Consider the following 57671-nt stretch of genomic DNA (forward strand, 5'->3'; position numbering starts at 1 on the left):
CCTCGAAAGGCCCTTTTTTGTTTACCAGCGGTGAAAGAAAAGTAAAGTGTGTGGATAGTGCTAGCTATGGAGTGTGTGTGATGTAGCCAGGATGACTGTTACAAATCAAATACGTAAAAGTGATCTTCCCAAAGTTGTTGAATGATAGGCTGGGGTCAGTTAGCAATCGGTGATCCGGTGTCTGATTAGCCCTTTTTGGCTGACTTTATGTTATTGTTAAGGAAGCTTGCGGAAATGATTCCGTGGATACCTTTGCAGTCATAGATAAATCGTTCATGAAGCAACTTTTCTCTTTAATCCTCGCCTTTGTTCCGGCAATGCTGGTTGGGAACGTATATGGACAGGGTAAGACGGTAAACCTGATCGCGCACCGGGGTGGGGTAGTGGATAGTACTTTTACGGAAAATGGCCTGCCGGCACTGCGAGAGGCCGCCCGTCAAGGTTACAAGATGGTCGAAACGGACATGCGCGTGACGACCGACGGTGTTTTGATCGTCAACCATGACGCAGATTTTATGCGGTTCTATGGCGATCCGCGCAAAGTGACGGAGACAAGCTGGGCGCAAGCGCGCAAGCTTACCAGCAAGGTAGACGCTAACCATCCCATGCTTCTCGAAGATGTGTTCAGGTTTTGTGCTAAAAATAATATGGCCGTGATGCTCGACAACAAGATCGCCGGGCTGGATTCCGCACTTTTTTACTCTTTGATCGAAATGCTGGACAAGTATCATCTCAAAGAAACGGCCCTGATGATTGGAACCGACGAATCCACCGCATTCTTTACCGGCAAAGTGCGCCTGAGCTGCTCCCGAAAACAGCTGGAAGAGAACATGTGGAAATCTGGCTATCGGGCGGAGAATTATTACCTATTCGAAAGGCCGGCCGGTCTCACGCGCGAGGATGTAGCATGGGCGAGGGAAAACAAAATTCGTGTCATAGCCGCGATCAACAAATTTCATTACCGCAAATCGGCGAACATGATGGGCGATGCACAAAAAGATTGCGAGCGCATGCTTGAATACGGTGTAACCGAATTTCAGATCGATTCGGAGTTCAGAAAGCTCCTGAAATAGTGTAAAAAAAACTTACATTCTGTTTAGGGGTTTGTGAAAGTTGTTTGACTATACATACAGATCCGAGTAAAGGAGCACCCTCATGACTAAATTTCTAACCGACGAACAGCTGGTGACGCAGCTTCGAGAGAGCAATAAGCGTGCTTTCGAGGAGATTTACGACCGTTACTGGTATAAACTGTTCTGCATTTCCTATCATCAGGTAGGATCGCGGGAAGAGTGCGAGGAGTTGGTGCATGACATTTTCGAGAGTCTTTGGAACAAACGGCTCGATACTGAAATCCGAAACCTGAGTACCTATCTGGTGATCGCGATGAAGTACCGGGTGACCAATTTCATCAAGTCGCAAATCACGTGGCGGAAGTATCAGGAGTACCAAATTCTCAACAAAATTCAGGAAACCTACTCGACAGACGAAATCGTGCAGTTTTCCGACCTGTCGCGGGCGGTGGATGAGGTAATGCGCAAATTGCCGGAGAAGACCAGCCGCGTATTTCAGTTGAGCCGTTTCGAAAATCGTCCCGTAAAGGACATTGCCGAGGAGCTGAATATCTCCGAGAAGGCCGTGGAATACCATATTACCAAATCATTGAAAGCATTGAGAGAAAATCTCTGGATGTATTATTCCAGCAACTAAAACCTATACACGCCTCCGCAAATGACACCTGATAGCTACGAAAAACTGATAGAGAAATATATCGCCGGGGAAACGACGGTAGAGGAGGATTTAAAAGTAGAACAATACCTCAGGGACAATCCGGCGGACGATTCGGAGGTATTGCTATCCGAAAAAGAAGAAATCGGCCAGCGTATCCGGCGGAAGCTTTTGAGCAATACAACAAGAAAACCGGTCAGGATAGGCTGGTGGGCAGCGGCGGCAGCCTCGGTAGCGCTGCTGGCGGGTATTGTTTGGTATAATACCCCCCAACAAAGCACTTACTTCCCCGCATTAAGTGCGATCTGGAACAGCGATGATGAAGGTTTTGCGGTGCGTAATACCTCGCGCAAGCCCCAGCGCCTGACCCTGGAAGATGGCAGCGTGGTCATCCTCCAACCCAATAGCCGGATCAGCTATCCGGAACATTTCGGGGAGCGTAAAAGAATGGTGTACCTGCACGGTGAAGCCTTTTTTCAGGTAAAAAGAGATGTGACAAAGCCATTTATCGTTTCCACGGAAAACCTGGCTACACAGGTTCTGGGGACAAGTTTTAATGTAAAATCCTATGATGGCGCCGGCTCGATAGAAGTGCAGGTTGCTACCGGGCGGGTTTCGGTATACGAGACGAGCAAGACTTCCGGCAAGAACGGCTTTATCCTAACGCCCAACCAGAAGGTCGTGTTCGATAAAGAATCAAGGAAAATGGAGTTGGGAATCGTCAGAAATCCGGTGGCAGTGAAGAAGGCCGAATCTGTGGCGCGGTTTGAGTTTGCCGAAACGCCTGCGACTGACGTACTGGCATTGCTGGAAAAGACTTACGGCATTGATATCGTCGTCGAAGGCGATGTCCTGCGGAACTGCCTTTTCACGGGTGATCTCAACGAACTGCCGATGTTCGATCAGCTCGATCTGATTTGCAAGGCAGTGAATGTAGAATATGAAAGCCGCGGTGCTTCGCTGTTTGTTTTTGGCGAAGGTTGTGGCAACTGATTGGAAAACAGTAAGTAAGTTTAATAAAGTGCCGGCCATGCGCTAACATGTCCGGCCGTTTGAATACCCTTCCTGGCAGAAGGATACCGTTTGTTTTTGAGTTGTTCAGTTCACAAAAACCTTTAAAATTATGCATAAAAAAATACCCTTCAAAAGGGTTGTTTACAAAGTCATGAGTGCTACGGCTAAACAACTTTTGCTTGCTTTGATATGCTGCGGGATTTCCATGGCGCATGGCGTTTATAGCCAGGAGTTGCTCAACAAGGAAATTTCGCTGAAAGTCGAGTCGTTGGAAATCAGGCAGGTTTTGCGCCAGATCGAAAAACAGGCCGACGTTAAGTTTGTATACAGCTCCGGCAGTATCCAGGGCAGGAGCACTGTTGCTACCAAACAGCTTCAGGGCTCGCTGAACCGGGTGCTGGATCAGTTGCTTACGCCGCTGAACGTTTCTTACGAAGTCGTTGGGAATTCGCGCATTCTGTTGAGAAAAAAGAGCGATCCTCAAAGCGCAGCCCCGTTTCACGCCGCGACGGCAGGTGCGGTAGCCGATCGCACGGTAACGGGTAAGGTCGTCGACGAGAAGGGCGTTGGTCTTCCGGGGGTAAATATCCTCATTGTAGGGAGCCAGCAGGGCACAGTTTCTGACCAGAATGGCCAGTTTCAGCTCAGCGTCCCGGATAATGGTGCCACGCTGCGTTTTTCTTTTATTGGTTATGTGAGCCAGGATGCTGCCGTGGGGAACAATTCGGTGATCAATATCTCGATGGCGCCCGATGAGAATGCATTGAAAGAAGTGGTGGTAGTGGGTTATGGAACCCAGGAGAAAAAGGACGTGACTGGGGCGGTGTCCTCAGTGAAAGGTTCTGATTTTCAGAATCTTCCCTCCGGAGGTGCCCAGCAGGCATTGCAAGGCCGTGCGGCGGGTGTGAACGTGATCCGTAACGGCGGTGCGCCGGGCGACGCGGGTACGATCCAGATCCGGGGTTTTGGAACGGTCAACAATGCTGATCCGCTGGTGGTCATCGACGGCGTCCCTGCCGGTTCGATGAACGACGTGAATCCCAATGATATCGAATCCATCGAGATCCTGAAAGATGCTTCCGCATCCGCCATTTACGGAACCCGCGCGGCCAACGGGGTGGTGATCATCACAACCAAGCGCGGTACTTTTGATAACCCGATTGCCGTAACTGTGAACGGATATGCGGGTATCAGCAACCGCATTAAAATCCTTGACATGCTGGAAGCACCCGATCTGGCTGCATTGAAACGGGAGGCATACAAAAACGACGGCCTGCCCGTGCCGCCGATATGGGAGGATGCGCAATATCAGACCCAGAAAACCAACTGGCAGGAAGCGCTGCTCAAACAAGGTGTTACCCAGAACTACGACGCGGCAATCCGCGGTGGTGGCAAGTATTCGTCCTTCTCAATTTCGGGCGGTTATTATAATGAAAAGGGTATTATCGGTAAATCCTATTATAAACGGTATACATTTCGTGTCAATTCGGATCACAAGATCGGATCGAGGCTAAAAATAGGGCAGAACCTGCAATTCACGAATACGCATAACACCTCACCGAATACAACTTCATCGCAGACAGGTTTGCTTTGGAGTGCGATCCGCTTCCACCCGGGCCTGCCAATCCGCAATGCCGACGGTTCTTACAGTTCCACAAAGGGCATCGGCGCATTTGGAGATATCAACAACCCGATTTTTACCGTCGACAACCAGGACCAGAACAATATCCGCAACCGCATTTTGGGTAGCCTTACCGGCGAGCTGGAACTTCTGAAAGGTCTGAAACTGCGCGCGAACCTGGCCATGGACGCGACTTTTTCGGAGAGCACGAATTTCGACGTGAAGATCAATGATCAGTTTCGTACCAATTCCTACAATCAGCTTGACCTGACACATGGTAAATACTGGTCGTTCCTGCAGGAGTACTTTCTTTCTTACGACAAGAAATTCGGCGCGCACAGCCTGAACCTGGTTGGCGGTTATACTTCACAGACATTCAACAGCATTTCAGCCAAACAACGCGGCCGCGATTTTGCCAGCGAAGACCCTACGCTGCGCTACCTGCAATATGCCGGAACGATCGTCTCGGTGGCAGGGGAAGACGGTAACCGCAGCTACGATGCGCTGGCTTCGTGGTTTGGCCGTGCCAACTACTCGTTTATGGATCGTTACTTGTTGACGGCCACATTCCGTTCGGATGGTTCATCCAAATTCGCACCGGGTAATCGCTGGGGATATTTCCCCGCATTCTCGTTGGGATGGCGGCTTTCAGAGGAGGCTTTCTTTAAAAACGCGTTGCCGGTGTTCAGTAATTTCAAGCTGACGGGCGGCTGGGGCCAGCTGGGTAATCAAAACGTCAATTCGTTGCAGTACCTGGCATTGATTAACTCGTCCTACCGCTATGCGCTGGGTGCGGGCGGTACGCAAAACCCGATATCGGGCGCAGCACAGAGTCGACTGGCTAACCTGCAAATAGGTTGGGAAACAGCCGAAATGGCCAACTTTGGCCTGGAAGCGGGGCTTTGGAAGAATGCGTTGTACGTCTCAGTCAACTATTTTGTCAAGAACACTAAAAAAATGCTGCTGGCGCCGCCGTCTGTCGGAACAATCGGTACCTCTATTATTCCTGACCAGAATATTGGCCAGCTGCGCAACAAGGGCGTGGAAATCGAGGCGTCCTACCGCCACTCGTTCGGTGAACTGACCTTGAACGTAAGCGGTAACGCCACATTGATAAAAAACCGCATTACCAAACTCGCTACGCCAGGCGGCTTCCTTGCTTCACAACTGTATGGGCGCGGGCAACAGGAGATCGTGCGCACGTATGAGAACAATCCTTACGGCACATTCTACGGCTATAAAGCGGATGGCTTGTACCAGAGTCAGGCGGAAATCGACTCGGATCCCAACATTGCTAACGATTCCCGTAAGACCAACGGACAGATACACCCCGGCGATGTTCGTTTCATGGACCTGAACGGCGACGGTATTGTCGACGACAAGGACCGGACGATCATCGGAAGCCCACAGCCGAAAATTAACTACGGTTTGAATGCAGGCCTGAATTACAAAGGATTCGACTTTAACCTGTTCTTCGTAGGTGTAGGCGGGGTTTCTATCTTCAATGCCGACCGTATGCAGGGCCTGGATGCGAGCTACTCTTTCAATTTGTATAAAGAAGCTGCTGAGCGCTGGAATGGCGCAGGTACCAGCAACACCGTACCGCGTGTGAGCATCGATAATCCGAACCGTAACTTCCGTCCTTCCGATCTGTTTATCGAAAAAGGCGATTTCTTCCGCCTGAAAAACTTCACATTGGGTTATAGTATTCCAAAAACGGCCATCGAGAAGGTGAAACTGTCGCAGGCAAGGATTTACATTACCGGACAAAACGTTTTCACATTTACCAAATACAACGGACTAAACCCCGAGCTGGGGTATGTAGGCGGGGATAAGGCGGCCGGATTGTACAACCAGCTGAATGTAGATTACGCGCAGTATCCACAGGCGCGCACGTGGACCATCGGCGCAACTTTGTCATTCTAACCAGGACGGGAAATAACCCTAATTGATATCAAGATATAACAGATATGAAAAAGATATATGTACTGGCCGGATGGCTTTTCCTGATGGCCGTGACCAGCTGTAACGACGACCTGCTTGAAAGCACGCCATACGGACAGGTGACCTCTCAACAATTCTGGCGTAACGGCGATGATGTGGTGGCCGCGACCAATGCGATTTACGCGCCGTTGCTGAACGAAGACGGCTTTGCGCACACCGAATACACTTTCGACAACTGCTCTGACGACATGAACCGCGCAGGTGACCATTCCGACGAGACTTCTCTCGAAATGTTCACATTCGATGCCGCCAATTCGCACATTCTCGCTACATGGTCTACCAAATACGAGGTGATCTCACGCGCCAACGCCGTGCTGATCAACGCTCCGAAAGTGACGATGGACGAAGCATTGCGTAACCGTACCATGGGCGAGGCATACTTTCTCCGTGGATTTGTGTACTGGCGTCTTTCATTGATTTACGGCGAAGTACCGATTATCCTCGAAGACGATGCCCTGAACAACAACTATAACAAACCCAAGGCAACGCTCGCAGAAGTTCGTGCTCAGGCCGAATCGGATTTTCTGAAGGCTGCCAGTCTGTTGCCGGTAAGCTATGCCGATGGCGACGCGGGCAGGGTTACGCAAGGTTCGGCGAACGGGTTTTTGACGAAGTTGTACGTGTATCAGGAAAACTGGGCGAAAGCGATTGAGGCGGGACAGAAGGTGATCGGCAATGCGGCCTATAAGCTGGCCGGCAATTACGATGAAAACTTCCAACTCACGACCGAGAACAACCCCGAGATACTTTTCTCCCTGCAATATGAAACCGGGTGGACTACCGACAATTCACCTACCTTTTACCATACGCCCCAGGCATTTGGAGGATGGGGTTTCCATGAGCCGATCGAAGACCTGGTGCAAGAATTTGAAAAAGGCGACCCGCGCCGCTCGTACTCCATTTACAGTCCGGGCGACAAAGTGAACCGCGGGGCGGCGGGAACGACCACATTTGCAGCCAACATGACCCGTGTAACCGGCTACTCGTTCCGCAAATACACGAGCTTTACCGATGCCGGCGACATGAGCCAGAGCCTGAATGCGCCCTTTCTCCGTTCGGCCGATGTGTATCTGCTGGTCGCCGAAGCAAAAATACGTTCAAGCCAGAGTGGTGATACCGAGCTGAATGCAGTGAGGAAGCGTGCCGGACTGCCCGCCAAAACCGGTGCGAAAATGGCCGACATCATGCACGAGCGCCGCGTGGAGCTCGCCGGAGAAAACGAACGCCACCAGGATCTGATGCGCTGGGATAAAGCTGGGCTGATCGACATCGCCGCGCATTATAAAATCGCCCGGGGGCCATTCAAGCCAAGCCGCAATTTTATCAAACCCAAACATTACTATTTCCCGCTTCCGCAACGTGAGGTGGATTTGAGCAATGGGGTTTTGAAGCAGAATGCGAATTACTAATAAAGGATCGTGAAGGATGTTCATGTCATCCTGAGCGCAGTCGAAGGATAGTGGCGATAACGCAAGCGCTTCGACTGCGCTCAGCGTGACATTTGTCGATTTACACACAAATGACTCGTTGACCTAATGACTCTGTTTCCCAAACTGCCATTTATCATAATTGCCGTCGCATTTGCTAACCTCACCGCCTGCAACACGCGTGAACGTGCGCTTGCCGGCGTGTGGCGCACGGATTCGATCAGAAACTTTGTGAATGGGTTCAGTTTTACCAATAATACTTTCGACGAGCACTGGTCGACGTTCGAGTATGGGGCGGATGGCGTGATGATCGAGCGCAAAAAGGAGAAATTCAAAAAGTACCGCTACCAGCTTCCATCCGCCGATTCACTGGTTTATACCGACTCGACCGGCCACAGGCTCAGCGGCTTTCAGATCGTGAAGCTTTCGGACGAGCAATTGATCTTGAAAAAGGCGCAGAAACCTTATCTTCCGGGCAAGAACCAGGAACTGTATGAAGTCCGGTTTTTTACTAAAATTCATGCAGGGAAATAACTGCATTCGCCCATGGCCCGTCCGCTATCCTTATTTGTTTGCATTGCCGGGCTGATCGGAGCCTGCACATCGAAGAAAAATGATCAAAAGCTGTTTGAACTGCTGTCTCCGGATGAAACCGGCATCCATTTCAACAACCGGCTCCACGAGGATGATCAACTCAATATTCTTACTTACGAATATTTTTACAATGGCGGTGGGGTAGGTGCCGGCGACATTAATAACGACGGGCTTACCGACCTGTTCTTTACCGGGAATATGACCGAGAGCAGGTTGTATGTCAATAAAAGTAAGGGGCAGCAAATTGAATTTGAGGATATTACGGCAAAATCAGGCATTCAGGTAGCCGAAGGCTGGGCAAGGGGAGTGGCCATGGTGGATATCAACGCCGACGGCTTCCTCGACATTTACGTTTGCCGGGCCGGGCCAGCACAGGTTGGTACGCTGGCGAATCAGCTCTTTATCAATCAGAAAAACAACACATTCAAAGAAGAAGCAAAGGCCTACGGATTGGATTACAGCGGTAACACCACCCAGGCCGCATTCTTCGATTACGACCACGACGGAGATCTGGACGCCTACCTCGTCACTAACGTGATGAATATGCGTGGCCCGAACAATATCCGGCCGAAGGTCGGTGATGGCTCTTCTCCCAATGCCGACCGCCTTTTCCGGAACAATGGAAACGGCACATTCACCGACGTTTCGAAAGAGTCCGGCATTTTAGAAGAAGGTTATGGCCTGGGCATTTCCGTTACCGACGTTAACAATGACGGCTGGCCGGACGTCTACATTTCCAACGATTATGTGTCGAACGACCTGCTTTATATCAACCAGCAAAACGGCACGTTCAAAAACGAAATAGCCTCGTATTTCAAGCATCAGAGCTATTCGGCGATGGGTAACGACGCGGCCGATATCGATAACGACGGTCTGGTCGATTTCATCACCGTGGATATGCTGCCCCAGGATCCCGTCCGCCGGAAGAATATGTTCGGGTTGATGAACTACGACAGGCATTTGTCGGAGCTGCGGATGGGCTACGAGCCGCAATTCATGCGGAATACATTACAGCACAACGAAGGCAATGCGCCGGGTGGTAATCAACCTGTTTTCAGCGAAATAGGGCGCTATTCCGGCGTGGAAGCCACCGATTGGAGCTGGGGCGCATTGTTCGCCGACTACGACAACGACGGTTTCCGGGACCTGATGATTACCAATGGCTACCCCAAGGACATCACCAACCGCGATTTTGTGATTTACCGCATGGCCGAGTACGAAATGCAAATGCGGTCAGGCAACGGCGACAACCGGCGACTCTCCGACGCATTGAAGAAAGTAGAAGGCGCCCACGTGCCCAATTATTTGTTCTCCAATAATCACGACCTGACATTCTCCAACAAATCCGCCGACTGGGGCTTTGATATTCCCTCGTTTTCCAACGGTGCCGTCTATGCCGATTTTGACAACGACGGCGACCTCGACATCGCGATGAACAACATCGATAGCGAAGCCTTTTTATACGAGAACCATTCCGAGCGGAAACCGGAACAGCATTTCCTGACTGTCAAACTGAAAGGCCCCGCATTGAACCGGGATGGTTTTGGAGCAAAAATCCACCTGTGGACGGCAAATGGAGAGCAGTACGCCGAGCACTCTCCCTACCGCGGCTACCAGTCGACAATGGAGCCGGACCGCGTGCATTTCGGCGTGGGTAATGCTTCCAAAGTCGATAGCGTTACGGTCGTTTGGCCTGACGCCCGGATGCAGGTTATGAAGAATATCAAAGCTGATCAGATACTTGAACTGGATCACGGAAAGGCCACGGGTAATGCGCCCACCGGCTATCCCAAAACAGCCGCGGCTTCGGCAGATGCGCCCATTTTTACGGGATTGACCGGCACCGGCATTGATTTTCAGCACAAGGACGACCTCTACATCGATTTCAAAGTGCAGCCATTGCTGCCACATTTGTTATCCCAAAACGGCCCGGGCATCGCGGTCGGCGATGTGAATGGCGACGGTCTCGATGACTTTTACGTTGGAGGCGCATTCAACCAGTCGGGACGTGTGTTTGTGCAGGGAAAGCACCAGCGTTTCACTTCAAAAGCATTGGTTACCGGGCAGAAATATGAGGAGGATATGGGCTCGCTGTTCTTCGATGCGGAAGGTGACGGGGATCAGGATTTGTATGTGGTGAGCGGAAGCAACGAGTTCGAGGCCGGTTCTCGTTACTATCAGGACAGGCTGTATGTCAATGATGGAAAAGGGAATTTTAATCTCAATATCAATGCATTACCGCCACTAACGGCGAGCGGCTCCACGGTAAACGCCGCCGACTTCGACCATGACGGAGATCTCGATCTCTTCATCGGTGGCAGGCTCGCTCCCGGCGCTTATCCGATGCCCGGTGAGAGCTACATTCTCAGAAATGAAGGAGGCAGGTTTGTGGACGCGACGCAGCAGGTTTGCCCCGAGATCCAAAATATTGGCATGGTTACCACGGCATTATGGACCGACTTCGATCGCGACGGCTGGGTAGATCTGATCGTTGCGGGTGAATGGATGCCCGTTGTTTTTTATAAAAATAACCAGGGAAAACTGACCAACGTAAGCACGCAAACCGGCTTGAAAAATACAACAGGTTGGTGGAACAGCATCGTTTCGGGCGATTTCGACGAAGATGGCGACACCGATTATGTGCTGGGCAACGTAGGCCTGAACAGTGAAGGTAAGCCATCGATTGACAAGCCGCTTACATTACTGGCCAAGGATTTCGACCATAGCGGCACCATGGACCCGGTAATGGCCCGCTACATCGGCAACGACCTGTACCCGGTACACCCGCGTGACGAAATGACCAGCCAGATGAACTTCCTCAAAAAGCGGTTCGTCTACTACGCCGATTATTCCAAAGCAAAAATTACAGACATTTTCAAGCCGGAAGAATTGCAGGATGCGAGCAAACTGATTTGCGAAACGATGCAATCCGTCATGCTCGAAAACAAGGGCGGTGGCCAGTTCGCCATGAAATACCTGCCCGCTGCGGCCCAGATGGGGCCGGTGTACGGCCTGCTCGCCGAAGATTTTAACCACGACGGGCACCTCGACCTGCTTCTTTCCGGCAACAGCCACGCAACAGAATCGATCAGCGGCCGGCTCGATGGATTGAATGGTTTGCTCATGGTCGGCAATGGCAAAGGCGCATTTGCGCCGCTCCGTGCAGCCCAAAGTGGCATTTATATTCCCGGTGACGCCAAAGGACTGGTGCATTTGACGCTCGCCAACGGGCAGTCAATGGTCGTTGCTGCACAAAATAATGGTCCGCTGCTCGCTTTTGCCGGCGATGTTCGTAGCAATATGGTTTATATCAAACCTGCATTTGAGGACGCATTGCTGGAAGCTACCTACGCCGATGGACGAAAAAAGCGCATTGAACTGGCGTACGGTTCGGGCTATTTGTCGCAGTCGGGCAGGGGAGTGGCGTTGCCCCGGGAAGGATTGCAAAAAGTAATGGCCATTGATTTTCGCGGGCGTTCGCGAGAGGTCGCGTTTTGATGGTTGTCGTATTCCAGTTGTAGCTGCATCCTCGTTGTTGTTACATGCCTGACGGCATTTTTGACCATTAAAGGTTAACTGGTTGTTACCAATATTACATCGCTACGCGATTTTTTCCATTGGACTCGACGTGGAGGTTACAGTTCAATGCATTCAAATGCAGTAGGCATGTAATATTGGTAGCAAAAACGTCGTTGCGGTTATCAGAAATGCCGTCAGGCATGCAATAACATATACGTTGCGATAAAAAGCCAACAGACTTTTACCAGACAAACGTCCCGACTGCTCCGGCTTTCAGGCTAACATTCGTCACGAGCGCGCCATCCTGGATCGTGAATTTCTTCTCCGCATCCGAATCGTTCAGCACGATTAACACCTTTTTTCCGTTCGGTGTCAGGAATGCCACATTCGGCAACTTTTCATCCGCAGGTCGCCCGATCGTCACATTCGTCTCCGAAGGGATCCTTACCGAGCCGGGGCGTACAAACTTCGAGGCATGCGCTACCACATAATAGGCCGCATTGCGGGTCACTTTGTCTCCATCGATGGTAATCCCGCCCAGGCAGCGGTCGCATCCGCCACGGTCGGTGAAGGGGCGGTTTTGCGGGTTACTCGTCAGGTTCCATTCCAGCACCGTTTTGGCCCAGTTCCGGGTAGCGCCTATGGTAAGATTTTTGATGTGGTTCGGGAAATCTTTGGCAAAATCGCCTGGTGCGCCCATCCATTGCTCGGTGAAATAGAGGTTTTTGTCGGGGTGAGCGTCGTGGACTTTCGATAATGCGTCGATGGTGCCTCCATACAGGTGAAATGCCGAGCCGTCGATGTATTTCTTGGCATCCGGGTCGTCGAGGATTGAAATCGGATACTCGGGCTTGTCGGCATTATGGTCGTAAAGAATGATTTTAGTATCAATTCCGGCTTTTTCAAATGCGGGCCCAAGGTGGTTTTTGACGAAAATGGCCTGGTCTTTTGCGAGCATCAGCAAACTGGGGTTGTTGCCAGGGTGTAAAGGCTCGTTCTGAACGGTAATAGCGTCGATGCGAATGCCTTCTTTCTTCATATCCTGCACATACCGCACCAGATACCGCGCATAAGCATCATACCATTCCGGTTTCAGGCTTCCGCCGCGGGTATCGCCGTTGTCCTTCATCCATACCGGCGGCGACCAGGGCGAGCCGAGGATTTTCAATTTCGGGTTAATGGCCAGGATTTCCTTTAAAACCGGGATCACATCTTTCCGGTCCGGACCGAGATCGAAATGCTGCATCTCCGGATCGGTTTGGTCCTGCGGCAAGTCGTTGTAGGAGAATACCTTTTCGTTCAGGTCGGATGCACCGATGCTCACGCGCAGGTAGGCCATACCTATGCCGTTGCCGGCTGTCGAGAAAAGCTCTTTGAGCAATGCCGTGCGGGCAGCAGGGCTCATACCGATCAAATGCTGCGCGCTGCCACCCGTAAGCGTGAAGCCGAACCCGTCGATCACCTGGTATTTCCGCCTGGGGTTCATATGGACGACCGTCGATTCAACAGGAGGCGCATTTTTCGACATTTTCCAGAATCTGAGACTGGGCTGTTGCTGGAAGAGTGCCGATTTATCAGGATTGGTAAGCCAGAAACCGACCTTTTGGGATTGGCCAGGGGCCATCAGGGAGGTTAGCAAACAGATACCGAGCAGTAACAAAGGTTTAGGATTGATGATTTTCATGCGGCGAGGTTTATGAATGAGAGCTTGTGAGTTGAGGGCTTAAAAAGTAGGAAAATTTTTACTTTAACCCGCTGTCACATCCATTTTTTCGATCACTTCTTCCAGGTCGATTCCCTCACCTAAAACGGGTTTGAAAAGGTCGCCTTCCTGCTGGATCCGCTCGATGGCGTTGTAAATCGTGAAGTCTTTCAGCTGCAATCCGATTTTTACCTCATCCCAATGCAGGGGCATCGAGACGGTGGCGCCGGGTTTCGGTCGCACAGAGTAGGGTGCGGCCAGCATCGCTTTTGCACGGTTTTGCAGGTAGTCGATGTATAGTTTGCCTTTGCGGTTTTTGGTCATACGCTCTACGCTGGTGAAATCGGGGAGCTGGTGCTGCACTTGCCCGGCGACCCATTCTGCGAACAGCTGGCATTGGTCGTAGCTGTATTTTGCGCCGAGCGGAATGTAAATGTGCAAGCCCGTGGAGCCGGAAGTTTTGCAATAGGACGGAACAGACAGCGAATCGAGCAGCCCTTTAATGGCCTGGGCCGTTTCGATCACCTGCTCAAACGTGTTAGTCGTGTCGGGATCGAGGTCGAGCAGACACCAGTCGGGATTATCGGGCGTTTCAATGCGGCTATTCCAGGGATTCACGTCGATCGCGCCGAGATTGGCCATGTAGAGCAATGTAGCTTCGTCGTTGCAAAGCATGAAGTTTTTGTTCTCGCCTTCCGAAACATAGGGCGTGGTCTCGATCCAGTCCGGCACTTTGCCGGTGACATTTTTCTGATAAAAGCTTTTGCCTTTAATGCCGTTCGGGAACCGGTTGAGCGAGAGCGGACGGTTTTCCAGGTAAGGCAAAATGAATGGGGCGACCTGGTAGTAATAGTTAATCAGCTCGCGTTTCTGGATTTTGTCATCGGGCCAGTACAGTTTACCCAAATTGGAAAATTTCACTTCATGGCCGTTGATTTTTCTCACCTGCGTTTCTTCTTTGGGATTCAAAAGCGTTTTTCTTTTCGCTTTGGCGGGCTTCTTGATGATTTTCTCACTCTTGGCTTCGATTTCCTCCACCACTTCTTCCGCAGGTTTTTCTACCTCCCGCACGACGTCTTTGGCCGATTTATCTTCCCGCATTCCCTCAAACGACGGATGCCGGAATACGCCATCCTGGGTAATTTCCGTAAAACTGATCTCGCACACGAGCTCCGGTTTCAGCCAGGTCGCATTCGCGTGGGGCGGGTTCGGCCGGAAGCGCGACGGTTTGTTATAATCCGGTGTTTCCTTGAAAGGGCTTTTCTTGGTAATTAGTGGTTTGAAAAGCGCCATCATCTCCTTTTGTTGTTTTTCCTTGAAACCCGTGCCCACTTTGCCGACATATTGCAGCTCACCTTTGTCGTAAGCTGCCAGCAGCAGTGCGCTGAAGAGCTTCGAAGAGCCTTCATTCAAAGTATACCCTGCGATGATGACCTCCTGCCGCTTGCTGATCTTGATTTTCAGCCAGTCGCGCGTGCGGATGCCCGGATAGTATTCGCTGTCGGATTTTTTGGCGATGATGCCTTCCAGCCCCATTTTTTGAGCTGCTTCAAAAAACGCCTTGCCGTCGGCTGCGATGCTGTAACCGAGTTGAACAGGGCTATTTTCGTCTACAATGCTTTGCAGAATGGCTTTCCGTTCGGTAAGCGGCAAATGAATGAGGCTTTTGCCTTCCAGCCAGAGAATATCGAATGCATAATACACCAGCTCGCCATCGGCCTCGCTGCGCCAGTTTTGTAATGCGTTAAAATCGGAAAGCCCTTTTTCGTTGATCACGACAATTTCCCCGTCCATCACCGCATTGATTTTCCATTCGCCAAGCTGCTGATAAACAGGATAGAATTTGTCGTTAAACGACTTTTTGTTCCTCGATTGCAACGTTACCTCGCCTTTATTAAGGTAAGCAAGCGCTCGGTAACCATCCCATTTGACCTCGTATTCCCAGCCGGGATCGTCGAATGGCCCATCGACCAGCGTGGCGAGCATGGGCTGCAGGTCAGCCGGAAATTTTTGCTCTTTTCCCTTTTTCAGGATCGCCGCTACGTCTGCGTCCGGACTTTTTTTTTCCACCGCTGCGTCTTCGGCAGGGTCTTTGGCCTCTGTTTTGCCGGCTGACTTTGTTTTGGCAGGTTTCTTTTCTTCGTGATTGCTTTCCCAAACCGCGTCCCCGTCTTTTTCTATTCCCTGCAAAGTGCGGCGGGAAACGGCGGAGCGGTCTTTTTCTGTGATATCGTCTTCCGAAGCAAACGAATCGCGGTGCTTGATGAGCAGCCAGGCGTTCTCCTCCATCCCTTTGGTTTTCACGAGCGCATACTCCCCCTTCAATTTTTTGCCGTTCAGTTTCACTTTCAGCGAGCCCGAATACAGCTCTTTAAGGGCCAGTTTTTCCTGCGCTTTTTTCCCTTTTACGCCTTTCAGCTTGCCGTTCACCTCTTCCAGTGGCTCATAAGTGCCAAAATCCCAGACCATTACCGTTCCGGCCCCATAGTTGCCCTCGGGGATAATGCCTTCGAAATCCTTATAATCGTAAGGATGGTCCTCCACCATCATCGCCAGCCGCTTCACCGACGGATCAGTAGATGGCCCCTTCGGTACCGCCCAACTTTTAAGCACGCCGTCCATTTCCAGTCTGAAATCATAATGCAGGCGGGAGGCATCGTGTTTCTGGATCACGAAAATGAGCTCTTCTTTGGCAGCTTTACCACCTTTCGGCTCAGGAGTTTTGTCGAAGGAACGTTTTTCGTTGTATTTGGTAAGGCTCATGGTGGGAATGTTGAATGATTGAATGACTGAATGATTGAATGATTAGTCGTGGAACGTGGAATGAGTGAATTTTGAATGAGTGAATGAATGAAAAATTAACTATCCGAATCCTTACAATTTCATGACTACATCTGACTATTTCTGACTATCCCTGACTTTCTCATCAAATCATTCAATCATTCACTCATTCACTCATTAAATTCCACATCGTCAACTCCTGCATCCGGACGTCAACGAGTTCCTGCAACTTCTTCGCATTATCCAGAGCGTGGCCGCCTACGTCATTGTTGAAGAATACCCAGACTTCGTGGCCTCCTTCGGCCCAGCTGGCGAATTTTTCGGCGTAGTCTTCCAGGACATCGTCGGAATAGGGTGAGCTGTACAGGGATGTCGGGCCGTGGAAACGCAGGTAAATATCTTTGGCAGTGATTTCTTCGTGGTAGGGGAACCGGTCGGCTTGTGAGAAAACGAGACTGATACGGTGCTTTTTCATCAAACGAATGCTTTCTTCCGAAAACCAGGAAGGGTGCCGCACTTCCAACGCGAAACGAAAGCCGCTGTACTGGTCGGTTTCTTCATAAAATGCTTCTGCTACCTCCAAATGAAACCGCGAGTTGGCGGGCAGTTGAATGAGGATAGGACCCAGGTGCTTTTTAAACGAACCGAAAATGTTGAAAAACCGCTGTAATGGTTCTTGCGGATCGTGGAGCTTTTTAAGATGGCTCAAGTACCGGCTCATTTTAGGACAAAAAAGGAAGCCTTCGGGCACGGCTTCCACCCATTTTTCAACCGTTTCTTTCGATGGCAATTTGTAAAAGCTGTTGTTGATCTCCGAAACGGGGAAATGTCGGGCATAAAATGTCAGGTATTCCGCAGGTTTCACATTTCCCGGATAGAAAATGCCTTTCCAATGTTTGTAGCTCCATCCGGATGTGCCGATGTGTATTTTTTGCTCCACTTTCGTTTTCAGTTCGTTGTGCAGCGATTAAAAGCAATAATCGTACCGATTGATTATCGGTAGAGCAAGTAATGCGTCGGTATAGTAAGAGGAATGGTTTTTGAAACCTAAATACCTCAAACAAAATAGAAACCAATGGCAGTTATCGATATTCCGGGGGTCGACACCCTGGGTGACCAGGAGGAAACGCTGGGCACGGCCGATGACCTTCGGGAGGAGGTAGTGCTCGACATCATGCAACAGGAAATCGTGGGTAGTATGGTGAAAATCGAATTTGAAACCTCGCTTGGGCTCTGTACCGGCCATTATCTGTCAACAGAGCTCGGGCATGAGGAGATCAACCTCGACGCAGAGTCGCTTGAAAGACTGCGACAGCTTTTTCCCGCCTGCAACGGTGCATTCGTGCATCCGAACAACCGCGATTGGGTGGAAGTGAGCCTGGCAGAGATCATCGGCGGGCTACCTGAATACAAGATTTACAGCCGCGTGGTGACGGGCGGGATTGTATGACGAATGCAGTTATTTGTTGGCTATTCCGATGTAAGAGGCCAAAAAAGTCGGTGTTAATGGCGATTTATTTCGAAATTGGCATTTAAACTTACACCATTACCGCATTCGTTCATGAAGGATATCAGTGTTCAGGATTTGCTGGCGATCGAGGTTTTCAAGGATGTACCTGAGAGCCAGTTACAATGGATGATCGACAACAGCCGGCATTATGAGTTGCAGGAAGGCGATATGATGATCCGTCCCGGCGAACCGCTCATCGGCACGCATGTGATTTTTTCGGGAAGGATTGAACTGTACCGGGTCCAGGCCAACACCAAACAGATAATCTCCGAACTGTTGCCGGGTACCGTTACCGGTATCTTACCGTTTTCGAGGGGCAAAATAGCCATTGCATACGGTGTGTGCCTGGAAACGGCGCAACTGATGACCCTTCCGAAGGAGTTGCTACGGGAAATGGTCACCTCGCATTACGAACTTACCCAGGCTTTGGTGATCGTGATGACTTCGCGCGTACGGGAATTCACCGAGCTTGAACAGCAGAATGAGAAGATGATGGCGCTCGGAAAGCTGTCGGCCGGGCTCGCACATGAGCTGAACAACCCGGCGGCCGCCATTGTGCGAAGCTCTGCGTCGTTGAAGGAGCATTTACTCATGCAACCGGATTCGTTCAAATCACTGCTTTCGATCCATTTGTCGCACGAGGAGATTGACATGCTCAATGATAAAATGGTGCGTTTGCTGAACAATACGAACCGTCCGGTGCTCTCGATGATGAAGCGTTCGGAAAAGGAAGACGAAATCCTCGACTGGCTGGATATGAATAGTATCGACGGCTGCGAGGACATTGCAGATAATCTCGTGGAATTCGGGGTAGGCGAGGATGATCTGGAAGAATTGAAAGGAAAGATCAACCACGATGATCTTTCACCGGTGCTGACCTGGATCAACAACAGCCTGACGACCGAGCGGATGGTGGCCGATATTCAGGAAGCTTCCAAACGCATTGCCGAACTGGTAGGATCCGTGAAAACTTTCACGCACATGGACCGCGGGGGCGAGCGCGAGTACGTAGACATCCACGTGGGCATCCGCAACACGCTTATCATGCTGAATTACAAGTTGAAAAAGGGTAACGTCAAGGTAGTAGAGGATTTCGACCTGACACTACCGCCCGTAAAGGCAATGGTAGGCGAGCTGAACCAGGTTTGGACGAACCTGATCGACAACGCGATCGATGCGCTTGAAAATCAGGCTGATCCGGAGCTGACCATCATCACTCGCCGTGACAAGGAGTTTGTGAAAGTGACGATTTGTGACAATGGACCCGGCGTTCCGGCGGAGATACGCTCCAAGATCTTCGACCCTTTTTTTACGACCAAATCGGTTGGAAAAGGGACGGGGCTTGGCCTCGACGTCGTAAACCGGATCGTGCGTCAGCACCACGGGACGGTCACGCTCCATTCTCAACCCGGACGTACGGAGTTCGAGGTTTGTTTCCCATTTAATGGCTAATTTTAATTCTCAACAATTTAATAGAAGCTCCCATGGCTTTGCCCATTATATTTTCGATTGACGACGACCCGCAGGTACTCCGTGCGATCAGCCGCGACCTGAAATCTCATTACCGTGAAAAATACAGGATACTGAGCACAACCTCCGTGGCGGAGGCGATGGAGAGCCTGCTCGAATTACAGAACCGCGGTGACGAGATCGCGATGTTTATCTCTGATCAGCGGATGCCCGAAATGCAGGGTGTCGATTTCCTGCAAAAGGCCATGAAAATGTTCCCTTTCGCCAAAAGAGTCCTGCTGACGGCTTACTCGGATACCGAGGCGGCTATTAAAGCCATCAACGACGTGCAGCTCGACTATTACCTGATGAAACCCTGGGACCCGCCAGAGGAAAAGCTCTACCCGGCCATCGACGAGCTGCTTCGCGACTGGCAGGGCAACTACCGTCCCGAATTCAAGGGAATTAAAGTGATAGGTTATCAGTTTTCACCCAAAGCGCACGAAATCAAGGATTTCCTTGCCGGTAACCTGGTGCCCTATTTGTGGCTCGATGCCGAATCGAATGAAACCGGCAGGCAGATTTCACAAAGTAATAATCTTTGCCCGGTCGATTTTCCTGCGGTGATATTTGAGGATGGTTCCTTGTTGAAAACGCCCTCGCTGATCGACATCGCAGAGCGCATCGGGTTGAATGCGAAAACGAAGCAGCAGATTTACGACGTGGTGATCATTGGCGCCGGACCGGCGGGGCTTGCCGCGTCGGTATACGGTGCCTCGGAGGGTCTAAGTACTTTATTGATCGAGCGGAAAGCGCCTGGTGGCCAGGCAGGCACGAGTTCGCGCATCGAAAACTATCTTGGTTTTCCAACGGGGCTGAGCGGGGCCGAACTTACGCGCCGCGCGATCACACAGGCGACCCGTTTTGGGACCGAGTTCCTTTCGCCGCAGTTTGTGAAGGAGATTAAATTAAAGGATAAATACAAAACCGTCGTGCTGGGAGACGGTAATGAGGTAAATGCGAAGGCGGTTGTCATTACGACCGGCGTCGATTATCGCAAGCTCGAAACAAAAGGTGTCGAGGATTTTACGGGAAAAGGTATCTACTACGGCGCAGCAAGCACGGAGGCCAGTTCATGCGGCAACAAGGACGTATATGTACTTGGTGGTGGTAACTCGGCCGGACAGGCGGCGATGTATTTGTCCAAATTCGCCAGGAATGTCTATATTCTTGTTAGAAAGAACGATCTCACTTCATCGATGTCATCCTACCTGATCGATCAGATCGCCGGAACGGACAACATCAGTGTTTTGGGTTGCACCGAGATCGTCGAAGCCCAGGGCGACGGCCATCTTGAAAAGCTCAAACTCGTTGATTTGAATACGGGTGAGGAGCGTATTGTTCCCGCCGACGCGCTGTTTATTTTCATCGGAGCCAAACCCTATACCGATTGGGTAGGCCTTGAAATCATCAAAAATAAGAAGGGTTTTATCGAAACCGGCCGGGAGATGAAGAACTACGAGAATTTCAAGGAGGTATGGAAAGCCGATCGTGACCCGTATCTGCTCGAAACGAGTTCGCCAGGGATTTTTGCCGCGGGTGACGTGCGTGCCGGTGCGATGAACCGGGTTACCTCAGCAGTAGGCGAAGGGTCGATGTCCATCAGTTTTGTTCACCAATATTTAAGCGAAGTGTAATGGCTCAGGTTTGTAAGCATATAGAAGATATTCAACAGATTAAGGTCGCCGGGGAGTTGGTTTGCGAGGAATGTAAAAAAGTTGACGGCTGGTGGGTGCATCTGCGCACATGCCAGACTTGCGGCGCCACACTGTGCTGCGACAGCTCGCCTGCCAAGCATATGACCAAGCATTTCCACCACACCGGCCACCCGGTAGCGTCCTCGGCCGAGCCCGGCGAGAAGTGGTTGTGGTGCTATGAGGACGAGGCGTTTGTGGAGTATGAATGAGTCAACGATTGAATGATTGAATGATTGAATGAGCCGCCGGGAACTTAGTGAATGCATTGGTTAAGTAAAGTCAAGTTTGGTCAGGTATTGTTCTTTCTAACGACAATGATGACAATTCATGACTATCTCTGACCTGATGACTATTCAATCATTCAATCATTCAGTCATTCAATCATTCGGTCATTCAAAAATTAAAATCCATCCCGCCCGCTCATTTGAATTTCGTAACTTTGCCCCATGACGAAATCTGCGACGATCGAACAGTTCTATAAGGATACCTCCATGCTGATACCCGGGCCGGTTCAGAAGGAGGTGGGGCATTTCAATATTTTCAGGACCGACGAGCTGTACCGTGTAGCAGCGAAAAACCGGGTAATGCCTTACAACCGGCGGGCTTACTATAAAATCAGCCTCATTATCGGACGCAACCGGGCGGAGTATGCCGACAAAGTGATTGATATCGAGCATAATGCATTGCTTTTTGCCACACCGCTTATCCCATACAATTATGTGCCGCAGGATGAAAACCAAGCCGGTTTCTTCTGTATTTTCTCCGAAGATTTCCTCACGCAGGACAACAGCGGCGTGCGCCTCCGCGAGTTGCCGGTGTTTAAGCCGGGTGGTAACCCGATCTTTTTCCTGAACGACGAGCAGATCGAGGACATTAAATACATTTTCAGGAAGATGTTCCGGGAAATCGAATCGGATTATGCGTACAAATATGATTTGCTGCGTAACTATGTGATCGAGCTGATCCATTTCGGGCAGAAGTTGCAGCCAGCCACTTCGCTTTTTACTGAAACGAATGCCTACAAGCGGGTTTCTTCCCTTTTCATTGAATTGCTTGAACGCCAGTTCCCGGTTGAGCCGCCCCATCAGAAGCTGAATTTACGCTCGGCCAAGGATTATGCCGACCAGCTTTCGATTCACGTCAACTATCTCAACAAGGTTTTAAAGGAGATTACAGGCAAAACGACCACCGAGCTCATTACTGAGCGGATTATTAAGGAATCCAAGATCCTTTTGAAGCATACCGACTGGAATGTGTCCGAGATCGCATATAGCCTTGGTTTTGAGGAAGCTTCGCATTTCAACAACCTTTTTAAGAAACATACCGCGGTGAGTCCGCGGGCATTCAGGGCTTAGATTTGAATTTCGTAAGTTTTGATTTGAAACCCGCAAATCCGGCCGGATAGTGCCCGCTACCTTTGTTCCATCAATTTTTAACAACAAAAAAGATGGAATCATTAAGTAAAATAGCATTGGTTACCGGCGGAAGCCGTGGCTTAGGAAAAAACATGGCGCTTCGGCTTGCAGAAAAAGGAAATGATGTGATCGTCGTTTACAGAAGCAAAGAACAGGAAGCGGCGCAAGTCGTGGCGGCCATTGAGGCATTGGGTCAGAAATCGGTGGCTCTTCAATTGGACACCGCGGATGTGAAGTCTTTCGATGGGTTCTTTTCCAAACTTTCAGGTATTTTGAAAGACAAATGGAACCGTACTTCGTTCGACTTCCTGGTCAACAATGCAGGTATCAGCCGTCCTTCGGCATTTCATGAAACCAGCGAAGAAGATTTTGACGACCTTCTGAACGTGCATTTCAAAGGCGTTTATTTCCTTTCCCAAAAAGCATTGCCGCTGCTTGCCGACAGTGGCCGGATCGTGAATCTCTCCACAGGCCTCGCACGCTTTTCTACCCCGGGATACGCGGCGTATGCATCCATGAAGGGCGCGATCGATACGCTGACACGCTACATGGCCAAGGAGCTGGGCGGGAGGGGTATTACCGTGAATGCATTGGCTCCGGGCGCGATATACACCGATTTCAATAGCGAATCATTCGACAATCACCCCGGCCTGACCGACTTTATCAGCAATGTCACCGCACTTGGCCGGGTAGGTGAGCCTGACGACATCGGAGGCGTGGTAGCATTTCTGTGCTCGGAAGATGCGCGCTGGATCACCGGTCAGCGGATCGAAGTTTCGGGCGGGATGTTTCTCTGAAACAGTAAAGCCGCCGCAGGTATGAACCCGTGGCGGCTTTACTGTCAGTAAGCCTCCCGGCTACATTTTGTTGCCCGAGAGTTTCAAATGCACGTCGATACCCGGCTTGATGGACGCTTCGTCCGGCAGGCCGGGCTCCGTCGCATAGTTCATACCCCACAGGGTACGATCGAACTGGGTAGTCGCCTCGAGCGTGAATGAATCGCCGTTCAAATCGATCCGGGCGGGAAAAGTGACGGGATTACTCTTTCCTAACATCGTTAAATGACCTGTCACCTCAAAATTGGCGCCCGAAACCACGCCGGCCCCGGTGCCGGAATAGGGGGAAACGCTCATAATTTCAAAGGTTACGTTGGGGTGGAGCGCCATATCGAAGAAATCGGCGCTTTGCAGGTGATGGATAAGCTGATGTTTCAGCTCGTCGGTCGGCAGGTTAAAATTGGCGATCGATGCGAGCGGGAGAGTAAACGACCCGCTTTTCACCTTTCCCCCGTCGATCACGAGGCTGTTGCTTTCTACCCCGATCGACCCCTCATTGAAGTAACCCGTTTTAAGATAACCTTTCCATTCCGCAACGGAAGATTGGTCGAGGTGGTAGTTGGTCGTGGTGGGCGCATCGTGGTCGGTGCAACCGGTAAATAGTGCGGCGAGTGTTAACAGTGTTAGAAATTGCTTTTTCATGGTTTGAATTGTTTTCATGGCTGATTGTGATTTCGATGCAAAGCTAGTCGCGGTTTTGCTGCCGCGGCCTACGCGAGACGGATCGAAAACTACGCGCGACGGATTTTGTGGCATTTGCCGGAGGATTGGTATTGGGATCAATAATTGCGTTATTTGTGGCCAGATTTAGTCATTAATCCCCGGGCAATGTCAATTAAAGGACCCATTATTTCGATAGAGGACGACGCCGACGATCAGTTTCTCATCAAGAGCGTTATCGAGGAGCTTGACATTACTAACGAGCTTTTGTTTTTCAATAACGGGGTCGAAGCACTGCTTTACCTTGAAACCACACGTGACCAGCCATTTCTGATCATTTGCGATATCAATATGCCTGTCATGAATGGGCTGGAGCTGCGCGAGCGGATCGAAAAGAACGAGTACCTGCGGAAGAAATCGATACCGTTCGTATTTCTGAGTACGGCCGACAATCCCCTGGTGATCGAAACGGCGTACGGTTCCACGATCCAGGGTTTTTTCAAAAAGGAAAACAGTTTTGAAGACCTTAAAACAAGGATCAGGGTAATTTATGATTACTGGTCATATTGCCTGCACCCCAATCATTATCATTGATTTGATTGTGATTCTCTAAATTCCTGTAAGTCAGCGTAACGTCGAAGTGTTTTATATCCGGTGGGAGTTTTCCCACCTTACTACCCGATAGATGGCAGAGAACCCGGTCGGACTTATTTTTCTTAAAATTTCCAATGCTTGTTCCATCGTAAGTTTATCCTCCGGATCTGCCATTATCAGCTCGTCGTTCTCTTCATCGTAACCTTTGACATTTAGCCAATAATCCAACGAATCTTTGTCAACCCGGCGAACCTGTACGATGTGCGGGCCATCATGCCCATAATCTCTTTCCATGCTGATGAATGTTTAAGTACCACAAAATTTATTTCGATAGTATCGAAATTTCGACAGCAAGTCTAGCGGTAGGTTATTGTTACTTTGAAGCTTTTTTTCTGGCAATCTGTTAGTGATTTACGATTACTGATCGTGCTGCCCGTGCCTAATCACTATCATTGACGTGGTTGTGATTTTGTGAGGGGTATTTGAGCTCGGGAGACAGTATGTATCATGCGTCGGCCGATTTCAATAAATGGCTTTTCTACAAACCTGAAAAGGAAGTAGCTGAGAAAAACGCACACGACAGCCACTGCAAAGAAGCCTAGAATTGCGATTTGTATCCTGGATAATTCGGGCAGAAAAGTGATAAGTATCTGTAATACAATACCGATAATCATCGTGTGTATTAGGTAGAAAGAATAGGAAATATCAGCTCCAAAGGAAGCTGTTTTTGTCGAAAGGATGCTTCTAAGTGAGTCCAGAATCCTAAAAAGCCATTTAGGAATAGCGAACTGAATCTCGTCCAAAAAGATCAGGAGCAGGAGCGCCAGAACCAGCACAACCGTTGTATTGGATTGAAATGGCAGTGTTACGGACGCAGCAACCAGCAGGTAAGTGAGATGTATTTGCCTCAATTTTACCGCCCCTGCGATAATTCCGATTATAAAAAGCGGCATTGCAAATAAAAGTGCAGCCGGTAATTTGTAAGTCGGTAGCCCGATTGCGCTGCATCCGAAATTGACTGCCCTGAGCGATACGATTGCAACTACTACGAATGCGATGATACCTACTATAATTCTTTGCCGTTGTTTTCTGCCGCTGGAAAACATTCCCAGGAATAGAAACGGGAAAATCAGGTAGAACTGCGCTTCCAATGAAAGACTCCACGTAACGCCAAGTACGCTATCGTAATACCGCGGAAACAGGCCGTGCACCATGAAAATGTGAGAAATCAGATCGGATACACTTGGCTGCATCATTGATCGAACTGTTCCCCATTGGCTGACATTACCGCCGGTGAAGAATATCAGATTGGCTTCGTTCATTTTAGCTAATGGCACGAAGGTTATAAAAGCCACGATGATACATAAAATGTAAATGGGATATAACCTGAAAAATCTACGTTGCCAAAATTTCAAATGGGTGCTTTGATCGCTGTACGGCTCTTTTGAGCGGCGTTCAATGTAATTATATGTCATTAAAAAGCCGGTGATAACCATAAATCCATTTACGGCATTGACCGGTCTATTGAAGGTTTCAGTCAGAATCGAAGGTAATTTAAAAAACATGGTCCCGCCGATCAAAGTATAGTAATGAGCAGCAAAAACCCAAAATGCCAGTAAAAATCGAAAGCCGTCCAAAAAGCCAATACGAGGGCTTTGATAGTTGCTGTTCATAAAGGTATTAGAGACGTGAGTAGGAATTTGGCAATATAGTTATTTCCTGGAAAAATTTAATTGCCTGCGGAGGTTTTGAAACTTGAAATTTGTTGCAGTAAAAATCTGATCCGATATTGCGCGCATGAAATTTGGGGTAAGGAGCCGCGTTTTTAGGTGAACCTAATTGAATTATGAAAAAACACACATAGGTGACGGTTCCTGGAATGAAGAAATATTTTTTTTAGCTTCATTACGGTAAAAGTTTCAGCCATTACATTCATCATCGCTCTGATTTGGACTTTTATCCGGGGATGGAAATTGCGCCGTTAGGGTGTATGTGCTTGACTGGGAAATGGAGGATTACGGGTAAAAAAAGGAATCGGGGCCTATTATGCTACCTGCATCTAATCATTATCTTTGGCCGGAGTTTAACCCCTGGCTATTAAGCATGAAAAAAATACTAATCGTAGACGACGAGGAGAAGCTTCGCGGATTGATGGGCCGGGTGATCAAATTGGAAGGCCTTGAGGTGATCGAAGCAGGCGATATCAAAACGGCCTGGAAGAAACTTGATCAGTCGGATATCGATGTGGTGCTTTGCGACGTGAAGCTGCCGGATGGCAATGGCGTCGAGTTTTCCAGGGTATTGAAGGAGAAATATCCGTTGTTAGAAGTGATCCTGCTCACCGCTTATGGTAACATTCCCGATGGCGTGCAAGCCATCAAAAATGGTGCTTTCGACTATATTACCAAGGGCGACGATAACAACAGGATCATTCCGCTCTTATACAAAGCCATTGAAAAAACCGAGCTGAACCGCAGGGTAATCAGTCTGGAAAAACAACTTGGGGAACGGTTGTCATTCGATGCGATCATCGGTAAATCCAAAAAGTTGCAGGCTTGCGTCGATCTCGCCCGCAGGGTAGCGCCCACGGATACGACGGTTCTGCTCCTGGGTGAAACGGGCACGGGAAAAGAGGTTTTCGCACAAGCCATTCATCAGGCGAGTAACCGGGCCAAGAAGTCGTTCGTAGCTATCAACTGCTCTGCATTGGGCAGAGATTTACTCGAAAGCGAGATGTTCGGGCACAAAGCAGGCGCATTTACCGGCGCCACGCGCGATAAAAAAGGTCTTTTCGAAGAAGCCAACAACGGAACGATATTCCTGGACGAAATCGGCGAATTAGCCCCTGAGTTGCAGGCCAAGCTACTACGCGTGCTGGAATCCGGGGAGTTTATCAAAATCGGGGAAACACACCCTACAAAGGTAAATGTACGGGTGATCGCCGCTACGCACAGGGATTTGCCCAAGCAAATCGAGGCTGGTGAGTTCCGCAGCGATCTGTTCTACCGGCTTTCTGTCTTTCAGATCACACTACCCGCATTACGAGAGCGTACGGCCGACATAGGGGCGCTGGCGGAAAGTTTTGCGGCGCGGTTTGCATTGAAAACCAATAAGAAGGTCACGTCACTTTCTCCGGCTTTTATCGATGCATTGGAAAAGAATCCCTGGAACGGCAATATCCGCGAACTTAAAAACGTAATCGAACGCAGCGTGATCCTCACTGACGGTCCTGTGCTGGATATTGAAAGTTTGCCGTTTGAAATGCAGCATCCGAGACAGGACAGCGGCAAAAATATGTCGGCATTCTCGCTTGCGAGTTCCGAGAAGCTGCATTTGCAAAAAGTCCTCAACTACACCAATGGCAACAAAGCCGAAGCGGCGCGGCTACTTGAAATAGGCATAGCTACCCTTTATCGCAAGATCGACGAGTACAAACTCTGATCCTATAAATAAAAATGTCTTCTTCCGACATTGACCTCGTAATACTTTCCTGAAATGAAGATCAAAACCAAATTGAGGCTGGGTATAGGCCTGCTTTTCGCCATGATTACCGTGCTGGCGGTCGTGGGCATCAGGCAGGTAAGCCTGCTTTCGGCCGACTCGCGTAACATCCTGATCGCCAACCATAATTCCCTTGAGTATACCCGCCAGATGCTACGAGCGCTCGACGAACTGCAAGTACATGCGGGCGCGTTGGATACCTTTAAGAAGAACCTTGAAGCCCAGCAGAAGAACATTACCGAAATAGGGGAAAAGGAGCTGACAGAGCAGCTGACAGATCATTTTGAAAAGTTGAAAATGAACGTCCGCGATAAGGAAATCGTGGAGCTGATCCGTAACGACGCCCTGGAAATCATGAGCATTAACCTCGGTGCAATCAACCGCAAAAGCCTCATTGCCGGCCAGACGGCCAAAAGCTCGATGGTCTGGATTGGTATTACGGGCACATTGTGCTTCATTATCGCATTTACGCTGCTCGTAAACCTGCCGGGCAACATCGCCAACCCGATCCGGGAGCTCACTGAAAGTATCCGTCAGATCGCAAATGAGAACTATACCGAGCGAGTGCATTTTGGCAGCCGGGACGAGTACGGCCAGCTCGCGCAGTCGTTTAATACGATGGCCGAAAAACTGGAAGAGTATAACAGCAGTAGCCTGGCCAGGCTGATGATCGAAAAAAAGCGCGTGGAGACATTGATCGACAATATGCATGACCCGGTAATAGGCCTGGACGAAAACCGGAAAGTGATATTTGCCAATGAAGTGGCCCGGAAGGTTACCGGTTTGCAGGTATCCGAGCTTGTCGGCCGGAATGCAATGGACATCGCATTGCATAACGACCTGGTGCGTTCGTTAGTCAAAGATATTTCCGACCCGCAGGCGAGGAGCGGTGGGCAGGGGGGCGCTATGAAGATCTACGCCGACGACAAAGAGAGCTATTTTGAAAAAGAATACGTCGATATTTCTATCGTGCCGACGGGCGAGCAGAAGCCACGATCGATAGGGCATGTGATCATCCTCCGCAACGTGACGCCTTACAAGGAGCTGGATTTTGCCAAGACCAATTTTATCGCCAATGTCTCGCATGAGCTAAAAACACCCATTTCTTCCATTAAAATAACCCTTGACCTGCTTCGTAACGAGCGTATGGGTGCAACCAATGAGGAGCAGCGCAGCCTGCTCGACAGCATCCGTGAGGACGCCGACCGGCTTTTGAAAATTACCGGCGAACTGCTGAACATTACCCAGGTAGAAAGCGGCAAGATCCAGCTGAATATCGCAGGGACCTCGCCTCGGGAGATCGTTCAGTATGCCATTGCGGCTAATGAAACGCAGGCGGAAAGCAGGAATATCAGTCTGCAAATTGAGGACCGTGGCGTGCGGTCTAGTGTACTGGCCGATTCGGAGAAAACGGCCTGGGTGCTTACCAACCTGATTTCAAATGCAATCCGCTATTCCTACGACCATTCCAGCATCCGCATTGTCCTGGAAGAGGACACCGGATCGGTGCGCATTGCCGTAGTCGACAACGGCCAGGGGATTTCGCAGGAGTATAAGGGAAAGATCTTCGACCGTTATTTCCGGGTGCCAGGGTCTACCAAAGAAGGTACCGGCCTGGGCCTCGCGATCAGCCGCGAATTCATGGAGGCCCAGGACGGCACGCTCACGGTCGAAAGCGAACTGGGAGCGGGAAGTACTTTCACGATTGCATTGAAAAAGCCCGCCTGACGTGCTACTCGACCACACGCACGCCTACGTACGAGGACGCCGCGCCCGACAAGTACACGCGGTGAGTCGCCTTTTGAAAATCGGATGCATTGGCTTTGTAAATATTCACAAACTTCTGCGGGTTGCGGTCCACGAGCGGAAACCAGGAACTTTGAACCTGGACCATGATCTTATGGCCCTTTTTGAAGCGGTGTGCCGCGTCCTGCATGTCGAATTTCACATTTTCGACCTTGCCGGGCGTCATAGGCTCGGGTTTGGAGAAGCTTTTACGGAATTTGGAACGCATTACCTCGCCGCGGACCAATAACTGGAAACCACCCATTTTCATGTTGGGATTGACGGGACTGTCGTTCGGCGCGTCGCCGGGGTAAACATCTATCAGCTTCACTACAAAATCGGCGTCGTTGCCCGTGCTCGAAACGAAGAGGTCGGCAAAGACATTTCCTGAAATGGTCACGTCTTCCTTCAAAACGTCGGACTCATACACAAGCACATCCGGGCGCGAGGCGGCAAAACGCTGGTCTTCGTACATAAAATCGCTGCCCCGGATAATGCGTATTTCGGAGGTATAAGGCACCGGCTTATCCGGGTCGCTGAGGTATTCGTGAAAGGCTGGTTTGGCGCCTGCCTGCATGGTGGTAATAGTTGGGGAAAACGATAATGTACCGTCCGGATGCAGGTACAGCTTTTTTTCGACTGTGTTTTTCGGCGGCCACTGGTCGTATTTACGCCATTCATTGGAACCGGTTTCGAAAATGTAAGCCTTGGGCAATTTCGGATCGGGCTGGTCTTTCAGATAATGGTTAAAAACCGGCAATTCGATTTCCTTTTGGTAAAAAGCGCTTGTCTTGGCGCCAAACCGGATGTTTCCAAGCGATTCTCCCGTACCGCGCGCCCAGCCGCCATGAATCCACGGGCCCATCACAAGCCAGTTCGGCGTTTGAGGGTTTTGGCTGGAAACCGCCTGATAGGTTTTTAATGGCCCGTACAAATCTTCCTGGTCAAACCAACCGCCTACGACCATGACCGCCGGCTTGACGTTTTTCAAATGCGGTACGGGCGTACGGGCCTTCCAAAAGTCGTTGTACGTCTCATTCTCCATCATCTGGTTCCAGATGCGGTTCTGCCCTTTGAAAATCTGCTGGTCGAAATTTTTCAGAGGCCCCATTTTCTTGTAAAACTCGTACGAATCGGGCGTTCCGTAAGCTGAAAACTGCGGGGCACCTTTGGCGCTGGGAACGGGCCGTGGCGCGCCATATGAGGACAGGAATGCAAATGTGCCCATCAGGAAAAACGCGCCGTTATGGTGCCGGTCATCACCCATAAACCAGTCGGTGACCGGCGCCTGGGGGGAAGCGATTTTTAATGCCGGGTGTGCTTCGACGGCCGTCATCGTCGTGTAGTAACCCGGCGCCGAAATGCCCCAGGTGCCCACTTTACCGTTATTTCCTTCGACATTCTTAATGAGCCATTCGATGGTATCGTAGGTATCGGAGCTTTCATCAATATCGGTTTTGTTCTTTTTTGCAGGAATAAAAGGCCGGTACGCCTCGAAATCGCCTTCCGACATAAATTTGCCACGAACGTCTTGATAAACAATAATATAGCCTTCGCGCGCAAAGAGCATACTCGGCCCCAGGGAGGTTTTGTATAAATCTTCCCCGTAAGGTGCCACGCTATAAGGCGTGCGGTTGAGCAGGATCGGATAGGTTTTGGTTTTGGAAATGTCTTTGGGAAGATAAATGGCCGCAAAGAGTTTGATGCCATCGCGCACCGGGATCTGTCGCTCGATCTTCGTGTAGTGCTCGCGGATGTAGAGGGAGTCTTCTTTCGCATTGGTTTGTGCCCTTATGTTTGAAGTCATCAGGGTTGCGAGAACGATCAGTAAGGCGACGCGCGGACATGTGATGAACCGGCAAATCAAGGAGTGAAGTAAGGATGTTTTCAAAACGGTTGCAGGATTAGTTTTAGCCAATTTAATATAAAACAGCATACAATCGCAGTCGGCAACCATTTCGTCGAGGTGGGTTTCGCGTCAGCCATTGCCGCTTATCACATCGCTATTGGAATTTTGAAGTCAGTACTGTATATTGCATAGTACCTTGTAAAACAATTTCTAGCCATGAAAATTAAATCACTACTAATCGCTCAAATTGCCGCATTCGCCCTGCTGATCTCCTGCAATAACGGTGATGTGAACATCGCCGTGAAGGATGATGACGGTTACTATCGGTTCAAGGCCCATTTTGATGACAACTTGTCGCCACGGGTCAGCGAATTTCTGAATGACCACATTTCGCCGATACGGATAGATCCGGAGCAGGAATCGAAAGTTATTACCGTTTTGGCAGACCAGACCAAACTGACTGTCGAATCCTCGCCGGGAGAGCTGATGATTTACCTCGACAAGGAGGAGAACAGCCGCGCTTCTTACCACCGCGTCAAAAACCTTTGCGAGGGGGTCAAGGACGTCATTCTCAAACATAATAAATAGCCGCCTGGAAAACGCCGGAGCAACCTCGACCGCTGGCCGAAAATTTCTATTTTTGATAAACCAACGGCCCGGTTACAATGGCTTCCAAAACGATCAGTGATTTTTACCGCAAACACAGGCAGGAATTGCTCTATGGGGTATCTCTTGCCTTGTTGCTTTTTGTGCTCAGATGGCTCGAATTGCGGTTCCTGATCATCGACCATATCATTGAGATCTACGTCGGTGCCATTGCGCTGCTGTTTACCGGGCTGGGTATATGGCTGGCTCACAAACTTACTACGCCCAAAGTCGAGACGCGGATTGTGGAACGTGAGGTGTATGTGACGGCAGGCGATGAATTCACTATCAACGAGCCGGAGCGACTAAGGTTGGGCATTAGCTACCGCGAGCTGGAAGTGCTGCGACTGGTATCCGAGGGGCTGAGCAACCAGCAAATCGCCGAACGACTGTTTGTGTCGCTCAACACGGTAAAGACGCATTCATCGCGGATTTTCGAAAAGCTGGAAGTCCGTAATCGTACGCAGGCAGTGGAGCGCGCGAGGCGGCTACGGCTCATTGCGTGATGTTGGTATGGGTAGCGTGGGCAAGTCAGGTGTGGTCAGGAAAGTCAGGCGTAGTCAGGGAATGGGTCAGTAGGTCAGGTGTAATTAACAGTCGATGACAATCCCTGACCACACCTGACTTGCCTGTCTACCTGACCATTCTTGACAGTCCCTGACCAAAGATTGAACGGCAATTTCCAGTGTAGTTGCAAAATCACCCGAAAGTATGAGTGCAAAACCGTAATTCCGCTTCAATTTCGCCGCATTGTCAGCTATTTAAACAATATGATATGAACAGGATCATTGTTATCTGCGGCCTTATTTCGGGCGTGATCGTTTCCACTTTCATGGTTGCCTCCATGGCGGTCTGTTATCAGAAAGAGAGTTTCGATGGCAACATGCTGCTGGGATACGCGGCTATGCTGCTATCTTTTTCGATGGTTTTTGTAGGAATAAAAAATTACCGCGACAAATACAGCGGCGGCTCGGTCTCTTTTGGAAAGGCGTTTAAAATCGGTTTGTTCATCACACTCGTGGCATCGACGGTATATGTGATCGTCTGGCTGATCGACTACTACCTTTTTATCCCCGATTTCATGGACAAATACACCGCGCATTTGCTGAAAGAGTTCCAGGCGGAGGGCCCGACTGCGGCCGAGCTAGATGCGAAGGTGACCGAGCTGGCCGGATATAAGGAAATGTACCGGAGCCCGCTGATGGTGATTCTGTGGACCTATTTGGAAATTTTGCCGGTCGGGCTTGTCGTTACGCTCATTTCCGCGCTGATACTTAAAAAACCGGGTGCGGCGGTACGCTCGGCGTAACTTGGTTGGCGGGAACAGATCAGTTGAACAATATTTTAAGAGCGTTAAATAATATTTGGAACTAATACTACGAAATGGAGGGTTGGCAGATCAAAGGTTTTTAGTATAATCGCCTGAAAATCTTTTGATAACCACAAACCCTTCATTTTCGTGAAAAAACTCTACCTCCTGCTGGTGGCGCTGCTGCCGCTTGTCGCAATGGCACAATGTCCCACCGATCTGCAGATCAGTGATCAGGCTGCCCTGGATAATTTTGTTACGAATAATCCGGGTTGTGTGAACCTGCCGGGGAATCTCGTCATTGAAGGTGCTGATATCGTCAATCTTACCTCCCTGAGCACACTCACAAGCGTAGGAGGTAGCATCACGATCCGCAACAATCCATTGCTTACAACACTGACGGGCCTCGGGAATATTATTTCGGTTAATGCTTCGGTAAAAATATATAGTAATCCGTCCTTGGAGAGCCTTGCCGGGCTTGAAGGCCTCACTGCGGTACCGGGTAGCCTTATCATCGATACCAATGCCGTGCTGAAAGATCTCGCAGGGATCAAAAACATTCTTTCCGTAACCGATTCGCTGGTTGTAGCGCTGAGCGATTCGTTGAAGTCGATCAGCGACCTCACAGTTACTTCGGTTGGTTCTGTCGTGGAAATATATGATAATCCGGCACTGGAAAGCCTGGCAGGCCTGGAAGGCCTAACCACCGTGCCGGGCGACCTGATCATCGACGGAAATATCGCGCTGAAAGACCTGGCCGGGATCGGGAACATCGTTTCGGTAGGTGGCTCGCTTATTATCGGGACGACGGATTCGCTCAGATCAATCAGCGATCTTGCGATTGTCTCGGTCGACAGTTCGGTGCGAATTGGGTATAATACCAATCTTGTTTCGCTTGCAGGACTGGAAAACATTACGCAGATCAATGGCGACCTGGAAATTACGAATAACCTTTCGATCAAGGATTTAACAGGATTGGCAGGGCTTACGTCGATAGGAGGCAGCGCTTATTTCGATTTCAACGACAGCCTCGTGACTCTCCAGGGCATTAACCAGTTGACGTCCATTGGTGAAGAGCTTTTCCTGGAATATAATTTGTTGCTCGAAAATTTGGGTGGACTTGAACAGTTGACTTCTATTGGCAGCCATCTCACCATTGCCGATACCGACAGCCTGACCGATATTTCGGCATTGAGTAGTCTGTCTTCGGTAGGTGGCGGGTTTTATTTATTCGGAAATCTGGCGCTTACCAGTTTGAACGGTTTGCAGGGCGTTCCCTCTTTCGGCAACGAAATGGTGATCACCCTAAACCCTGCGCTGGAAAGCCTTGATGGACTGGACGGCCTGACATCCGTCGGAAATCTCGGGGTACAGATTGTTCTCAACTTTTCGTTGAAAAACCTGGATGCATTATCCTCACTTACAACGATAGATGGCGACCTGATGCTGTTGTACAATTTTGCATTAGCCAACCTTTCCGGCCTGAGTAACCTGCAAGCGCTTGGCCCACAGGGGACCCTGACGATCGTTGCGAATGACTCGTTGGTTGATTTGCAGGGACTAAATGGCCTTACCACCGTCGATAGGTTATTTATAGAGATGAACCTCGGTTTGAAGTCCTTGTCGGGACTCGATAACTTAGTGACGATAACGGATTCTGCGTCAATATCTTATAATGATAGCCTGGCGAACCTGAATGGCCTGGCCGCACTGCAAAGCATTGGTGCTGGTTTGCTGATGACCGAAGATTCGCTACTTACGAGTCTGGACGGTTTAAATAGCCTCCATACCATTGGCGGCACGATTACCATCGCCGATAATGCAGTGCTGGAAACCTGCGCAACAGCGAAATTCTGCGCCATTCTTAAAACCAAAACGGTCGATGAGGTGCTGATTGAGGATAATCTCGGAGACTGTGAGACACGGGAAATGGTAGACCTCGCTTGCATACAGCTCCCGGTCACCTTAATATCCTTCTCAGCAAAGAAAGAAGGACGGGCTGTACTGCTCGAATGGTCGACGAGCGCAGAGACGAATAGTGATTATTTTGAGATACAACAAAGCGATGCAAGCGGAAAGGTGTGGGTTGCTATTGGTAAAAAGATGGCTGCGGGTGAAAGCGTCGTCGTGAAACCCTACACTTTTGTCCATTCCAACCCGCTGAAAGGCACTAATCTGTACCGCCTTAAAATGGTCGATTTCGCCGCCGGCGGCAGGGATGGGGCTTTCGCTTTCAGCAATATCCAGGTGGTAAGGTTTGATGATCTGCCGGAGCTTGAAATTTATCCCAACCCGGTTTCTGTTAGCCTGATCGTCCGTCCGCTGAATGGCACTATTCGTGAAATAAAATTATTCAATGCGGCCGGCAAGTGTGTCATGGTCAGATCGTTGAATGGCGTGTCTCAACCTGATTCTACGATGGTCCACACGGGTGATCTGCCGGGCGGAATGTACGTGGCAAAAGTCGCCTATGCGGATGGAGTCGTGCATACGGAAAGGTTTGTCAAGAAATAAGTGCTTACCGGATCGCCAGCTTTTTGACCACGCTCCGGCCGTTAATGTTCACTTTCAGGAAATAAATGCCGGTTGCAAGCTGGGTCGGAAGAAATGCGGCGGGCGTCTGGCTGATCGTCATTTTCCGTGTGTCCAAAATCCGTCCCGAAACGTCGGTGAGTGTCAGCCCGGCGATCTGGGTCGTTTGTCCGGCCGTCCGGATCTGCATTTGGCTTGCCGATGAGGGGTTTGGGATAATTTCGATTTGAAGCAAAATATCCGGCTCGGCAGCCAGAATAGGATCGCGCAGTGCTACGGAGACGATCGGGGAGTAGACGATCCGTCCGTCCAGGGCGGTTACGGCAAGCCGATAATAATAGGTACCGGCCGGCAGCGTACGGGCTTGCTCGTCGGCGAAAACATATGCCCGGGATTGCTGCGAGTTTGTAGCGCCTGAGACTTTACCTATTTCCGTAAAATTGCTGCCGTCGGTAGAGCGTTGTACAGCATAATGCGATAGTTCGGCTTCCGTTTCACTGGACCATTTGATGGTAACCAAATTCTGTGCGTCTGCATCAGCCGACAAACTTGTCAATTTTGCAGGCTCAGGTTTGGGCACTTTGACGTGAAAAACGTCTTGCACGCAATTCTTATCATCTTTCACAATATAGTCGGTACTCTGCGCAGGCTGAACTGTAATGGTCTGTGTTTTCGAACCATTACTCCACACATAGTCGCCTACAAATGACGCTTTCAGCTCGATGGACTGGTCGAGGGCTATTTCGTGTGTTGTTTCCTTGTTTACGTCCTTTTCCATCGTAAACCGGTCCCGGATGACGCCGTCGGTTCCTATCCATTTAAGATCCAGCCGGTTGCCTTCCACTTCAAGCACTAGCCCGCCGCCGTGCTGAGCGTCGGAATGATACATGGCCTTATGGGGGAAATCCGGTTTGGGGTTGCCCAGCTGCCCGCTCGATCCCGCCACGACGTATACCGTACCACGGCTTTGCGGGGTATTTTTGATGTATGGGCATGAATTGTCCGAGCCGTCGTAGCGTGCCGAGGAGCCGTCGATGACGTGTTTTGCCGGGTCGAACGTGTTGGCGTATCCGTAATGCCCGCCCATGAGGCGCGAGCGCTCGTAGACATGGCTGTGCCCGCAGAGGATCAGGTCTACACCGAGCCTTTCGAGTATTCGGATGAAATTCTGGCGAATGGCCGTCATTTCAGGATCGCCGTCCGATTCCCGGGAACCTTTCGAATAGGGAGGATGATGCCAGTATGCAACTACCCAGTCTTTGTTTTTGTTGGCGGCAAGGTCTTTCTTGATCCATTGTACCTGCCTGCCAAGCGTGTCGTAAAGCCTGGTGGAATTGTCTTCCCTGCCATAGGAATCCAGCGACAGGAAGTGCACATTGCCATAATCGAATGAGTAAAAGGCTTCCGTACCGGATGGCTCTCCACCAGCTTCGCCTTTGGTGGGCATCGTGAAAATATCGTAATAAGGGATCTGATGGTCATTTTGCCGGGCCGGATTATCGTTGTCGTAATCGTGGTTGCCCGGGCTTGGGAACAGGGGATTTTTTTTGAGGAAGTTTTCTTTGTAATGGGCAAAGAAATTGGATTGGTACTCGGCATCGCGTCCAAAAGAATAGGCATTGTCGCCCAGTAAGAGCCACGCATTCATGTAATTCTGCCCCAGATATTCGCTGATTCTCGCCCGTACTTCGTCCTGTATGACAGCATGGGTACCGCAGTCGCCCAGCACGCCAAAACGATATTTACCTGGTTTTCCCGCAACGGCGGTGGTCTGGAAATAGTTATCGTCGCCTGCCTGCAATACCTGGCTTTGCGAACCGATCGAATAGTAATAGCGGGTTTCTGCCTGCAGTCCGGTGACGTTAACCTCATGTTCCGTCGTCGGGGCATTGTCTGTAAAAGCCATGTCGAGTGACTGCGGGCTGCTTCCGATTTTAACCACCGAAGCGGCAGGCTGATCGGTGCGCCACCGGATCACCATGCTTGTGGGCGTCGCCACCTGCAAATATGGCCCGCGAAGGAGCGCGGCCTGCCCGTGGGCCACGATAAATGAAACGGATAGGAGGAAGGTGAGTAAAAAATGTTTCATAGACGGTCGGTAAGTGCTTTTAAAAAGGCGATAATATCGGATTTCTCCTGGTCTGTCATATTTAACGGCACTGCCGAAAGGGTCTGCCCGGGAACTTTCAGGCCAAGGCCGGCGCCTCCTCCTTTGTCGTAAAATTCCATCACTTTTTCGAGCGTTCCGAACGCACCATTATGCATGTAGGGGGCCGTCACGGCCGTATTACGGACCGTTGGAGTCTTGAAAGCGCCAAGGAAATAGGGGGTAGGGCGGCTTTCGAAGCGACCTTTGTCGGCGTCGGCCTTGGAGTGCTGCCAGTCGTCCGTGTTGGTAGTGCCGAGTATTTCAAACTCTGTGAGCGCATAGGTAGGAGGGATCAGTCCATTGAAAAGCGGCGCAAAATGGCAGGTACCGCATTGTGCTTTGCCCATAAACAGGTTGAATCCGTTGACCTGGTTATCGGTTAAGGCCGTTTTGTCACCCGCCATGTACCGGTCGAAATCGGAACTAAACGGCTGTAATGTACGGACAAAAGCAGCAATGGACTTGTATATGATCGTGTCATTCAATGACTTGCGGTGAACTCCTGTCTTTCTGATCAGCCTGCGGTACTGCCTTTCCCCGGCGAGCTTTCGTATCGTTTCGGCAGGCTTGCCATTCATTTCAAGGGTATCGTGGATCACAGTGCGAATCTGCTCTTCGAGCGTTCTTGCGCGCCCGTCCCAGAATTGTGCGTGCTGCAAGGACCCATACAACAGCGATGGTGCATTCCGCCTCGCCGCCTGGCCGGGGTGGATGCCGATGCTTTTCGGCAAACCATCGGTAAAATGTAATGTGGGGTTATGGCAGGAGGCGCAGCTCCGGGTTCCGTTCGAGGATAGGCGCGTTTCGGAAAACAGTTTTTTGCCCAGCTCGGCCAGGGCAGCTTCATTATTGGTGGCTTCGCCAAAAGCGGCCCGGTTAAAAGCATCCGGACTGAAAATGTTTTTGGCCTTATAATTTAACACTCCTTTCACATTGATCTCCAGACCCATTTCGTTGATCATCCGGCCGAGCTTTTCCTGCAGGGGTAATGCATGATTCGTCAGGAAATAGAGCCGGTCGAAGCTATCGAAGCCGTCGGTTTTGGCCAATAAAACCTCGCAGGACACAAAATACTTCCAGACAATATCATCGCCTGACTTTTTTAGGTACGGATCGAGCGCCTTTTCGATCGCTTGTAATGACACCAGCGCTTCCTCTATCCCGCTTTTGAGAAGTGGCGCATCGAAACCGGTGATACTGAGCGTTATAACCCTGATCAGTTCAATGCGGGCTGCTTCCAGGACCTGTGCATCGGTTGCCTTGAAATGATACAGCAACGCCGGAAGATCATCGGCGGCTGTTTCGAGAAACCGACACTGCCGGAGCATTTCGGCTTTGTTCCGGCCGGGGTCTTCGAAAAGCAGCGCTTCCAGGTATTGAAATCCGGCAGGTTCGGAATATTCAAGGTGCGGTTCTTCGATCTCGGTCTTCGGAGGCCGGTTGTAAATGCGTGACGAGGTGAAAAAGAAATACTCAAGAAAGAAGGCTATCCGCTTGTAGGCCAGGCGGGCTTCTTTTAGTTTTTGCTTCGAATATGCGATGCTTTCAGCATTCGTCGTGTCTATTTTTTCGATGGCAGCCCTCATCTCCCTGACCTGCACCGCAAACACTTTCGCATTGGTGCGGAACTGGTCGGTACAGTTTTGTACGCCGATATCCTCCTGCCGCGATGCGGCTAGGAGGGCTGTCAGCGCAAAACACAGTGTAAGGGCCTTCCACATGCGGGACGAGGGTTTGGGAAACAATCGCAAGATAGCGAACAGGTGGCAAATCATGAATAAACGTTAACTTGCCGGTCCTGACCCAATTTTTAGCATTGCCATGCACGGTTCATTTCCCCGGCTCGACATCGGCCCGCTTTCCGAATACCGCGAAGACCACATTATGATCGCCCGGTTTTCGGATTACATGCACGAGCATCAGAGTCTTGTTTTCCCGCACCGCCACAGCTTTTACCACCTGGTACTTTTTACCGAAGGCACGGGCCGGCATACCATTGATTTTCATCATTTTCTAGCCTCGCCTTATCAGATTTATTTTATGATTCCCGGGCAGGTGCATACATGGGATTTCAATGAGAAGATGGAAGGGTATGTGGTCAATTTTTCCGATTCATTCTTTCAATCCTTCCTGCTTCAACCCGAATACCTCGATTCGTTTTCATTCCTGGATCAGGATAGCAGCAACAATGTCCTGATGCTCTCCGAGGGCATTCGCGAGCGTATTTGCGGGTTATTTGAAGAGTTGCTTAACCAGAATGCACGGACGAGTGCCTGGCGGGATGATATGGTGCGGGTTCTGCTCCTGCAAATCTTTCTGATCATCGAACAGAGCGATTCTGTCGATAGAAAAAAGAATGCGGGGAAAGGGAAGAACGCGACGGTGCGGAATTTCATCCGCCTGATTGATAAGCACTACGACCGCGTGCGGCTGCCCGGACAATACGCCGAAATGCTCAACGTAACGCCCAATCACCTGAACGCGTTATGTAAGGAGCATCTGGGGATACAGGCAGGTGAGCTAATCCGTAACCGGATCGTTCTCGAGGCAAAGAGACTGCTGATCAATCTGGACTTGACCGTCTCGGAAATTGCCTACAAGCTTAATTTTAACGACAATTCTTATTTCACCAAGTTCTTCCGGAAAGAAACCGGTATGACGCCGGAAGATTTCCGGAAGAGCCCGGCATTGTAAACTTGCTATGATGCCCTTTCCTCGGACGACACCGGCTTGATGAACAAGGCAAGCCAGGCTCGGCGCGCCATGCGGTAAAAAAGAGGTGTGAGTATCACCAGGATCGGGATGATGCTTACCAGGAAATAGTCGAGGTATTCTCTGAAAAAGTTGACAAAAATCAGGAAGTAAATCACCATAAACGCTACATACAATGCGTAGCTGACGTACAATGCACCCTGGTAAAAACCCGGTTCCGGTACGAAGTCGGCGCCGCAGTGCGGACAATGCCGGTTCATTTTATCAAATTTCCTGAGGTTATAGGCGCTTTTAGTAATGAAAAAGTCACCTTCACCACATTGAGGGCATTTGTTAAATAAGATGCTGTATATTTTACTGGGCTTTGCCATGATCTTACTGTTTTAAACTCCCTACAAATGTCCCCCAAAAGCGTCTCAAAAGGAAAGACTGATTCCTGCTTTTGTGGTACAAATCAACGATTGGTAATAAATACTATACCAGCGCGTTGATGAAACCGGCCATTTGCAGGATATCGAATACGTGGTCGATGGGCAGGTGGGTAAGGGCGTAATGGGGCATGAAGGGCATCTGGGCAGTGTCTGGATTTTGCACGACGACCGTGCCGCCAGCGCGTTTGACGGCCGTGAGCCCATGGGTACCATCCTCATTGGCACCCGAAAGCAGTATGGCTACAAGTCCCGGCCCGTAGACCTCGGCAGCAGATTCGAATGTGACGTCGATACTGGGTCTGCTGAAATTGATTTTTTCGGAGTAATCCAGTGAAAAACTCCGGTCGCGTTCAATGAGCAAGTGATAATCGGCCGGAGCGAGGTAGATCGTGCCAGGTGTAATGGGATCCTTGTCTTCCACTTCATGGGTCGGGTTCAGCGTTTTGGAACCCAGCAGCCCCGATAGCGAAGAGTCGGCCGAATTGCGCCTGTGCAGCACCAGGGCCATCGGAAACGGCAGGTCCGCCCGCAGCAAAGGAAGTAATTTGAACAGCACTTCCAGGCTACCCGCCGAACCTCCGATCAGAAGGAACTCACAAGTATGGTTCAAATGATTTTCTTCCATATTTTTTCCCGGTTCAGTTGCTTGAACTTGTTTTGTACAGCCGAGAATTTCAATGTCTCCTTGGTTCCCAGAGCCAGGTAACCCAGTGTTCCAAGGCTCGAATCGAAGAGTTTTAGCACCCTATCCTGCAACTCCTTATCAAAGTATATCAGTACGTTGCGGCACAGGATCAGGTCGAACTCGTTGAAAGAGCTATCGGAGACCAGGTTATGGGTCGAGATGATGATCTTTTCCGACAGTTCGCTATCAAATTTAGCCTGGCCATATTGCGCCGTGTAATAGCTTGAAAAATCCCTTGTACCTCCCGAGCTGATGTAGCTTTCGGAATACTGCTTCATCAACGCGAGAGGAAATATACCTTTTCTTACCTTTTCCAGGACACTCGGGTTAAGGTCGGTCGCATAAAGCAGCGAGCGCCGCAGCAGGTTGGCTTCTTTGAGCAGTATCGCCAGCGAATACACCTCTTCGCCGGTCGAACAGCCCGCGTGCCAGATCCTTATAAACGGCTTCGTGCCCAGCACGGGAAGCACGTCCTCACGCAGCGATTTGTAAAAGCCGGGGTCACGGAACATCTCGGTCACATTCACCGTCACTTCCTCGACAAACCTTTTGAGATAAGAAGGGTCGTTGCGAAGACGGTAACGCAGTTCTGCGAAACTGGGAAATTTATCCAGCGAACACAGCCGTATGATCCGGCGTTTCAACGAAGCGCGCGAATACCGGGTGAAATCGTATCCGTAAAGATCGAACAGGTCATTCAGCAAAAGGTCGATATCTTCATCTTCCGTCATGGGATCAGATGCTGTTAAGCAACTTTAAAAGCTTGTCGACATCGATCGGTTTGGAAATGTAATCGTCAGCACCGGCTGCCAGGCACTTTTCGCGGTCGCCCATCATAGCTTGCGCAGTGACGGCGATCACCGGCAATCGCTGCCTGTGATCAAGCTCTTTCATCAGCGGAATGGCCTCGTAACCATCCATTTCCGGCATCATCATATCTATCAGCACCGCATCTACGGGATGGTCTGTCCGCAGGATGTCCAGCGCCTCGGTTGCACCGGCACATGCAATGCAGTCGAAGCCCTTGGATCTCAGGGTTGCTTTGAGGGCGAAGATGTTGCGGGCATCGTCGTCGACAATCATGATCTTTTTCTTTTCCATTGCGAGGGTCAGGACTTTTCGTAGAGCCATACGCGGAGCAACGACATCAGCTGGTCGATATCCACCGGTTTGGTAATATAATCAGAAGCGCCCGCATTGATGCATTTTTCGCGGTCGCCGGTCATGGCTTTGGCTGTTACGGCGATCACCGGCAGGTTGCGCCATTGCGGGTTTTCCCGGATGCGCTTGGCTGTTTCGTAACCGTCCATTTGCGGCATCATCATATCAAGCAGCACGACATCCACATCGGGATTTTCCTGCAATTTTTGCAGTGCCTCTTTACCATCCAGGGCAGTCAGCACATTCATTTTATAATTTTCCAGCGACTTTGAAAGCGAGAAAATATTCCGAACGTCGTCATCGGCTATCAGCACCGTTTTATTGTTCAAAATCTCGCCCAGTCCACCGAGTCTGCGGCCCTGGGCTCCCTGCCTGGAATTTTTCTTGTTTTCTTCCACCACATGCAGAAATAGCGAAACCTCGTCGAGCATCCGCTGGTACGAATGCGCGGTTTTAACGATAATTGAATCCGCATACTGCCGGATACGCAGTTCCTCGGTCATCGAAAGGCTCTTTCCAGTAAAGATAATAATGGGAATATGTTCGAATCCCGGATTCTTTTTGGCCTCTTCCAGCATATCGTATGCCTTTTTGTCGGGAATTCCCATATCCAGGATCACGCAGTCGACCTCATTGCTCGAAAGGGCGTTGATACCGTCGTTGATGTCGCTTTTCAGTTCGGAGTTGATGTCGAATGTACCCAGGTAGTAGGCCAGGGCCTTTGCGTGCATTGAATTATCCTCGACAATCAGCACCTTCTTCGATTTCTTGCTGATCACATATTCGATTTTCCGGAAAATTTCATCCATTTTCTCGATCGCCACCGGCTTATCGATAAAGTCGACCGCACCTTTTTGAAGGCTTTCGTTCTTCATCCGGTGCGACGACATGATGTGTACCGGGATATGCCGGGTTTCCGGATCGTTTTTCAGCTGGTCCATTACATCCCACCCGCTGACGACCGGCAACTGGATATCGAGCAGGATGCCCATCGGCTTGAATGTCCTTGCAAGTTCGAGCCCCTCGTCTCCCCGGACGGCAACAATGCCTTTGTACCCTTGTTTACGGGTATAATCAAGAAGTGATTTGGCAAAAAGTGTATCATCCTCGATGATCAGGATCGTTTTTGAAGCTTCGTCGATAGCCGAGCGGTCGTCGGGGATACTTTCAGGAATGACCGTGCTGACAAAGCGGCCCGGGGCCACCGGCGGTTCGTTTGAAACGGTTTCTCCCTGATAATTCCCGAAAAAATTGGTCGTTTCCGGTTCGGGACTGCCCAAGGAAGCGCCGGTAGGTACGAAGAGGGTGAACTCGCTGCCCTGGCCGACCACGCTCGTAAGTGATATTTCTCCACCCAGCAGCTTGGCCAGCTCGCGGCTGATCGACAGGCCCAGCCCGGTACCGCCGTATTTGCGCTTGGTGGAACCATCGGCCTGCTGGAATGCTTCGAAAATGTGGTGCTGCTTTTCCGGCGCAACGCCGATGCCCGTATCTTTGACGACAAGGCACAGCATTTTGTCATTGCCATCATTGAGCTTGAAGGTAATGTCGACAGAGCCCTGGGCGGTGAATTTCAATGCGTTGGAAATCAAATTTTTAAGAATCTGCTCCATCCGCATTTTATCCGTCTCGATCACCGGGGGAACGCCGCTTGCAACCGTTATAGAGAAATCAAGCCCTTTTTCCCGGGCCACCGGCGCAAACAAAGCTTTCATATCGTCACAAATCTCTTTGATAGAAACCGTAACATAGTCCAGTTCCATTTTCCCGGCTTCGATCTTGGACAGATCAAGGATTTCATCGATCAGGCCGAGCAGGCCATTGCCCGAAGATTGGATGACGGTCGCATATTCGATCTGCTCGCCGGTCAGGTTCTTGTCTTCATTTTCGGCAAGCAACCGGCTCAGCAGAAGGATCGAGTTGAGCGGCGTGCGCAATTCGTGCGACATATTGGCCAAAAATTCGGATTTGTACCGGGTTGTCAGTTCCAGTTCTTCGGCCTTTTTTTGTATTTCAATGTTCTTTTCTTCCAGCAACCCGCTCCGTTCTTCCAGCTCTTCGTTGGTCTGTTGCAGTTCTTCCTGTTGTACCCTCAATTCTTCCTCGGAGGCCTGCAATTTGTGCGACTGCGCTTCCAGCTCCGCATTCAGGTTTTCAAGTTCGTTGTGCTGGGTTTGCAGCTCTTCGGCCTGCGTCTGTGTTTCTTCGAGAAAGTTCTGTAGTTTGACATAGTCCAATGCGGAGTTGATTCCGCTGGCCATCGTTTCCAGGTTCTCTTCAAGGAAACGCATCGTAAGGTCGTCCGGGGTTTTAAGAAATCCGAGCTCGATCACTCCTATGCATTCGTAAGAGTACACCAGGGGAAGGATTGCAAGTGCCGCCGGGCTGGTTTCACCCAGGCTCGATGCTACTTTGAGGTAATCGGCAGGAACATCGTGAACCAGCAGCGGTTTTTTTGTTTCGATCACCTGTCCGCACAAACCCTGTCCGGCTACAATGCTCTGCGGTGCATTTTGCGCGGCAAAGCTGCCCGAGAGGCGGAAATTCCAGTCGGTATCGAGAATGTAGATGGTGCCCAGATGCGCGCCTGCATAGGAAGTAAGCGTGTTGATCAGCTTTGCCGACAGGTTTTTAAGGACACGTTCACCCCGTATAGCGTCGTTGATCTGCACATCACCGGCCTGCAACCAGTTTTGACTACTCAGATCATTGAACGTCTGTTCCAGTGAGCGGGCCATGGCATTCAAAGCCGTAGAAATCCGGCCAAGCTCGTCGTCGGTTTCATCCTGGCTGCGGGCCGTGTAATCGCCTTCGGACACCCGCTGCGTAATCTGTTCGATATGCGCGATCCGACGATTGGTCTGGGCGTATTTTTCTTCATCGAGTTGCTGTTGCGCGATTCGCTTGCCGATATCTGCCCGGATACGCAAATAGGAAGAGATTGTGATCAGGATCGATATCAATGCCGCGGCTATGAGCAGAATAGGTGTGTATTTGATGTAAATCTGCTGCTGCTCTAACCGTTCAGCCAGTCTGGCGCTTTCCTCTTCCTTGATCCGTTCGGAAGCCAGCCTGAGATCGTCCATTATTTTCTTGCCGCGTACCATTTCGCGCAAACGGTCGTCGGTATTGTACAGAAAGTTGGAACTCTTCCTGGCCATATCGATGATGTTCTGCATCTGGCCGAATTTGGCTTCATAGAGCGCTTTTACCTCGCGCAGGGTTTTTTGTTGTATGGGATTATCAGCCGTCAGTTCAACCAGATTATTGTAGCTTTCCGTGGTTTTTTCATAGGCGCCCTCGTAGGGTTCGAGGAATTGCGTCTCACCAGTGATCAGGAACCCGCGTTGGCCGGTTTCTGCATCTTTCATGTGCGAAATGACAGCCTCGGCCTCGATGAGTACTGCATTGGTGTGGTTAACGAGCTCGGAGTTGTTGATCAGCTTCTGCGTGCTGTAATACGAGGCCAGAAGACTGAAAAACAGGAGCAGGATGGAGAAGGAAAAGACGATCTGTAATTGCTGGATGATCGAATTGGAAACTTTCTTCATAAAATGGCGTCAGCTAATGGTCGGTTTTAATGGTTTCCAGCGCTTGTTGCTGTACAAATGGAAGTATTAGAATGAATTCGGAGCCCTGGTTTTCAATGCTTCGGGCCGATATCAGGCCGTTATGTTTGTCCATGATCTTTTTGGCGATCGCCAGTCCGATACCCGTGCCTTCGTAAGCACTGATATTGTTGAGCCGCTGGAAAATAACGAAAATCCGGTCGAGGAACTTCTCGTCGAAGCCGATCCCATTGTCGGCAATAGTGATCCTGCAATAGGGGCCGTCCATGGACACCTCACCGGAAAGCTCTTTACTGTTGACGATTTCATGGCGGATGTCAATGACCGGAGTTACATCGGGCCTGGAGAATTTCAGCGCATTGCTGATCAGGTTCTGGAATACCTGCCGGATCTGGCTGGGAATGGTTTCAAGGATTGGAAGCTGGTCTTTCCGGATGACGGCTTGCCGCTCCCTGATTGTCTCGTCGAAATCTGCGAGCAGTTCGTCCACCAGCGCATTCAGATCGGTAGGCTGGAAATAGGCCGTTACCGACAACCTGGAATAGTCCAGCAAGTCGCTGATAAGCCGCGACATTCGGGCGGAGGAACTAATCGATCTGTTGAGATAGGAAATTGCCTCCTCGTTGCCTGTGAGGTATTTGTCTTTAATTAAATGGCTGAATGTCTGTATTTTACGTAGCGGCTCTTTCAGGTCATGGGACACTACCCAGGCAAATTGCTGCAATTCGTGGTTGGTCGTTTCGAGTTCCGAATTTTTATCGACCAGCTCCTTGGTCCGCAATTCCACTTTGTGTTCCAATAACTCGTTCGCCATCTTTTGCTGGTGTATGTCGGTGAATGTACCTACCCAGCGCACAATGGTCCCGTTTTGCAGAACCGGGATAATTTTAAGCAGAAAATACCTGTATTCGTCAGTACTGAGTTGCCTGAGGCGCGTTTCGCACGAGAATTCCAGGCCATTTCTGAAATGCTGTTCCCAACGAGCGCAGGTATGGTCATCCGGATGTGTCTCCGGAAATGCAACGGCGTCTGCCGAATACTGGAACCAATGCTTGTTTACGTATTCGATTTTGCCATCGGGCCGGATCGTGAATGCGATTTGGGGTAGTGATTCGAGTATGAAACGGAGCTCGTCCATGCGCGCGGCAAGCTCTTCCTGGGCATGTTTGCGGATGTCGATCTCCTGCCGAAGCGATTCCTGAATGGCTTTTAGTTCCTGTTGCTGCTCGAAAAGCCGGTAGAACGTTTTGACTTTCAGCAGCAGAATATCGGGGTCGACAGGTTTAGTAAGGTAATCGATACCGCCTGAGGAATAGCCTTTTGTAATAAATTTTTTCTCTGTATTGACCGCCGAAAGGAAGATAATGGGCGTGTCTTTCGCTTTTCCGAAACCTGCTATGGCCTCGGCTACCTCGAAGCCGTCCATCCCTGGCATTTGCACATCGAGTATAATCACCGAGTAGGTCATATTAAGCACCTTTTTTAATGCTTCTTCACCAGATTCGGCGGTATCTGTCTTGAAATTGTGGAGTTCCAGGATTTTTTTCAGCGGCAGAATATTCTCAGGCCTGTCGTCTACAATAAGGATCATGGTTTCGGGTAAAATGGGCACTGGTTGGCGGCACCGGGGTCTATATACGGTTCGCCTGCTATAACACAAATTTTTAGTGTGTGTAAAAGTGCTGTCGTGCGTGTGAAAAAACAAAATTGGACAAAAAAATTATACCAGTGGATACTTCGCTGGTGCGTCATTCATAATATGCTCTGGGAAAGCGTGAAGTATTCCCAAAGCGATGCCCGCCTAATTACCGCAAAAGTATGGAGCTGCGGGCCTGTGGGGAATTTCTTCCCTGAACTGTTCGGCCCATATTGGCATAATTTTGTATCCATATGTGTGCTACGGCCACTTTCCCGGTAAAGCGCTCATGAAAATTATGCAAGAGCAAGCAATGCAGATGACCGCGGAAAAAGGCAGAATGGACTCAAACAAACTGATATGAAGAAGATTGCCAATAAAAAACTTGTAGATCAATCCCAAGAGAGCCGCGTAAAAGTTTTTCCTGGCGAGCCGTACCCATTGGGGGCGACGTGGGACGGAAAAGGGGTGAATTTTGCGCTGTACTCCGAGAATGCCACAGGTGTGGAATTGTGCCTGTTCGATAGCCCCGATGCTAAAAGTGAACATATTAAGATCCAGATCCGGGAGGTGTCGCACCACGTTTGGCACGCCTATGTTCCCGGATTGAAACCCGGGCAGCTCTACGGCTATCGTGTTCATGGGCCCTACGAGCCTACCGTCGGATTGCGTTTCAACCCCCATAAATTGCTTATCGATCCCTACGCCAAAGCCATTTCCGGCACCGTGCAATGGCACGACGCGCTGTTTGGCTATAACATCGGTGATCTCGAAGAAGATTTAAGTTTCAGCGAGCTGGATAGCGCCCCATACATTCCCAAATCGGTCGTTGTGGACCATTTGTTCGACTGGGAAGGAGTGAAGGCGCCGGAAATCCCGTACCACGATACGATTATCTATGAACTGCATGTCAAAGGGTTTACCTGCCTTCATCCCGACATACCCGAGGAAATCCGTGGCACTTACGCCAGCCTTGCGCACCGGAGCAGTATTGCCTATTTGAAGAAGCTGGGTATCAATGCAGTAGAGCTGATGCCCGTACATCATTTTATATCAGACAGGCATCTTCAGGAGCGGGGCTTGGCCAATTACTGGGGCTATAATTCCATCGGTTTTTTTGCGCCCGATGTTCGTTACAGTAGTTCGGGAGCGCATGGAGAACAGGTGAAGGAATTCAAAAATATGGTGAAGGAGCTCCACAAGGCCGGAATCGAGGTTATTCTCGATGTTGTCTACAACCATACAGGAGAGGGGAGCCACCTGGGGCCGACACTTTCTTTTCGGGGGATCGACAATATGACCTACTACCGCCTGATGGACGGCCGCTATTATATGGACTATACCGGTACAGGCAATACGTTGAACGCCAGGCTCCCTAACGTGCTACGGCTCATCATGGACAGCCTCCGGTACTGGATCACCGAAATGCATGTCGACGGCTTCCGGTTCGACCTGGCCTCTACGCTCGCACGCGAGCTGCATGAGGTCGACCGGCTGAGTGCTTTCTTCGACATTATTCACCAGGACCCCGTGATTTCGCAGGTCAAGCTCATTGCGGAGCCCTGGGACATTGGCGACGATGGTTATCAGGTAGGCAAGTTCCCCATTGGCTGGGCAGAGTGGAATGGCCGTTACCGCGATTGTATGCGCGACTATTGGCGCGGGGCCGACAGTATGCTCGCCGAATTTGCCGAGCGCTTCACGGGCAGTTCTGATTTGTACAAAGGCGAATATCGTTTTCCGACCGCAAGTATCAATTTCGTCACCGCACACGACGGTTTTACATTGAATGATCTTGTTTCGTATAATGACAAGCGTAATGAAGCCAACGGTGAAGAAAACCGCGATGGGGAAAGCCATAATCGTTCCTGGAATTGCGGGGTCGAAGGACCTACCGAAGATGAAGGGGTGATCGAGCTCCGCAACAAGCAGAAACGTAATTTTCTGACCACGCTGTTTCTGTCGCAAGGGGTGCCGATGCTCGTTGCCGGCGACGAATGGGGTCGTACGCAGAATGGCAACAACAACGCCTATTGCCAGGATAATGAGATTTCCTGGCTGAACTGGGACAAAATAGACGGGCAATTACTGACTTTCACGCAAAAGCTGATCGCATTCTGTAAAGCGCATCCTACATTCCGGCGCAAGCACTGGTTTCGCGGCATGCCCATCAAAGGTATCGGCCTGGAAGATATCGCATGGTTTTTGCCGGATGGCCGGGAAATGCCCGACGAAAACTGGAACCATGATTACGCGAAGTCTCTGGGTATTTTCCTGAACGGGAAGGGAATCCGGCATATGGACCCGAAAGGCAACCCTATTTACGACGACAGTTTCTATATGATTTTCAATGCGCATTACGAGCCGGTCGAATACACGCTGCCGCCTGCGAAATATGGTAACGAATGGCGGAAGGTGATCGATACCGCCGATGACTGTGTGAGTGACGACGGTCAGGTGCTCAAACCCGGCGACAGTTTCGCCGTGGAGAGCCGTTCGATTGTAGTATTCAGGCATTCATTGGAAGAACAGAAAATATGAGCTACGACGATCTGATGACCTTGCGGCCGGGTGTTTCGTTCAATGAACAAGGGGAGGCGCAGGTGCTCGTGTGGGCGCCAAAGGCGGAGAGCGTTCAGCTGCAATTCGCTGAGGACGCCAAAATACTGGATTTGGAGCCGCAAGACTATGGTTTCTGGATCTTGCAAACCCGCGCATTGTGGCCTGGCGACCGCTATGGTTTTCTGCTGGATGGTAAGGGACCCTACCCGGATCCCGCAACCTTGTACCAGCCGGAGGGGGTACATGGCCTTTCCGGGGTATTCGACTTGCGCAAATTCAACTGGACCGACCAAAGCTGGAAAAACCTGGCATTGAAGGAATATATTATCTATGAGCTTCATACAGGGACATTTACACCCGAGGGTACGTTTGCAGCCATGGAAGAAAAGCTCGATCACATGGTTGGGTTGGGTGTCAACGCGATCGAGATTATGCCGGTTTCCCAATTTGCTGGCGACCGGAACTGGGGCTACGATGGTGTTTTTCCTTACAGCGTCCAGAACAGCTACGGCGGGCCGGTGGCCGCACCCGAGGCATTGCAGCGTCTGGTTAATGCCTGTCATGAAAAAGGTATCGCTGTGATACTCGACATGGTATATAACCACCTGGGGCCGGAGGGTAATATCCTCGGCAATTTCGGGCACTATTTTACCAATAAATACCATACACCTTGGGGAGATGCGATCAATTTTGACGACGCTTGGTCGGATGCGGTGAGGCACTACTTTGTGCAAAATGCGTTGATGTGGTTCCGGGATTTTCATATTGACGGCTTGCGCCTGGATGCCGTTCATGCAATCAAGGATCTGGGTCCTGTTCATATCTTACAGCAAATCAAGCAGGAAGTGGATGAGCTCTCGCACAAGACGGGCAGAGCGCATTATCTGATCGTCGAAATGGATTTGAATGATACCCGGTTTGTAAAGCCTGTCGAAGCGGGTGGTTATGGAATGGATGCGCAGTGGATCGACGAGTTTCACCACGCGTTGCGTGTGAGCTCGGGTCAGGAACGGAGCGGCTATTATGCCGATTTTAACGGGGTAGCCTCGCTTGCCAAGTCTTTCAGGGACGCTTATGTGTATGACGGCATTTACTCGGAACACCGCAAAAGGAAGTTTGGGATGAAAGCAGAGGGTATTCCGGGGCATCAGTTTATTGTTTTTTCCCAAAACCATGACCATATCGGTAACCGTATGCTAGGTGAACGGACAAGCCGGCTTGTTAGTTTTGAAATGCAAAAGCTGCTGGCGGGTGCGGTTTTCCTCAGCCCTTTTATACCCTTGTTATTTATGGGAGAAGAATGGGCCGAGCCGAATCCTTTCCAGTATTTTGTGAGCCATACCGACGAGGAACTGGCCGAGGCCGTGCGAAAGGGCAGAAAAAGAGAGTTTGCTGCATTCCACCTCGAAGGCGAAGCGCCCGACCCCGTCGCTGTTTCGACATTTGAAAACTCCAAATTGCAATGGGAGCTTATTCACCGGCCCCCGCACCAGACAATGCTGCAATATTACCGGAAATGGATTGCCCTGCGGAAAACGCTGCCGTTATTCCGGGAATGCGATCGGAACGGGCTTTCTGTGGAGGTTTTTCAAGAAAAGGAGTTGATTTACATCCAACGGGTTTGGGGCCGGCAGCATTTGGCGGGCTTTCTCAACTTTTCCAAATCCGCACAGCAAGTGCCGCTACCGTCGGAGCATTTGTCCTGGCATAAGATGATCGCTTCGTCAGACCTGGTGTGGGGCGGACAGCAGGAAATGCCGGATCATGCGGATGCCGGTGCATTGACGGTCGCGCCAGAGTCGGTTGTTGTCTATTCCAATATTATAAATTCCTGATTTTAATCTGCATATCGTGTGGCGCTGTTTCGTCACCACCGAAATAAGGGAGCAGCTTGTAGGCAACGCCCACACCGCCCGAGCAATGGCGTGGCATGACGGTTTCGATACCGCGATAAGTGAATACATAAGAATTGTCGCGGATATCGATCCGGAAGCTGGTCGTTTCGTTGAGTTCGGCAGTGCCCAGCTCGCGTTCCTGCCGAACGCCGTTCACGTATATGTATGCATAGATACGCAATGCACCCTCGCGCCAGTTCCAGCCGAACCGCGCGCTGTTATTCTGGTGCTGCGAGCTGCAATCCGAAAATCCGTACAGCTTGTTAATATCGTTCTGATTTTCAGGTACCGAGGTTTTGTACACGCAACTACTATCAAACACCGCCTGAAAGCGCATTGACGAGGCTGTGAAAGGCGTATTCAGGTTATGGTCTACCTCGTGGTTACCCGCCTTGATATGATAGGTAATGAAATCGTCCCCAAAACTCGGCGTGTTGCCGATCCAATCGCAGGAGACCGCGCCGGTCAGGAGGGTAAGCGCCATCAGATATCGTTTCATCGGTTCTGGTTTAATAGAATGCCTGCCAACCGGCCGGAATCATGGATAGGAACGCTCAATCCGCCTGAAAATTGGATGTGGTCACCCGGTACTGCTACTTTTTTGCGGGTGAGCGGACAGGTCTGGTTGCTTTGGAATGGGGTAAGGGCACAAAAAAACGAAGTCCGGATGTTCGTGCCATGCGGACTTCGTCTCAACTTAGGAACCATTTAATAAGGTGCTACTATTGCTACCTTTGCTGTTTTCCCAGACTGTGATGTTCTTTTTGGTTGCTGGTAATGTGATTACCTTTTACCATTTCTTCTTCACGACGTCTGCTATCCAGATTGTCTTTGTTTTCAGGCCTGTTCCGGACCTGACCTTGCGGTATGGTTCCTGAACTTTGTGACTGCTTCATGACAATTTTTCTAAATGGTTATGTTCTATATTATCTAAATATTATGCCAGAGCCGGTGCCAGGCCATGCCAGAGTTATGGCATTTTACCGCACCAGAAATCGTCAAAACCTTCTCGTACCTTCGTAAAGTTCGTATTCCAGCAGCCTGCAATCGATTTTTCCTGAATAAAACTCGATTCTGCGCTTGGCTTTAAGCCCTATTTTTTTGGCAAGATCCAGGTTTCCGGTAAAGACATATCCGAAATATCCTCCACACTTCTGTTTCATAAAATCACCAATCCGTCCATAAGTTTCTTCAAGTTCGCTGACTTCACCGAGCCGTTCGCCGTACTCGGGGTTTACGAAAAATACGCCTTTGTCATCGGACGGAATTTCAGTATCGGCGAAGTCGCACAGGCCAAACTCGATCATATCCGCCACGCCAGCCGCGATTGCGTTCTTTTTGGCATTGGTAACTGCATTTTGGTCGTGATCAGTGGCGATGATCCTTGCTTTCGGCGCTTCGATGATCTGCGCTTCGAGCTTATCCTGCGCTTTGAAATACACTTCCTCGTCGTATCCGAGCAAATGCATAAACGAATAGTTATCCCTGAAAAGGCCTGGACGGCTGTTGGTGGCGATCAATGCGGCCTCAATTGCCAGCGTGCCCGAGCCGCACATCGGATTCACAAATGCCGAGTTGCGGTCCCACTGACTGGCCAGGATCGTAGCGGAGGCTAGTGATTCAAGCATGGGAGCCTGACCGGGAATCTTGCGGTAACCGTGGCGCGCCACCGTTTCGCCGGATGTATCGATGAAAATCTCCGCCCTGTCGTCCTTCCAGAACAAATGGATAACAGCACCTTTCAACTCGGCGCCTGTCGATGGCCTTGTGCCCTTTTTATCCCGCAGCCTGTCCACGATCGCATCCTTCACGCGCAGGTTCGCGAACATGGTATTGTTTACTGTGGCCGTCATCACATTGCTTGTCACCGAAAAGTAAGCGTTATCAGCAAGAATATCTTCCCACTGCATCTTGGCCAGGAACCTGTATACATCATCCGGATGCTCTGCGCTGAATGTGCCCAGACTGTAAAGCACCTGGCTGGCGCAATACAGGTTTAAATTCAGTTGAACGCAATCGTTCACCGTGCCCCTCAGGCGTACGCCCGTCGCAAAAGTTTCTTCCACCCGGTAGCCAAGCTCTGTCACCTCCTTTTCAAGAAACGGCGCAAGGCGTTTGTAGCAGGTAATGATAATGGGGGCGGGGGTTGTAAATAGAGACATTTTGTTGTTGCTTTAAGCTTTAGGCTATAAGCTATAAGCTGTATGCTGTAAGCTAAGAGCATTTGGCCTACGGCTTACAGCTTAAAGCCTATTGCTTATAGCATCCTGCAAAGCTACCACAATGCAACAAGCCAATCAGTACTCTTCGTTGATTAATTCATGATTGAGCCGGACGCCAGCTACGGTTCCGGTTGCCATGACGCTCGTTAAACCTCTGAGCGTGCCGCTGTTATCGCCCGCTGCGTAAATACCAGCTACTGTCGTTTTTTGAGACTCATCCACTTTGATAAACCCTTGCTGGTTGAGCTCGCAGCCCAGTTGTTCGGGCAAAAGGCAATGCTGCTCGAATGCGGGACGGTGGTAGAGCGCGGCAATGTTACGTGAAGAGCCGTCGGTAAAATGCAACGCCCGCAAATATCCGTTTTCATGATCGAGCGACGTAATGGGCTGTTCCACGATCTCCGCGCCGAATGCCAGCATCTTCTCCCGCGCGACGGCGTCGAAAGTAGCGGGACCATTGGTATAGAGGGTCAGGTCAGCAGTCCAGTTGCGAATCATTTTCAGGTATTCCAATGCCATCTCTCCGTTCATGAGGACGCCTGTGCGCGCATCGCTGTACTCGTAGCCGTGGCAGTACGGGCAATGGATCGCGCTGATGCCCCAGCTTTCCGCGAAGCCCGGTATCTCAGGCATGATATCACGGATACCGGTTGTGAAAATCAGTTTTTTCGCTTCAAACGACTGTCCATCGCTGGTGCCGACTGAGAATGCGCCGTCCTGCCCGGACACGGACGTCACGAGCGCATTATGCAAGCGTACGGTCGGGTAGGCGAGTACCTGCTCACGTGCGAGCGCGGAAATTTCGGCCGGTGTCTTGCCGTCGTGGGTGATCAGGTTGTGCGAATGGGGCGTTTGGCGATTGCAGGGTCTGCCGCTATCGATAATGACGACGTTCCTGTGCGCCCGGCCGAGTGTCATGGCAGCGGATAGTCCGGCGTAGCTGCCGCCGATAATGGCGACATCGAAGTTTGGTTGATCAGTCATAGTTAAATCAGATAAATGTCTCAAATATGAGACATGGTGATATAAATTTTTTTAAATGCCTATTCCCTTGCTAAATGAAAACCACGCAAGCTGCCGGGCCTGTACGCGATCGAGCGACCCTTTTTGCTGCGAGTTAATGAAAACCACCACGACGCTCTGGAAGAAGTTATGGATCCAGTCGACGCTCATGCCCTGATTAATAATACCTTTTGCGAGCAGCACCTGAAGATTACCCCTCCAGAGCTCGAAAGTATGGTCGTATTCGGAGCATTCCTTATTGGCAGCCTGGTGCTTATGATCATGCATTGTGTGTAGTTTATGCAAAAAGGTATTTTTCGAACCGCAATCGAGCCCGGCATAAAACATCGTTTCCAGTCTTTCCAGCGGATTCTCTGACGCGTGGTAAGCATTCGACATTGCGATTGCGCAAGCCTTCCGGATTTCTTTCTGGCATTTGTCCATCAGTTCCTTGCGGTCTTTGAAATACCTGTGTAAAGTCCGCCGCGTAACCTGCGCCTGGTCCGCCACTTTTTCCAGCGGGGCCGAAAGATCCTCGTTAAAGATGAGAATCGCAGCTTCGATAATGCTCTGTTCGGTATCCTTCATGATTTGGCAAAGGTAATAATATGTCTCAGATTTGTGACATTGCTGCATGATAATTTTGGCAAAAAAGCAAAAGAGGCACCCCTTTCGAAGCGCCTCTTTGCTTAAAATCAACAACATACCATCAAATGCCATTCAGCTCGGCTTCGGTGAATGCTTTTTCGCGGCCAGTGAGTTTGGTGCGGATTTTTGTCACTTCTTCGGTGGTTACGCGATCGGCATTGTTACGCCAGGAGCGGCGGATGAAGCTTAGCAGCTGGGCAATATCTTCGTTGGGCATATCCTTGTCGTAACCAATGCCCGGCATGTCGCCGCTTACCTCAGGCGTTTGGTATACATGCCCATTTACTTTTACAGGGCCTGTGAGACCGAAAAGGACGATGGAAATCAATTTATCCTTGTTACCTGTTACCCATTCCGACTGGTTCAACGGCGGTGCGAGCGATTTGACGCCGCCGCCATCGGCGCCGTGACAGGTTTGGCATACGGAAGTAAACAGCGCTTCGCCTTTGGGAAATTCCTTTTTGAGCATTTCAGGGTTGCGGTTACCCTGCGCGCTGCGGACGGCGGTCAAAACACGGGCCAGTTGCTTGTTGATCAGCGCATTCTGGTCGGGTACCGATGCCGAAATAGCTCCCTGGAACAGCTCTTCCTGATCCTGCAAATTGCTGATCACCGCGTCGGCCACATAGCGGTTGTTGGGGTATTTGACGGCCAGCTTGTTAAGCAGTCCGCGAGAAAGGTTCTGGTCAAATTTTTCAATGCTTTTGGAAAGAAGTGCTATGTAGGGTGCTGCGAGGGTGTCTCCTGAATCGACGATGCCGTCAAAT

44 protein-coding genes (1 of these 44 running past the window's edge) are annotated in these 57671 nt (G+C 50.3%); 23 read left to right on the forward strand and 21 right to left on the reverse strand.

The window, feature by feature from the left end; all coding sequences use genetic code 11:
- The first annotated feature begins 275 nt into the window (after positions 1-275).
- The 7 genes from AAHB90_RS14615 (at position 276) to AAHB90_RS14645 (ending at position 11886) form a co-directional block, all read left to right on the forward strand.
- The gene (locus AAHB90_RS14615; RefSeq protein ID WP_342085947.1) at positions 276-1073 is read left to right on the forward strand and encodes a glycerophosphodiester phosphodiesterase; all 798 of its coding nucleotides are present in this window, start codon (positions 276-278) and stop codon (positions 1071-1073) included.
- A gap of 82 nt (positions 1074-1155) precedes the next feature.
- Positions 1156-1710, forward strand: a complete 555-nt coding sequence (locus AAHB90_RS14620) for an RNA polymerase sigma factor (protein ID WP_342085948.1) — start codon at positions 1156-1158, stop codon at positions 1708-1710.
- Between the two features lie 21 nt (positions 1711-1731).
- Positions 1732-2721 (forward strand): FecR family protein, encoded by a 990-nt coding sequence (locus tag AAHB90_RS14625; RefSeq protein ID WP_342085949.1) that lies wholly within the window; start codon positions 1732-1734, stop codon positions 2719-2721.
- A gap of 130 nt (positions 2722-2851) precedes the next feature.
- Positions 2852-6289, forward strand: a complete 3438-nt coding sequence (locus AAHB90_RS14630) for a TonB-dependent receptor (RefSeq protein WP_342085950.1) — start codon at positions 2852-2854, stop codon at positions 6287-6289.
- A 44-nt stretch (positions 6290-6333) separates the two neighbouring features.
- Positions 6334-7776, forward strand: a complete 1443-nt coding sequence (locus AAHB90_RS14635) for a RagB/SusD family nutrient uptake outer membrane protein (protein WP_342085951.1) — start codon at positions 6334-6336, stop codon at positions 7774-7776.
- A gap of 126 nt (positions 7777-7902) precedes the next feature.
- Complete coding sequence (locus AAHB90_RS14640; protein WP_342085952.1) at positions 7903-8328, forward strand: hypothetical protein; 426 nt, start codon at positions 7903-7905, stop codon at positions 8326-8328.
- A gap of 12 nt (positions 8329-8340) precedes the next feature.
- Positions 8341-11886 (forward strand): VCBS repeat-containing protein, encoded by a 3546-nt coding sequence (locus AAHB90_RS14645; RefSeq protein ID WP_342085953.1) that lies wholly within the window; start codon positions 8341-8343, stop codon positions 11884-11886.
- A 262-nt stretch (positions 11887-12148) separates the two neighbouring features.
- Here the strand turns inward: AAHB90_RS14645 and AAHB90_RS14650 are convergent, their stop codons facing one another.
- From AAHB90_RS14650 to AAHB90_RS14660, 3 genes are all read right to left on the reverse strand, one after another.
- Positions 12149-13591 carry a glycoside hydrolase family 30 protein gene (locus AAHB90_RS14650; RefSeq protein WP_342085954.1) on the reverse strand — a complete coding sequence of 481 codons (1443 nt, stop codon included), beginning with the start codon at positions 13589-13591 and terminating at the stop codon, positions 12149-12151.
- Between the two features lie 63 nt (positions 13592-13654).
- Positions 13655-16372, reverse strand: a complete 2718-nt coding sequence (gene ligD / locus AAHB90_RS14655; RefSeq protein ID WP_342085955.1) for a DNA ligase D — start codon at positions 16370-16372, stop codon at positions 13655-13657.
- A 184-nt stretch (positions 16373-16556) separates the two neighbouring features.
- Positions 16557-17330, reverse strand: a complete 774-nt coding sequence (locus AAHB90_RS14660) for a DUF72 domain-containing protein (RefSeq protein ID WP_342085956.1) — start codon at positions 17328-17330, stop codon at positions 16557-16559.
- Positions 17331-17465: 135 nt separating this feature from the next.
- On the opposite strand from AAHB90_RS14660, the gene AAHB90_RS14665 reads away from it, so the two are divergent.
- The 6 genes from AAHB90_RS14665 to AAHB90_RS14690 all read left to right on the forward strand — a co-directional run bounded on the left by AAHB90_RS14665 (position 17466) and on the right by AAHB90_RS14690 (position 23318).
- Complete coding sequence (locus AAHB90_RS14665) at positions 17466-17840, forward strand: hypothetical protein (RefSeq protein WP_342085957.1); 375 nt, start codon at positions 17466-17468, stop codon at positions 17838-17840.
- A gap of 111 nt (positions 17841-17951) precedes the next feature.
- Positions 17952-19352 carry an ATP-binding protein gene (locus tag AAHB90_RS14670; RefSeq protein ID WP_342085958.1) on the forward strand — a complete coding sequence of 467 codons (1401 nt, stop codon included), beginning with the start codon at positions 17952-17954 and terminating at the stop codon, positions 19350-19352.
- A gap of 32 nt (positions 19353-19384) precedes the next feature.
- Positions 19385-21046, forward strand: coding sequence for an FAD-dependent oxidoreductase (locus tag AAHB90_RS14675; RefSeq protein ID WP_342085959.1), 1662 nt, complete (start codon positions 19385-19387; stop codon positions 21044-21046).
- Positions 21046-21315, forward strand: coding sequence for a UBP-type zinc finger domain-containing protein (locus AAHB90_RS14680; RefSeq protein WP_342085960.1), 270 nt, complete (start codon positions 21046-21048; stop codon positions 21313-21315). Before AAHB90_RS14675 ends, AAHB90_RS14680 begins: the two co-directional genes overlap by 1 nt.
- Before the next feature lie 237 nt (positions 21316-21552).
- Positions 21553-22461, forward strand: a complete 909-nt coding sequence (locus AAHB90_RS14685) for a helix-turn-helix domain-containing protein (RefSeq protein WP_342085961.1) — start codon at positions 21553-21555, stop codon at positions 22459-22461.
- A gap of 92 nt (positions 22462-22553) precedes the next feature.
- Positions 22554-23318 carry an SDR family NAD(P)-dependent oxidoreductase gene (locus AAHB90_RS14690; protein WP_342085962.1) on the forward strand — a complete coding sequence of 255 codons (765 nt, stop codon included), beginning with the start codon at positions 22554-22556 and terminating at the stop codon, positions 23316-23318.
- A 60-nt stretch (positions 23319-23378) separates the two neighbouring features.
- Here the strand turns inward: AAHB90_RS14690 and AAHB90_RS14695 are convergent, their stop codons facing one another.
- Complete coding sequence (locus tag AAHB90_RS14695; protein WP_342085963.1) at positions 23379-23999, reverse strand: YceI family protein; 621 nt, start codon at positions 23997-23999, stop codon at positions 23379-23381.
- Positions 24000-24185: 186 nt separating this feature from the next.
- On the opposite strand from AAHB90_RS14695, the gene AAHB90_RS14700 reads away from it, so the two are divergent.
- A complete protein-coding gene (locus AAHB90_RS14700) occupies positions 24186-24611 on the forward strand; it encodes a response regulator (RefSeq protein WP_342085964.1) in 426 nt (141 codons plus the stop codon).
- 51 nt (positions 24612-24662) lie between these two features.
- On the opposite strand, the gene AAHB90_RS14705 is transcribed toward AAHB90_RS14700, so the two are convergent.
- On the reverse strand, positions 24663-24905 hold the full coding sequence (locus AAHB90_RS14705) for a hypothetical protein (protein ID WP_342085965.1): 243 nt from the start codon (positions 24903-24905) through the stop codon (positions 24663-24665).
- A gap of 155 nt (positions 24906-25060) precedes the next feature.
- On the reverse strand, positions 25061-26284 hold the full coding sequence (locus AAHB90_RS14710; RefSeq protein WP_342085966.1) for an acyltransferase family protein: 1224 nt from the start codon (positions 26282-26284) through the stop codon (positions 25061-25063).
- Positions 26285-26714: 430 nt separating this feature from the next.
- Here AAHB90_RS14710 and AAHB90_RS14715 point away from each other — a divergent pair, with 430 nt between their 5' ends.
- Positions 26715-28052 carry a sigma-54-dependent transcriptional regulator gene (locus tag AAHB90_RS14715; protein WP_342085967.1) on the forward strand — a complete coding sequence of 446 codons (1338 nt, stop codon included), beginning with the start codon at positions 26715-26717 and terminating at the stop codon, positions 28050-28052.
- Between the two features lie 54 nt (positions 28053-28106).
- On the forward strand, positions 28107-29840 hold the full coding sequence (locus tag AAHB90_RS14720) for an ATP-binding protein (RefSeq protein WP_342085968.1): 1734 nt from the start codon (positions 28107-28109) through the stop codon (positions 29838-29840).
- A 4-nt stretch (positions 29841-29844) separates the two neighbouring features.
- Here AAHB90_RS14720 and AAHB90_RS14725 read toward each other — a convergent pair whose 3' ends face one another.
- A complete protein-coding gene (locus tag AAHB90_RS14725; protein WP_342085969.1) occupies positions 29845-31704 on the reverse strand; it encodes a CocE/NonD family hydrolase in 1860 nt (619 codons plus the stop codon).
- A gap of 258 nt (positions 31705-31962) precedes the next feature.
- Here AAHB90_RS14725 and AAHB90_RS14730 point away from each other — a divergent pair, with 258 nt between their 5' ends.
- From AAHB90_RS14730 to AAHB90_RS14745, 4 genes are all read left to right on the forward strand, one after another.
- Entirely contained in the window at positions 31963-32334 is a 372-nt protein-coding gene (locus AAHB90_RS14730) for a hypothetical protein (RefSeq protein ID WP_342085970.1), read from the forward strand.
- Positions 32335-32411: 77 nt separating this feature from the next.
- Entirely contained in the window at positions 32412-32897 is a 486-nt protein-coding gene (locus AAHB90_RS14735) for a helix-turn-helix transcriptional regulator (RefSeq protein ID WP_342085971.1), read from the forward strand.
- 269 nt (positions 32898-33166) lie between these two features.
- Positions 33167-33700 carry a DUF4199 domain-containing protein gene (locus tag AAHB90_RS14740; protein ID WP_342085972.1) on the forward strand — a complete coding sequence of 178 codons (534 nt, stop codon included), beginning with the start codon at positions 33167-33169 and terminating at the stop codon, positions 33698-33700.
- Between the two features lie 150 nt (positions 33701-33850).
- Positions 33851-36214 (forward strand): T9SS type A sorting domain-containing protein, encoded by a 2364-nt coding sequence (locus AAHB90_RS14745; RefSeq protein WP_342085973.1) that lies wholly within the window; start codon positions 33851-33853, stop codon positions 36212-36214.
- 4 nt (positions 36215-36218) lie between these two features.
- Here the strand turns inward: AAHB90_RS14745 and AAHB90_RS14750 are convergent, their stop codons facing one another.
- Together AAHB90_RS14750 and AAHB90_RS14755 are read right to left on the reverse strand one after the other, a co-directional pair.
- Positions 36219-38321 (reverse strand): metallophosphoesterase, encoded by a 2103-nt coding sequence (locus AAHB90_RS14750; protein WP_342085974.1) that lies wholly within the window; start codon positions 38319-38321, stop codon positions 36219-36221.
- Positions 38318-40102, reverse strand: coding sequence for a cytochrome-c peroxidase (locus AAHB90_RS14755; protein ID WP_342085975.1), 1785 nt, complete (start codon positions 40100-40102; stop codon positions 38318-38320). Before AAHB90_RS14755 ends, AAHB90_RS14750 begins: the two co-directional genes overlap by 4 nt.
- A 100-nt stretch (positions 40103-40202) precedes the next feature.
- On the opposite strand from AAHB90_RS14755, the gene AAHB90_RS14760 reads away from it, so the two are divergent.
- Positions 40203-41075, forward strand: coding sequence for an AraC family transcriptional regulator (locus tag AAHB90_RS14760; RefSeq protein WP_342085976.1), 873 nt, complete (start codon positions 40203-40205; stop codon positions 41073-41075).
- Positions 41076-41080: 5 nt separating this feature from the next.
- Here AAHB90_RS14760 and AAHB90_RS14765 read toward each other — a convergent pair whose 3' ends face one another.
- From AAHB90_RS14765 to AAHB90_RS14790, 6 genes are all read right to left on the reverse strand, one after another.
- Entirely contained in the window at positions 41081-41464 is a 384-nt protein-coding gene (locus AAHB90_RS14765; protein ID WP_342085977.1) for a DUF983 domain-containing protein, read from the reverse strand.
- 103 nt (positions 41465-41567) lie between these two features.
- Positions 41568-42149 carry a chemotaxis protein CheB gene (locus tag AAHB90_RS14770; RefSeq protein ID WP_342085978.1) on the reverse strand — a complete coding sequence of 194 codons (582 nt, stop codon included), beginning with the start codon at positions 42147-42149 and terminating at the stop codon, positions 41568-41570.
- A complete protein-coding gene (locus AAHB90_RS14775; RefSeq protein WP_342085979.1) occupies positions 42131-42940 on the reverse strand; it encodes a CheR family methyltransferase in 810 nt (269 codons plus the stop codon). The genes AAHB90_RS14770 and AAHB90_RS14775 overlap by 19 nt, the downstream gene beginning before the upstream one ends.
- A gap of 4 nt (positions 42941-42944) precedes the next feature.
- Positions 42945-43310: a response regulator gene (locus AAHB90_RS14780; protein ID WP_342085980.1), complete on the reverse strand. Its 366-nt coding sequence runs from the start codon at positions 43308-43310 to the stop codon at positions 42945-42947.
- An 8-nt stretch (positions 43311-43318) separates the two neighbouring features.
- The gene (locus AAHB90_RS14785) at positions 43319-46921 is read right to left on the reverse strand and encodes a response regulator (protein WP_342085981.1); all 3603 of its coding nucleotides are present in this window, start codon (positions 46919-46921) and stop codon (positions 43319-43321) included.
- Positions 46922-46934: 13 nt separating this feature from the next.
- On the reverse strand, positions 46935-48530 hold the full coding sequence (locus AAHB90_RS14790; protein WP_342085982.1) for a hybrid sensor histidine kinase/response regulator: 1596 nt from the start codon (positions 48528-48530) through the stop codon (positions 46935-46937).
- Positions 48531-48935: 405 nt separating this feature from the next.
- Between AAHB90_RS14790 and glgX the strand changes: the two genes are divergently transcribed.
- Together glgX and treZ are read left to right on the forward strand one after the other, a co-directional pair.
- The gene (gene glgX, locus AAHB90_RS14795; RefSeq protein WP_342085983.1) at positions 48936-51116 is read left to right on the forward strand and encodes a glycogen debranching protein GlgX; all 2181 of its coding nucleotides are present in this window, start codon (positions 48936-48938) and stop codon (positions 51114-51116) included.
- The gene (gene treZ / locus AAHB90_RS14800; RefSeq protein WP_342085984.1) at positions 51113-52972 is read left to right on the forward strand and encodes a malto-oligosyltrehalose trehalohydrolase; all 1860 of its coding nucleotides are present in this window, start codon (positions 51113-51115) and stop codon (positions 52970-52972) included. The genes glgX and treZ overlap by 4 nt, the downstream gene beginning before the upstream one ends.
- Here treZ and AAHB90_RS14805 read toward each other — a convergent pair.
- From AAHB90_RS14805 to AAHB90_RS14830, 6 genes are all read right to left on the reverse strand, one after another.
- Complete coding sequence (locus AAHB90_RS14805; protein ID WP_342085985.1) at positions 52959-53531, reverse strand: hypothetical protein; 573 nt, start codon at positions 53529-53531, stop codon at positions 52959-52961. The two genes, treZ and AAHB90_RS14805, sit on opposite strands and share 14 nt — an antisense overlap.
- A 229-nt stretch (positions 53532-53760) precedes the next feature.
- The gene (locus AAHB90_RS14810) at positions 53761-53928 is read right to left on the reverse strand and encodes a hypothetical protein (protein ID WP_342085986.1); all 168 of its coding nucleotides are present in this window, start codon (positions 53926-53928) and stop codon (positions 53761-53763) included.
- A gap of 102 nt (positions 53929-54030) precedes the next feature.
- On the reverse strand, positions 54031-55194 hold the full coding sequence (locus tag AAHB90_RS14815) for a THUMP domain-containing class I SAM-dependent RNA methyltransferase (RefSeq protein ID WP_342085987.1): 1164 nt from the start codon (positions 55192-55194) through the stop codon (positions 54031-54033).
- A gap of 135 nt (positions 55195-55329) precedes the next feature.
- Positions 55330-56238, reverse strand: coding sequence for an NAD(P)/FAD-dependent oxidoreductase (locus AAHB90_RS14820; protein WP_342085988.1), 909 nt, complete (start codon positions 56236-56238; stop codon positions 55330-55332).
- A gap of 51 nt (positions 56239-56289) precedes the next feature.
- Positions 56290-56844, reverse strand: coding sequence for a TetR/AcrR family transcriptional regulator (locus AAHB90_RS14825; protein ID WP_342085989.1), 555 nt, complete (start codon positions 56842-56844; stop codon positions 56290-56292).
- Positions 56845-56965: 121 nt separating this feature from the next.
- Positions 56966-57671, reverse strand: the final stretch of a protein-coding gene (locus AAHB90_RS14830; RefSeq protein ID WP_342085990.1) for a DUF7133 domain-containing protein. 1613 nt of this gene lie beyond the right edge of the window; 706 of the gene's 2319 nt are visible here — the last part of the coding sequence; the start codon falls outside the window, past its right edge; the stop codon is at positions 56966-56968.

Source organism: Dyadobacter sp. OTU695 (assembly GCF_038440355.1).
Lineage (GTDB): Bacteria > Bacteroidota > Bacteroidia > Cytophagales > Spirosomataceae > Dyadobacter.

Excerpts from the sequence above, each read along its gene's own strand:
- AAHB90_RS14715 (WP_342085967.1), top strand. The coding sequence starts at position 26,715 with ATGAAAAAAATACTAATCGTAGACGACGAGGAGAAGCTTCGCGGATTG.
- AAHB90_RS14650 (WP_342085954.1), bottom strand. The coding sequence starts at position 13,591 with ATGAAAATCATCAATCCTAAACCTTTGTTACTGCTCGGTATCTGTTTG.
- AAHB90_RS14670 (WP_342085958.1), top strand. The coding sequence starts at position 17,952 with ATGAAGGATATCAGTGTTCAGGATTTGCTGGCGATCGAGGTTTTCAAG.
- AAHB90_RS14640 (WP_342085952.1), top strand. The coding sequence starts at position 7,903 with ATGACTCTGTTTCCCAAACTGCCATTTATCATAATTGCCGTCGCATTT.
- AAHB90_RS14790 (WP_342085982.1), bottom strand. The coding sequence starts at position 48,530 with ATGATCCTTATTGTAGACGACAGGCCTGAGAATATTCTGCCGCTGAAA.
- AAHB90_RS14770 (WP_342085978.1), bottom strand. The coding sequence starts at position 42,149 with ATGGAAGAAAATCATTTGAACCATACTTGTGAGTTCCTTCTGATCGGA.
- AAHB90_RS14620 (WP_342085948.1), top strand. The coding sequence starts at position 1,156 with ATGACTAAATTTCTAACCGACGAACAGCTGGTGACGCAGCTTCGAGAG.
- AAHB90_RS14785 (WP_342085981.1), bottom strand. The coding sequence starts at position 46,921 with ATGAAGAAAGTTTCCAATTCGATCATCCAGCAATTACAGATCGTCTTT.
- AAHB90_RS14690 (WP_342085962.1), top strand. The coding sequence starts at position 22,554 with ATGGAATCATTAAGTAAAATAGCATTGGTTACCGGCGGAAGCCGTGGC.
- ligD (WP_342085955.1), bottom strand. The coding sequence starts at position 16,372 with ATGAGCCTTACCAAATACAACGAAAAACGTTCCTTCGACAAAACTCCT.
- AAHB90_RS14685 (WP_342085961.1), top strand. The coding sequence starts at position 21,553 with ATGACGAAATCTGCGACGATCGAACAGTTCTATAAGGATACCTCCATG.
- glgX (WP_342085983.1), top strand. The coding sequence starts at position 48,936 with ATGAAGAAGATTGCCAATAAAAAACTTGTAGATCAATCCCAAGAGAGC.
- AAHB90_RS14680 (WP_342085960.1), top strand. The coding sequence starts at position 21,046 with ATGGCTCAGGTTTGTAAGCATATAGAAGATATTCAACAGATTAAGGTC.
- AAHB90_RS14675 (WP_342085959.1), top strand. The coding sequence starts at position 19,385 with ATGGCTTTGCCCATTATATTTTCGATTGACGACGACCCGCAGGTACTC.
- AAHB90_RS14630 (WP_342085950.1), top strand. The coding sequence starts at position 2,852 with ATGCATAAAAAAATACCCTTCAAAAGGGTTGTTTACAAAGTCATGAGT.
- AAHB90_RS14765 (WP_342085977.1), bottom strand. The coding sequence starts at position 41,464 with ATGGCAAAGCCCAGTAAAATATACAGCATCTTATTTAACAAATGCCCT.
- AAHB90_RS14825 (WP_342085989.1), bottom strand. The coding sequence starts at position 56,844 with ATGAAGGATACCGAACAGAGCATTATCGAAGCTGCGATTCTCATCTTT.
- AAHB90_RS14820 (WP_342085988.1), bottom strand. The coding sequence starts at position 56,238 with ATGACTGATCAACCAAACTTCGATGTCGCCATTATCGGCGGCAGCTAC.
- AAHB90_RS14625 (WP_342085949.1), top strand. The coding sequence starts at position 1,732 with ATGACACCTGATAGCTACGAAAAACTGATAGAGAAATATATCGCCGGG.
- AAHB90_RS14615 (WP_342085947.1), top strand. The coding sequence starts at position 276 with ATGAAGCAACTTTTCTCTTTAATCCTCGCCTTTGTTCCGGCAATGCTG.
- AAHB90_RS14780 (WP_342085980.1), bottom strand. The coding sequence starts at position 43,310 with ATGGAAAAGAAAAAGATCATGATTGTCGACGACGATGCCCGCAACATC.
- AAHB90_RS14740 (WP_342085972.1), top strand. The coding sequence starts at position 33,167 with ATGAACAGGATCATTGTTATCTGCGGCCTTATTTCGGGCGTGATCGTT.
- AAHB90_RS14645 (WP_342085953.1), top strand. The coding sequence starts at position 8,341 with ATGGCCCGTCCGCTATCCTTATTTGTTTGCATTGCCGGGCTGATCGGA.
- AAHB90_RS14710 (WP_342085966.1), bottom strand. The coding sequence starts at position 26,284 with ATGAACAGCAACTATCAAAGCCCTCGTATTGGCTTTTTGGACGGCTTT.
- AAHB90_RS14720 (WP_342085968.1), top strand. The coding sequence starts at position 28,107 with ATGAAGATCAAAACCAAATTGAGGCTGGGTATAGGCCTGCTTTTCGCC.
- AAHB90_RS14635 (WP_342085951.1), top strand. The coding sequence starts at position 6,334 with ATGAAAAAGATATATGTACTGGCCGGATGGCTTTTCCTGATGGCCGTG.
- AAHB90_RS14755 (WP_342085975.1), bottom strand. The coding sequence starts at position 40,102 with ATGTGGAAGGCCCTTACACTGTGTTTTGCGCTGACAGCCCTCCTAGCC.
- AAHB90_RS14665 (WP_342085957.1), top strand. The coding sequence starts at position 17,466 with ATGGCAGTTATCGATATTCCGGGGGTCGACACCCTGGGTGACCAGGAG.
- AAHB90_RS14705 (WP_342085965.1), bottom strand. The coding sequence starts at position 24,905 with ATGGAAAGAGATTATGGGCATGATGGCCCGCACATCGTACAGGTTCGC.
- AAHB90_RS14750 (WP_342085974.1), bottom strand. The coding sequence starts at position 38,321 with ATGAAACATTTTTTACTCACCTTCCTCCTATCCGTTTCATTTATCGTG.
- AAHB90_RS14760 (WP_342085976.1), top strand. The coding sequence starts at position 40,203 with ATGCACGGTTCATTTCCCCGGCTCGACATCGGCCCGCTTTCCGAATAC.
- AAHB90_RS14725 (WP_342085969.1), bottom strand. The coding sequence starts at position 31,704 with ATGACTTCAAACATAAGGGCACAAACCAATGCGAAAGAAGACTCCCTC.
- treZ (WP_342085984.1), top strand. The coding sequence starts at position 51,113 with ATGAGCTACGACGATCTGATGACCTTGCGGCCGGGTGTTTCGTTCAAT.
- AAHB90_RS14815 (WP_342085987.1), bottom strand. The coding sequence starts at position 55,194 with ATGTCTCTATTTACAACCCCCGCCCCCATTATCATTACCTGCTACAAA.
- AAHB90_RS14810 (WP_342085986.1), bottom strand. The coding sequence starts at position 53,928 with ATGAAGCAGTCACAAAGTTCAGGAACCATACCGCAAGGTCAGGTCCGG.
- AAHB90_RS14735 (WP_342085971.1), top strand. The coding sequence starts at position 32,412 with ATGGCTTCCAAAACGATCAGTGATTTTTACCGCAAACACAGGCAGGAA.
- AAHB90_RS14730 (WP_342085970.1), top strand. The coding sequence starts at position 31,963 with ATGAAAATTAAATCACTACTAATCGCTCAAATTGCCGCATTCGCCCTG.
- AAHB90_RS14805 (WP_342085985.1), bottom strand. The coding sequence starts at position 53,531 with ATGAAACGATATCTGATGGCGCTTACCCTCCTGACCGGCGCGGTCTCC.
- AAHB90_RS14695 (WP_342085963.1), bottom strand. The coding sequence starts at position 23,999 with ATGAAAAAGCAATTTCTAACACTGTTAACACTCGCCGCACTATTTACC.
- AAHB90_RS14700 (WP_342085964.1), top strand. The coding sequence starts at position 24,186 with ATGTCAATTAAAGGACCCATTATTTCGATAGAGGACGACGCCGACGAT.
- AAHB90_RS14775 (WP_342085979.1), bottom strand. The coding sequence starts at position 42,940 with ATGACGGAAGATGAAGATATCGACCTTTTGCTGAATGACCTGTTCGAT.